Below are 55,509 nucleotides of genomic sequence, written 5' to 3'. Positions count from 1 at the left end.
CGAACGAGGATGAAGCCGTTGCACTCGCCAATGACTCGTCCTTCGGCCGTGATCAGGACCTCGTGAACCGGGCCTCCGGGGAGAACCTCACAAGGCCGCGCGACACTGAACTGTATTCGCGCCTGTCTGCGAGCCTTTGACGAAGCGCCACCGTGCGCTGTGGGAACAGGTTACTATCCTTCAGGCCTTCGCGCCATACCTTGTCGGCCCGGCGGAGTGTGCTTAGACTTCCTGGCATTCGGAAGACTCTGTCAGGCTGATGTTCAGGAGGCGTGTGATGAGTGAGAAGGTTGAACTCGGGACGATCAAGACCGATGTGCCGGCACGGTTGGATCGGCTGCCGTGGGCCCGCTTCCACTGGATGGTCGTCGTCGGCCTCGGCAGCGTGTGGATCCTCGACGGACTCGAGGTCACGATGGTCGGCAACGTCGCGGCCCGGATGACCGAAGAGGGCAGCGGCATCGACATGACTGCGGGGCAGATCGGCACGGCCGGAGCAATCTACGTCCTCGGTGCTTGTGTCGGTGCGATCGTCTTCGGTCAGCTCACGGACCGATTCGGCCGACGCAAGCTCTTCCTCATCACTCTCGTGCTCTATCTCGTCGCCACCGTCGCCACGGCGTTCTCGTTCTCCGCCTGGTACTTCTTCCTCGTCCGCTTTCTCACCGGTGCCGGCATCGGCGGGGAATACGCGGCCGTCAACTCGGCCATCGACGAACTCATCCCCGCCCGCGTGCGGGGCCGCATCGATCTCATCATCAACGGCTCCTACTGGCTCGGTGCCGCCGGTGGTGCGGCAACGACGCTGCTCTTCCTCAACACCGATATCCTGCCGAAGATGATCGGCTGGCGCCTGGCCTTCGCCGTCGGCATGCTGCTGGCGATCTTCGTCTTCGTCGTGCGCAAGAACGTTCCAGAGAGTCCGAGGTGGCTGTTCATCCACGGTCGGAACGACGAGGCCGAACGCATCGTCGGCGAGATCGAAGACGGCATCGAGGCGGAGACCTCACAGACTCTGCCGCCGCCGAAGAAGACCATCACCGTCCGGCAGCGGAAGACGATCTCGTTCGTCGAGATCATGAAGGTCGCTTTCACGATCTATCCCAAACGCGCGATCCTCTGCCTCGTCCTCTTCGTCGGTCAGGCGTTCCTCTACAACGGCATCACCTTCAACCTCGGCACGATCTTCAGCGGTTTCTACGGAGTCGCCGCAGCCTCGGTGCCGATCTTCATCATTCTGTGGTCGCTGAGCAACTTCGCCGGCCCCGTCGTCCTCGGCAGACTCTTCGACACGATCGGTCGGAAGCCGATGATCTCGTTCAGCTACCTCGGATCGGCGGTCGTCGCAGTCGCCCTCGCCTTCGTCTTCAATGGTGAAGTCGGCGGCGAATGGCTCTTCCTCCTGATTCTCGTCGTGTGCTTCTTCCTCGCGTCGTCCGGTGCCAGCGCAGCCTATCTCACGGTCAGCGAGATCTTTCCGATGGAGACTCGAGCACTGGCCATCGCGTTCTTCTACGCCGTCGGTACGGCCGCCGGAGGCATCGCCGGTCCGCTGCTCTTCGGCGGCATGATCGAGTCCGGTGACCGGTCCCAAGTGGCCTGGGCGTTCTGCATCGGGGCCGCGGTCATGGCGCTCGGCGGGGTGGCCGAGCTGCTCTTCGGCGTCAAGGCGGAAGGTGCCGACCTCGAAGACATCGCCCGCCCCTTGACGGCCGAGGACGCTGAGGGTGCCGAAAGCGCTGCGGAGAGCGGTTCTGAGCGGACCGAGCGCAGTGACCGGGCGGGCTCCGCCGCCGCAGCCGAATCGTCGGCGGGCCCCGAGGCGGGAAGCCGAAGGGAGCGTCTGCGTCCGGGCCCGGGATCGGCCGGCGTCTATGCGCCGTGGCCTTCGGTGTCCTCTCGCGACGTTCCGCCCGAGGTCTCGGCCAACGAGGTCAACGGCATCATCGATTTCGTCCGCGACATGGAACCTGTCGGTGAGGTCGAACTCTACCGAGCGATCGGGGCTCGACGATGGGGCCCAGGACGCTTCCGTGCGGCGGTGCGTGAAGCAGTTCGGCAGGGAGCCGTCCATCGCAACCGCCGCGGCAGGCTGGAATACCGAGGCGACCGATCATAGACCGGGTTCGTCGGTCAGCGGGGCTCGCGGAGGCGGGGGAAGCATATCGATGAGTTCATTGACGGCCTCGGCCAGAATGTCGTGCTGATAGGGCTCCAGGAAGTAAGCCTCGTGGAGGTAGGCATCGAGCTCGTATTCGGTGAGTTCACCGCCAAGGCTGACATAGTGCAGCCACGCTCCGGCAACCGATATGTTCCAGAAATCAACGGCCTCCGTGAGCTGCCTCCGCCTGATGATCGCGCGCTCGTCTGAGAACGAGTAACCGGAGTGGGTGTCGATGCGCTTCGGGTTCTGATCGTCCATACGTCTGCTGATTCGCCTCGTGACTTTCGCGGCAGGAGGTTCGTCCTGCCCAGTGTGCCAGCGATCCGGGCCCAGCGCTCCCTGCTCACGCTGATCGCTGGTCTCGAATCTTCCCGAAGTGTATGTTCTGCTTCTCGAGCAGGGCTAGGGGCTGTCGGCGATCGGTCTGCCGCTTCTAAATCGCCGCGAGCGCACAACGCCTGCACCTGCCGAAGGAGCCTCTACGCAGGTATTTCAGTGAGGCCCCACATCTGCTGTCGCATCCGCGGCCGGTCCAATAGCGTGAGCGGGTCAGAAACGGAATGAGGTGACGATGAGCGAATTCGGCATCGAGGAGGAATTCCTCCTCGTCGATCGACATTCACTTCTGCCTGCTCGATCGAAGAGCAGCTTGCAGGAGGTAGAGGACGCGGTGAGCCCGAGCAGCGGAGAAGCCTGTGCCGAATGGCTGCCCGGGCAGATCGAATTCGCCACTCCCGTCCTGACCACCGCTGACGAGGCGGTCGAATCGCTGCACGCTTTTCGCCGCAGCCTCTCGACAGCGTCTCGGGCGCGCGATCTGTTCGCTGTCGGCCTCGGCACAGCGCCTCAGATCTCGGGCGCTCCCGCAGGCGTCAGTGATGGCAGTCGCTACCGTGAGTTCGCGGACCTGGCGCCCGGGATCGCAGCCGATCAGTACGTCAACGGCATGCATGTCCATGTCGACATCCCCGACCGGGAAGCAGGACTGAGGGCACTCAACGGCCTGCGCAGATGGATTCCCGTGCTCACCGCGTTGAGCGCGAATTCTCCTCTTTGGCGCGGAGCCGACAGCGGCTTCGCCAGCTGGCGTTCCATCCACTACCGGCGGTGGGTCGTCTTCGGCATTCCGCCTCACTTCCACGACCTCGACGACTACGATGCGCAGATCGCTGCTGCGCTGCGATCGGACGTGGTGTTCGACGAGGCGACTCTGGGCTGGCTGGTCCGGCTCTCACCCACGCACAGGACCGTCGAAGTCCGGACCTGTGACGTGCAGCTGGACACCGCGGCCACTGTGACCATCGCACTGCTCATCCGTGCGCTCGCGGATGTCGCGATGGACGACCCGGAAACGGACGGGTTCCCTGCGAATCTGCTGAACATCGCTCATTGGCAGGCTGCACGTTTCGGACTGACGGGAATGCTCATGGACCCCGACACACATACGAGTGTCCCGGCTGCAGAGGTGGTCCGAAAGGCGTTCCAACGCGCACGACCGGCCCTCACACGAACCCAGGACATTCCCCATGTTCACCAAGGACTCCGCCGTCTGCTCAACCAGGGCACCGGTTCCGAGGAGCAGCGCCGGATCGCAGCGAGAAAGGGGGTAGGAGGCCTGTTGGAATACGCCGCACACAGATTGACAGACAGTTCTCAGGATGAATTCGAGCAATCGCCAATGGCCCCCTGAGGCGGTTCTGACCCCCCTTGACGGATCAGGGGTGGTTGAACAGATGATAGTGAAAAGGGCAGAGTGCTCTTGGCTTCCGGGACACAGGAAGCCCGCAGATGCGGTCAGGAATCTGCGACAGCCTCGGACGCCGGGCGGAGACGATTCCCGCCGTCGTTGTCATGAGGCGGTGACCCTCGAATCATTGATCAGCTCAGTGGAGCTGTACCCCGTGGAACGGCAATCCCGGCCAGGGGACAGTCTTCGAATTCCCATCTCGGTCCGTGCCCACCAGCGCGGAGACGGAGGCAATCATGAACAACAAGATGAAAATCACCGGCCTGATACTGGCGGGCTACATGCTCGGCAGAACCAAGAAGTTCGGCCTGGCGCTCACGGTCGCCTCGGCTGTCGCCGGGACGACCGCCGCGAAGAATCGCGACCAGCTTCTGGGCGGACTCAAGGATTTCGCTGATTCTTCCCCCGAGCTCAAGAATCTCCAGGAGAAGATCACCGGTCGTCTGGCGGAGTCCGGCAAGAGCGCGGCGAAAGCCGTGGCAGCGAAGGGAGTCGATCAGCTCAGCGTCAAGCTCCAGGAGCAGACCGAGAAGATGAAGTCGACTCTCGATGACACCGCCGACTCGATCGATCCCAATGTCGATGACAGCGAGGGCGCGGACGACGAAGAGAACACGTCCGAGTCGGAGGACGAGAACGCTCCCGAGTCGTCGGAGGGTTCCGAGACCGGCGAGGCGGAGACGGCCGACGAGCCGCAGGAGATCGACGAAGAGCCGCAGGCTGAGGAGGAAGCTCCGAAGAAGCCGGCAGCCAAGCGCTCCTCGACCGCGAACCGCTCCGCGAAGGGCACGCGTTCGTCGAAGTCTTCGACCAGTTCGCGCGGCTCGCGCACGAAGTCGGGCCCCAAGCGCTCGACGACTGCGAAGAAGACATCATCCCGCGCCGCTGCCAAGCCCGAGGAGGCCGAAGATGAGTGATGATTCGATCTTCAGCGGCCTCAGGCAGCAGGCCGGAGACTTCGCCAAGACCCTCGGACGCAAGGCGGTCAACTCCGTCGGGGACAAAGTCGAGAAGTTCGCAGACCGCCTCGACGGTGTGGGCGATGGTGCAGCGCCTGCGGCCCAGGCTGGTGCGGAGGAGATCGCCGAGGGCGAGTCACCGGCGAAAGCGGCACTGTCTGCGGCGACGACCGGCGTCAAGGAGAAAGTCAAGGGTCTGTTCGGAGGCGGCTCGAGCGGTTCGAGCGGCTCCGGTGATTTCAAGTTCTCTAACATCGTGGAGACCGCAGAGGTCGGTGTCCCGCTGAACGTGGCCTACAACGCGTTCACGATGTTCGAGGACTGGCCCGATTTCATGAAGAAGGTCGAGAACGTCGAACGCACCGATGATGTCACACTCAGCATCAAGGGACAGGCGGTCTGGTCGCATCGAACCTGGGAAGCCACGATCACCGAGCAGGTTCCCGACTCCCATATCGTGTGGGAATCGACCGGTGAGAAGGGCTACATCAGCGGCAGCATCTCCTTCCACGAAGTCGCACCCAGGCTGACCCGGATCATTGCGGTGGGCGAGTACCACAAGCAGGGCTTCATGGAAGGCGTCGGTGCCCTGTGGTTCACCGTTCCCCGCCGTTTCCGCCTCGAACTGAAGTTCTTCGTCCACCACGTGATGCGTCAGATCATGCTCGATCCCGACAGCGTCGAGGGCTGGCGCGGAGAGATCCGCGACGGTGAGCTCGTCACCTCCCACGAGGACGGCCTCGAGGAGGAGCAGGAGCAAGCTGAAGGCAGCGAGGATGAGTCCGCCGAGGATCAGAACGCGGATGTCGACTCCGGTGCGGACGAGACAGATCCCGACGATTCGGAGGAGGAGGAGTCCGATCTCGAGCCCGCGGAGGGCGAAGCCGAAGAGGAGTATGAGGAGGAACCGGCAGAGGACTACGAGGAGGAGGAACCGGCCGAGGCAGACGACGCGGAGCCCGCAGAGGACTACGAGGAGGAGGAACCGGCCGAGGCAGAAGACGCGGAGCCCGCAGAGGACTTCGAGGAGGAGCCGGAAGCCGCTGACGAGCCCGTGGAATACGAGGAATCCGAAGAACCAGAAGACGAGGAACGCCGCTGAGCGTCCTCCGATTGGGAAGTAGGCAAGGACAATGAGCACCAGCACTGTTGAACGATCACGCGGCAGCTACGTCGACCGTCCGTCGTCGAGTTCGCTTGCAGACGTCATCGAGATCATCCTCGACAAGGGCCTGGTCATCGATGCATACGTACGCGTCTCCCTGGTGGGGATCGAGGTCCTCACGATCGACGCACGCATCGTCATCGCCAGCGTGGACACCTATCTGCGCTTCGCCGAGGCGACGAACCGGCTCGATCTGACACAGCAGGGCGGACGCGACCTACCGGAGATGATGGGCGGAATGATGGAGAACGGCTCTAAGGGCAAGACCCAGGGAGCTGTGGAAGGCATCAAGGACGCCCTCACCTCGGACGACTCCGATGACGACTCGGGCGAGAGTTCGAGTCAGGAGAAATCACGTCGCCGGACCAAACGCCCGGCGCGCAACTCCTCGGAGTCCGAATGAGTGAAGAAGGCGCACCCTCGGCAGATCGGTATCTGTACGGGATCGTACGCGCCGGTGCCGAGCTGCCGACCGGGCCCGACGGGGTGCAGGGCAATGCCCTCGCTCTCGTCGAGTCCGGGGCAGTTGCGGCCGTGGTCACGGAACTCGCGGACAGTGGGATGCTGGGCACTCCCGAAGCTCTGCAGAACCACAGCGTCGTCCTCGACGAGCTGGCCGAGAAGCAACCGGTGTTGCCGCTCGCATTCGGCACCGTGGTGCCGGGAGACACCGATATCGCCGAGGAGGTTCTCGCTCCGCAGGCGGAGGCCTTCGCCGAGGCGCTCGAACAGCTGTCCGGATGCACGCAGTTCACCCTGAGGATCACCTTCGATCGAGACGCGATACTGCGGGAGATCGTCAGCGGTAGCCCCGAGGTCGCCGAGCTGAGGGAGAGGATCAGCGGCACGAGCGAAGACGAGACGAGGAACGAACGTATCCGGCTCGGAGAGATCGTGGTCACGACGATGGAGAGCTGGAGAAGGACCGAAGCTCCTCCGATACTCGAGCAGATCCGCTCCGCGACAGTCGAGACGGCGATGCGGGAAGTAGGCCAGGCCGAGGACGTCGCCGAGGTGGCGGTGCTGGTTCGCAGGGACGCCATCGACGAGTTCGACTCCGTCATCGAGGAGTTGGCGGAGGCGAACCGGGAGCGGATGAGATTCCGGCTGATCGGACCGCAGGCACCCTACGACTTCGTCCCCGAGATGTAGGTGACGTCATGGGACTTCTGTCAGCAGTCTTCGGTGCTCCCTTGGCACCGCTCAAGGGAACCGTATGGGTCGCCGAGCAGGTCAGAGGAGAAGCCGAGAAGCGCTATTTCGATCCCGGTGCCATCCGGCGCCAGCTGGAAGAGGTCGCCGGTGCACGTGAACGCGGATCGATCAGTGATGACGAAGCCGATGCCCTCGAGCGTGAGCTCGTCGGACGACTGCTCGAGGGCCGTCGGCGCAGAACCGAGGAGGACCGATGAGCGAAGAACCCAGAGCAGATGGGAAATCTGCGACAGACGCGAGCGAGAAGCGTGACCGGAAACCGAGCGAGAACGTGACGGAGGGGTCGTCCCGCCGCTCGTCCGCCTCGACATCAGCGTCACGTGAGAAGTCGGCATCGTCATCACGCGACAAGTCGGCATCGTCATCGCACGAGAAGTCGGCGTCATCGGCACGGGAGAGGCCGAAGGCGTCCTCGCGCTCGGAGAGCGGCTCTCAGGACGCGACCGGTAAGAGGATCTCTGCGGTCAGAGCGGTGAAGAAGGCGATCGAGCAGTTCGGCACCCTCACGGGCAGGCCTCCCGAGTCCGTGGTCGGCACGAGGTGGAAGGACGACCACTGGTCCGTGCGTCTGGAGGTCGTGGAATCGCGGCGGATTCCCGACAGCGCGGATCTGCTGGCCGAATACGAGGTCGAGCTCGATGCGGACGGCGAGCTCATGGCCTATGACAGGAAAGATCGCTACGTCCGCGGCCGACCGAGCGAGTGACCGAAAGGGCGATATGAGCATCACGAATCAGCCGAACGATGCGATGCAGCCGCAGCGCAGCCAGGAGGGCACGCTGCTGCACGTGGTGGAGACGCTGCTGGACAAAGGTCTGGTCCTCAACGCGGACATCATGGTCTCCGTGGCCGGTGTCGAGTTGCTGGGCATCCGAATCAGAGCCGCCCTGGCCTCCTTCGAAACCGCGGCCCGCTATGGCCTGGACTTCCCCGCGGGCACGGATCGGGAGACCGTCGCGTGGAAGGAAGCGGTCGAGCAGAAGGATACCTGTCCGGAGTGCGGGAAGCGCTCCGAGCTCGCACAGCTGATGAACGACTACTGCCCCTGGTGCGGTTGGCAGAGCGCGCGGTCGAAGCGGATCGAGGCCGGGGAGCCGGCCCAGTTGGACTCCGACGACGACCGCTGAGGCGACCATGACCGGAGACGCGAGCATGCAGCCCACACGCGACCCGCGGGCGACTCTGCCCGATCTCATCGAAGTGCTTCTCAACAAGGGGGTCCATCTCAACCTCGATCTCATCATCTCGGTGTCGGACATCCCGCTCATCGGAATCAATCTGCGCGCCACGATCGCGGGAATCGAGACGATGATCGAGTACGGGATGATGCAACAGTGGGACCGCGACACCAGGGAGTGGGTGCAGAGAGCGGTCCGCACACATCTGCCGCTGGCCGCGGACGAGGAGATCCTCGCCAAGATGGCCGGAGGGCACTATCAGGACAACTTCTATCGAACGTGGCGGTCCGGCAGCGCCTATCTCACCACCCAGCGTCTCATCATCCATCGACGTGACCCTGCGGAGACACTGTGGCAGACGCGCCTGGACGCGATCGCCTCGGTCTCCCCGCATCGCGAGTCCTCCATCGGAGGCGAAGAGCGCACGCGCATCCTCGTCGGGCTCAAGGATGGCAGCGAGGCGGTCCTTTCGGCCCTCGAGCCCGATCGCCTCATCTCCCTGGTCCAGGCTCGGCTCGGCCGGGCCGACGGCGCCTCATCCTCGACTCCGGAGGCGACGGCGGAGGATCGGCCTCTGCGAGAGGGTCGGATGTGGTTTCTCGAGACTCTGTCGACCGGGAGCACGTGGCGCGGCGGGCAGGCGCAGCTTTCGAACACGGAACTGACCTGGAGGTCGCCGATGGACGGGCGCGCACGAGTGAGGATCTCACCCGAGCAGCTGCTAGACATCCGCCGCGAGGAGCGCAGCAACCCGACCGACGAACGGCGGCTCCTCATCCTCGAGACCGCAGACTCGACCATCACCCTGGCCGCAGACGATGCCGGCGCATGGTCCAAGAGGCTCGACGACTGGCGGGCAGGAGCACTCGATGCCAAGGGGCCCGCGCCGCTCGAGGAGCCCACGCGACCTGACAGCAACCCCGATGACCGTGTCGGAGAAGGAGCAGCACCATGGCGCTGAACGTCAATGAGGAGAGCCTCAAACACGGAGTGCTCACCCTCGTCGTCACGCTCGTCGAGGTGATCCAAGAAGCCCTCGAGACCCAAGCCGTGCGCCGGATGGAAGGCGGGGACCTCACTGAGGACGAGCAGAACCGCCTCGGCGAGGCCCTCCTCGAACTCGATGAGGCGATGGACCAGATCAAGGACCAGCACGGGATCACCGGCTCCGTCGACGATCTGCATCGGGGTCTCGACGACGTCGTCGATGAAGTCGTCGACAAGCTCATCAATCCGGCAAGATGGGCCGAGGAGAACGGAAAGGGAGTCGAATGAACGCCGAGGGTGACATGCTCTACGTCTACGCCGTCGTCGCCGGCGGCGACTACACTCCTGCCGTTACGGGCATCGACGGTTCCGCGCTCCACATGGTCGGACGCGACACGGGACCGAGGGCCGTGGTCCACCGCCACACCCGAGGCCCCTTCGACGGGCCGGACGATTCCGTGCGTCGGTGGGTGCTCGAACACAGCGAAGTCATCGATGATGCTTGGCAGAACTCACCGGCCCTCCTCCCGGTCTCCTTCAACGTCATCGTCCGCTCTGACCCGGAGACCGAGGCGACGGCGACCCAACAGCTCGAACATTGGCTCGACGACTCCGCGGAGACGCTGTCGAGACGGCTCGAGGAGCTGCGCGACACCTCCGAGCTGCGCGTCGAACTGTCCCTGGACGGAAGCCTGCTCGAGGAGGTCTACGCAGAAGTCGGCGACATGAGGACGGAGATGGAGAGTCGTCCTGCAGGAGTGCGCCGACTGCTCGAGAAGCGACTGGAGAAGACGGAGAAGGAGATCGTCGATCGAGCGGCCGACAGGATCTATCCGGAGATCAGGGCCAGGATCGCCGCCCACTGCCTCGACATCGAGGAACACCGCTCCACAAGCCGCGAGAGTGGATTGACACCGGTGATCATGGCCTCGTGCCTGGTGAGAGGCACAGAGATCACGGCGCTTGGAGCCGAGCTCACCGCGCTCAAGAAGGCTCAGCCTGCTCTGTCCATCCGCTTCCTCGGCCCGTGGCCGCCGTATTCCTTCGCCGACGTCTCCATCGGCAAGGAGGGAAACCCGAACGGCTCTGCGCCGGACGCACCGACGCCGAACCCGCAGGGGGAGCGAACATGAGAGTCGCAGTCATCGGAGCCACCGGCAACGTCGGCACAGCGGTCCTCGACGTGCTCGGGCGCACGTCCGACATCACCTCGGTGCTGGGAATCTCCAGACGGATGCCCGACACCGAGGCCGAACCGTATTCCGGATGCGAATGGAGATCGATCGACATCGCCGCCGCGAGCAGCCAGGACACGGCGCACCGGGATCTCACAGAAGCGCTGACCGGTGCCGACGCCGTCATCCATCTGGCCTGGCTGATCCAGCCCAACAGCGACCGGGGCCTGCTCCGACGCGTCAACGTCGACGGCACGGCCCGTGTGGCCGCAGCCGTCGCGGCGGCTGGCGTTCCGCATCTCGTCGTGGCGTCCTCGGTCGGCGCCTACTCTCCCGACGACAGCATGGACAAGCGCGATGAGGCATGGCCGACCGAGGGGATCCGCTCTTCCCACTACAGTGTGGACAAAGCCGCCCAGGAACGCGTGCTCGACGACTTCTGCGCCGACCACCCCGAGATCACCGTGACCCGACTGCGTCCCGCGCTCATCTTCGGTGCCCCTGCCGCCTCGGAGATCCAGCGCTATTTCCTGGGAACCTGGATGCCCGTCCAGCTGCTGCGCGCGGGCCGACTGCCGTTCCTTCCGCTGCCGGCGGGACTGCGCGGCGTCCAAGCCGTCCACTCGACCGATGTCGCCCGTGCCTATGTCGCCAGTGTCCTCCGTCGCCGTTCGGGCGCCTTCAACATCTGCGCCGATGATGTCCTCCATCCGAAGGATCTGGCCGAACTGCTCGACCACGGCAGGCACATCCCGGTGCCGAACGGCGCAGTGCGCGCGGCTCTGAGCATGGGCCACAGCAGCTCGTTGGTCGCCGCCGATGAAGGATGGCTGGACATGGGCCTCAACGTGCCGCTGATGGACAACGGCCGCGCACGCCGAGAACTCGGCTGGGATCCGGAGTACAGCGCCATGGACTCCGCGCGCGAACTGCTCAAGGGCATGGCTGACGGCGAGGGTGCCGCCTCCGTCCCGCTGCGTCCGCGCGATCCCGAGCAGCCGCAGCTGCGGACGACCGACGACACGAGCACCGGGCACGAAGCATCGGATGCGGGCGGGGAGCACAGCGAGGTCGACATGGACCTCCTGGGCCTCTATCTCTGCGACCATCTCACTGGGGCCACCGCCGGGGCGGAGAGGATCGAACGGATGGCGGCCGACTTCGTCGATACGCCCGTCTTCGCGGCTCTGTCCGAGTTGGCCGCGGAGATCCGCGGAGAGCATCTTTACGTTCGGCACCTCATCGGCGAGCTCGGTCTCCGGCGCCGTCCCGTCGCCGAGGCGTTGTCGTGGGTCGGCGAACGGGTCGGCAGGCTCAAGAGCAACGGCTCGCTGCTCAAGCGCTCGCCCATGATCCTCGTGCTCGAAGCGGAGCTGATGCGCAGCGCGGTCATCGGCAAGCTGGGAATGTGGCAGACGCTTGAGGGCAACGCCGAGGCACTCGGCCTGGATGCCGAACAGTTCCGTGGGTTAGCGCAGAAAGCAGAACACCAACGTGAAGTGCTCGACACTGTGCACAGCTATGCTCGGAGCCGCGCGTTCCGCCGGGATCGGGCTGTCTACGATCAGGCCTCGGGAGTCAGCCCTGTGCGGGGCGACTGAGACACCGTATCCTGCTCCGGTCCTCGATGCCTCCGGGCGCATCGACGAGCTGTGAGCCGGCTTCCCGGGCTTCCGCTGCCGGCGACGTCACCTTTCTTCGGCAATGGCACATGCAGTGTCTCAGGCCTCGACCCGGGCCCAAGCTCGGTGCTCGCTCAGGCCCTCCTGCAGCTGCGAGAGCGCCGTTTCGAGGTCATCTCTGCAGTAGACTCCGGGGTCGTCGGCCGTGATGCCGTACTTCTCCATCATGGTGCAGGAGTCTCCGCTGGCGGCGATGAACTTGAGATGACGCCACGCTTCCGTGATCAGGAGCTCGATCTCGGTGGTCAGTCCGGCACCATCGGCGAAGAAGAAGGCGTCGAGTTCGCTCGAGGCCACGGTCAGGTATGTCCGCTCGACGGCGACGCTCCGCTCGCCGGAAGTGATGCGTCCGCCCGCCGGAGCGATCGTGATGGGGACCATTCCCGCCTCGGCGATGCGGTCGTAGGCGCGGATGACCTGCTCGGCGTCGGTCCCCCTGCCGGTGACGATGCCGATCTTGCGCCCGTCGACCGGCCAGCGCTTCCCCACCTGGGACAGTGCCGGGCTCGGTTCGATATCGGTGCGCGGCGGCGTCTGAGCCACTGGGGCCTTGAGGCCCAGCCCCTCGGCGACCATGCGGGCAAGCTCCGAGTCCACGGAGGCGAGCACAGCGACCTCGCGCTCCCGGATCGTCTCCTCGTAGCATTTGCCGAGCTCGAAGGTGAAGGCATCGGCGAGGTGCTGCTGTTCGACGGGGGTGAGGCTGAGCCAGAACCTGCGCGGCTGGGAATAGTGGTCGTCGAAGGACTCCGGCGAACGGCGCTCCTTCTTCGACGCCGGAATCTCGTGGGCGATTTCGACGAACGTATGATCGTCGGTCTGCTCGGCAGGGAAGGGGTTGCCGCCGTCGAGCGAATTCGGCTTGTACGGTGCGGTGCCGCGATGGTCGGCAGTCTGGTGCATGCCGTCGCGGAACATGTCATTGACCGGGCAGCGCGGACGGTTGATCGGCAGCTGCGAGAAGTTCGGTCCGCCCAGTCGGGTGAGCTGAGTGTCGAGATAGGAGAACAGCCGCCCTTGCAGCAGCGGGTCATTGGTGATGTCGATGCCGGGCACGAGGTGGCCGGGGTGGAACGCCACCTGCTCGGTCTCGTCGAAGAAGTTGCTGGGGTTGCGGTCGAGTGTGAGCATTCCCAGCGGCTGCACGGGTGCGAGCTCCTCGGGCACGATCTTTGTGGGGTCGAGCAGATCGATTCCCTCGAAGGTCTCACCGGGGTCGTCGGGGAAGACCTGGACGCCGAGTTCCCACTGCGGGCCTGCTCCGGCTTCGATGGCGTCGGCGAGGTCTCGGCGATGAAAGTCGGGGTCGACACCGTTGACCATCTGCGCCTCTTCCCAGATGAGCGAGTGGACTCCGGCCTTCGGCTTCCAATGGAATTTCACCAGGGAGGTCTTACCAGCGGCATTTTCGACCCTGAAGGTGTGGACTCCGAAGCCCTCCATCATTCGGAAGGAGCGTGGGACACCGCGGTCGGACATCTGCCACATCGTGTGGTGGGTCGCCTCGGTGTGCAGGGATACGAAATCCCAAAAGGTGTCATGGGCGCTCTGCGCCTGCGGGATCTCGCGGTCGGGGTGGGGCTTGGCCGCGTGGACGATGTCGGGGAACTTGATCGCATCCTGGATGAAGAATACAGGGATGTTGTTGCCGACGAGGTCGAACACCCCGTCCCTCGTATAGAACTTCGTCGCAAAGCCCCTGGTATCGCGAACGGAATCTGCAGACCCCCGCGAGCCGACAACAGAGGAGAAGCGTGTGAAGACCGCCGTTTCCACATCGGGGGCGAGGAAGGCCGCCTTCGTGATCTCCGAGGCGGAGCCGTAGGATACGAAGGTGCCGTGGGCAGCCGATCCGCGGGCATGGACGACTCGTTCAGGGATGCGCTCATGATCGAAGTGCGTGATCTTCTCTCGCAGGTGATGATCTTGGAGGAGGGTCGGTCCCCGCGATCCTGCCTTGAGGGAATGGTCCGTGTCATAGAGCCGGGCGCCCTGAGCCGTGGTCAGCCAGCTGCCCTGCTGGGCCTGATCTTCCTGGGTGTCGCTGCTGGGTGCCCCGGTCGGCGTCGTGGGACGCGGTCCGCTCTGGTCCTGCTTCGGCGGCAACGGTTCACGCGGTGTCGTCGGTTCTTCGAAGTCCGGAGTGCGGGAGCCGGGTTTGCCGGGAACGGTTGGACGTTCGTCTGAACTCATGATGTCTCCTCACTGATGACAGGACTCTCATTCCTGCGTTGGCGTGTTCTGAAGGTAGAGGCGATCCGCGCACTCGTGGAGCTCCGTGTGCTGAAGCGGGAGCGGTTTATGATTCCGCGTTCGGGTCGAGGACGACCTTGATGCAGCCGTCCTTCTTCTGCTGGAACATCTCATAGGCCTCGGGAGCGGACTCGAGGGGCAGCCGGTGGGTGACGAGGTCGTCGACCCCCAACGGATCCGCGGAGTCCTCGACCAGTGGCAGAAGGTCGTCGGTCCAGGTGCGAACATTGCACTGTCCCATCCGCATCTGGATCTGCTTGTCGAAGAGGGTGAGCATCGGCATGGGGGACTGCATCCCTCCATAGACTCCGCTGAGCGAGAGAGTCCCGCCCCGACGAACCAGATCGATCGCCGCGTGGAGAACCGCTGTTCTGTCGATGCCGCCGGTCTCCATGAGCTTCCGCGCGGCCGGGGGCGGGAGCAGGCCGATCGCCTGCTGTGCGGCCGAGGCCAGCGGGGACCCATGTGCTTCCATCCCCACGGCGTCGACAACCGCGTCGGGCCCACGCCCGGAGGTGGCCTCTCGGATGGCCGAATGTGCGTCCTCGTCGAAGTCGAAGACCTCGATCCCGTGGCGAGCGGCCATCTCACGACGTTCGGGGACCGGGTCGAGAGCGAAGACCTGCGCACCGAGGTGTCTGCCGATGCGGGCGGCGAACTGGCCGACAGGTCCGAGGCCGTAGACGGCCAGCGAGTCTCCTTCTCTGATCCCCGCGTATTTCACTGCCTGCCAGGCCGTGGGGAGGATGTCGCTGAGGAAGAGGTAGCGGTGGTCGGGAAGATCGGCACCGACCTTGATCGGTCCGACGTCGGCATAGGGGACACGGAGATATTCTGCCTGCCCGCCGGGCACGGACCCGTAGAGTCGAGAGTAGCCGAACAGCTGTGCCCCGGACCCGTACTGCCTCACCTGTGTGGTCTCGCATTGGGAATACAGTCCCTGTTCGCACATCCAGCAGCGGCCGCAGGAGATGGGAAACGGCACGACCACCCGATCGTCGGTCGACAAACCAGAATCGGGGCCGGCCTCGACGACTCTACCCATCGTCTCGTGCCCGACGATGTCTCCGCGGTCCATGAATGGTCCCAACACCTCGTAGAGGTGGAGGTCGGACCCGCAGATGGCGGTGGAGGTGACTTCGATGATCGCGTCATTGGACTTATGGCGGATCGGGTCGGCGACCGTCTCCACCGAGATGTTTCGTTTGCCTTGCCAGGTGACTGCTCGCATTGCTCTCTCCTCGTCGATCGACAGTGTGTTCGTTTGCTCGGGCTATCCGTCTTCCGAAGGTTCCGCCGGCGGCGGTGCGGGGGCACGGAATCCGACTGCGCGGTGGGAGCCGTCGCACAACGGAGGAATGCCGGTCTTGCCGCACCGGCACAGGGCGACCACCCGGCGATCGGTTGCCGTCTCCTCCCGTCCCGGTGCCGTGAGGACGGTGAAGTCCCCGCGGACGAGCAGGGGCCCGTCGGGGCAGGGGGTGATGGTGACCGGCTCGCTATCCACAGACAGCCTCCTTCGGGGTCTTCCTCAGCGAGGGCTCTCCTGCTGACCAGGCTTCGAGCATGTGGGAACCGCTGATGTCGTCGAGGCGGAGGCAGGAGGCGGCACCGAAGAGGATGTCGGGGATGAGGCCGGGCTCATCGTCTGCCGCTCCTCCCGCGAGGTCGTGCGCCGCGATCTGCTCGTGCACGGCATCGGCCTCGACATGCTCATCGAAGTACCATGTGACGTCCCGGCCGAAGCCGTTTCTGCTGAAAGCGCGGGAGTAGAGGCCGTTGGGAATGGACGAAGTCATCTCGAATGCGGCCAGATGCCCGATCGCGGCGCCTCGCAGGCGCCGGTTGAGGCCGAAGAGATTCATCGCGTTCACCGAAGCGAGAGTGATCGCGGGGACGTCGTCGAGGTAACGGTCAGGCCTGTCGTCGAGGCCGAACCCGCGCAGCGTTCCGGCGAAGATCTCGGCGTGGACGTGGTCGGGTCTGCCGCCTCCGTACTCGTCGGCCTGGATCTCGACGAGAGCTGCCTTCGCCCGCCCGCGGAATCGGGGGATCGCCCAGGAATGGGGATCTGCTTCGCGGAGGGTGTAGATCGACTTGTGGATGAGGAATTCTCGGAGCTGATTGATCGAGGCATGCCGCGCCGCCCACGTGGCCAGTTCCGGCTGCGCCACCTCGCTCGTCATGGAGAACAGCGTCTCGGCGAGCTCTGCGCCGGAGCGCGGAATGAGGTCCGGCAATGGCGCGAATGCCCGCAGTGCGGCCTCGAAGCGGCGCTCGATCTTGCCGCGGATCCCGATCAGCGAGGGGTTCCATTCCCAGTCTCCGTGCACGTAGTCGGCAGGGCCGGTGTGCAGGGTGTAGAGAAGGTGGAGCGCCAGCTGCAGATCCTCGTCGCGGAACATGTCCTCACTCGACACCAGCGCAGATGACACCGCCGAGTCGAGTTCGGGCAACAGCTCAGCAGCTTCCCCGCCGTCAGATGTGAGCACGCTGACCAGCAGCGAAGTGACCTCGCCTCTCGGCCGAGGCACGCGCCCGCGCTCCGGCGCAGTGAGCGGTGCAGTGCTGTTCAGTTCGGCGATCGCACCTGTCTGTGTCATCCGCTGGTTCCTCGTCGTCGGTGGTGGCTGAACTGACAGTGTGACAAAGCAAAGGCCCGGTGTCAGCGCCCGTGCGAGACTCACATTTCATCGCCGCTGAGGGGTTGCGCAGCGCCCCAACCAAGACTCCGGCTCCATCTGCGGCCCGGAACGGCAACGGTGTCTGAGGCACCCGCCGGGGGCGGCGGCCCCCTGAACAGTACTCGGGAGCACTCAGCATGATGAGCGTCCCGCACCCGGAGAGTAGGTCATCCGACCGTTCCCGCTGCGAGGGAGCAGACGACACGCACACTGACACGAGGAGACGATGAAGATGACGACAGCACATCGGCGGGCACGAACCGCGCCTCGGCCCATGGCAGCTCGTGAGCGGCGACGACGGTCGCCCGCCACATGCGCAGGTCCTTCGCGCTGACGTCGTGTCCGGCGACGTCTCGGACGTTGTCGTTGACGGCGACGGCGGACAGCTGATCCTCTGTTGGCGCCCTTCCTCAGAATTTCCTCTCCGCTGAGATCGACGAGCACGATGTTTCTCGTCACCCCAGGACGTCGAGACCGATGCCGAGGCGCAAAAGCTGTGACAGATGCGGTCGCTGCCTTATTCGACGGAGTTCTCGTGCTTATGCCCCACGTTCTTGGGCAGAATCTGCGTGTGGGCACCGATGACCGGGTCGCTGTCGATATGCTTGCGCGCGATCGGACACGAGACGGTGATGGGGATCCGGCGATTCAGTGAGTCTTCGAGAGCCAGACGCATGAGTTCGCGGCCATCCCGCTTCCGCTGTCCTCCGATTCCTGGTCGACGGGGCGGGGCGTCTTCGAGTACAAGTTGCGCGCGCCGATCTGCGCAGTAAGTCGATGCCGTTCGTCATCGGTAACGGTGGGCGCGGGAGCAGCAGCCGCGTCGCGAGGTATGTCATCGGTCGATACTGCTGAGGTCCCGTCCATCGGAGATGCCGCTCCAATCGTGTCTCAGGTGCCGACCCTGGGCTTGCTGTCTTCAGTCTTCAGTATTCGTCCGCGTCAGGGCCCGCCGATGGCTCCCGACGGTGGTTTTCCGGCGTTGCCCGCCGGGTCCCGCGGTGAACTGTCCCTTCAGTGCAGAGTCGACTTCAGCTCTGCGATGCGTGCGGTGAGCCCGGCGATGTCAAGCCGCTGACTCTTCTCACACAGCTCTCGCGTCTGTTCGGGACAGAGGATGCCGGATGCGAGGAGTCGGGAGACCGGTGTGCGCGGCTGGTCGTATTCGCGTCGACGCACTCCTGAAGGTGTGAGGCGCCAGCCCACCGGGTTCTTCACGGGCATGAAGTGATTGAGCCGGTCGGCCAAGGCCGACCACAGACCGTTGACTCTGATGATCGCGGCATCGGTGGCGTGCGGTGTGCCGAGCGGAAGGTCAAGGCCGCTGAACCTCCGATCGGGCACGCGGGGCCCCTGTCGGAGATCGCTTGTGCAGTGGATTTCGATGAGGCTCGCCTCCGCCCACGTAGTGATGGTGCTGTCCGGAACCGCTGGCGGCAGCAGGATTCCGGTGACGACGAAAGGCACCCCGCGGACCATCTGCGCGAGCATGTCGACGACCTGCGTGCCGGGAGCGAAGGTCTTCGTCTGTACCCACCCGATCTCGACGTCGGTGAATGTTACTGTGACGCAGTCCTCGCCCGTCGGTGTCTTGATCGTCAGCAGTTCGACGAGGAAATAGCCGGGTTCGGGCTCGAGGAGCGATCGCATGCGCTGCCGCGGGAACGAAGCGCGCATCCCCGCCCCGGTGCCGGTCAGCCACGAATCGTCGTGGTCGCCGGCCTTGGCACCGCGAAGGTACCGATCGATCGTCGCCGCGGAGATATTGAGGAGTTCTCGTCGCACCGAGGAAGAATAGCCGTGCCGTCCCTCACGGAGGTGGCCGTGCCTCTCCAAGGATTCCAGGCAGTCGGACATCCCCGCTTCGAGGTACTTACCGCAGGGGCGGCCGGAAGACTTCCACACCAGCTCGAGAGCCCGCTGGGCGTGGGGGGAGAACTTCTTCGGCTTCAGACGACGGCGGTCGACGACAGCGTCGAGGGAGACTCCGGCCCTGATCTGATGGGACTGGCTGCGCAGCTGGTGGCGCGCGTGATCGCGAGTCCACCCGGTCGCCTCGGTGAGTGAGTCGAGGATCGTGCCCTTGCCCTTGCGCGACGACGCCTCATAGGAGCGCGCGTAGGTGCGGGCGAGTTGGATGGGTGAAGTCATGATGTCTTCCTCCGAATCGGTTCGAGGAGCCGCAGGGGTTCCCGTGTTGGCAATCACGCTATTGAGGGCAAAGTTCGTGCGGAAGGGTCTTTACAGATCCGCGGGGTTCGTCTATTGGATCGCGTTGACCTCCGACGCCCTTCCGCCTCGTCCTCGAGTGACGTCGCCTCGGCCCGCAAGGGAGATTCGCCCCTCGGGCATTTCATTAGCTAAGCTAACGACCATGACGCGGCGAAGCAGCACCATCGATGAGCTCTACACGCGCACCGCCGAGGATGCGTCCAGGGCCGTGATCGCGAGCTATTCGACCTCTTTCGGTCTTGCGGTCAGACTGCTCGGAGCCAGAAACCGGCACCATATCCGCAATATCTACGCCCTGGTCCGCATTGCCGATGAGATTGTCGATGGCCTGGCCCTCGAAGCAGGGCTTGACGAGGCCGAGCAGCGGGAGATGCTGGACCGATTCGCATCCGCCACCCACGCGGCTTTGCGCAACGGCATCAGTGACAACCTCGTCATCCATGCCTTCGCCCGGACCGCTCGCGCAGCAGGCATCGACGCCGAGCTCATCGACCCGTTCTTCGCCTCCATGCTGGCAGACCTGGAATCCGCGGACGCAGGTTCCGGTCGTAGGACCGAGGCGGCGACCGCGTCGCCGGTCCGCGGCTTCGACGCGAAGGAACATGCCGAGTACGTCTTCGGGTCCGCCGAGGTCGTCGGACTCATGTGCCTCAAGGTCTTCCTCATCGATCACGACCGCACCCCCGCCGAGGTCGCCCGGCTCGAGTACGGGGCACGGCAGCTGGGAGCGGCGTTCCAGAATGTCAACTTCCTGCGCGACCTGGCCGATGATGATCAGCGCCTCGGCCGCAGCTACCTCACCTCGGGACACCGACTCACCGAGGCTGAGAAAGCCGAATGGGTGAACACGATCCGGCAGCAGCTCGACGCCGCCCAGGATGCCATCACCGGACTGCCGAAGGACGCGCGCACCGCGGTCCGCTGCGCCTGTGCCCTCTTCACCGCGCTGACCGACAGGATCGCCGCGACCCCCGTCGCCGAGCTCTACCGCCAGCGGGTGCGGGTCCCGAGCGCCGTTAAGGCTCGACTGACAGCCCACGCAGTCATGACTTCAGCCCGCGAAGGTCGGAAGTGAACCGGCGGAGCGGCTCCGGTGCCCACAGCAGCCCGCGCACCGGCATCATCGGCGGGGGAGCCGCCGGACTGGCCACAGCGATCCTCCTCGCCCGCGAAGGGCACTCGGTCGACCTGTTCGAGAAGAACACCGAACTCGGCGGGCGCATCGGCGTGTTCGAGCGTGAGGGCTTCCGTTTCGACACCGGCCCCTCTTGGTATCTCATGCCCGAGGTCTTCGAACACTTCTTCGCTCTCGCCGGCACCAGCGCTGAGGCCGAACTCGACCTCCGCACGCTCGATCCCAGCTACACCGTATTCAGCCCACCGGGGCCGGTCGATGAGAGCACGGGAGCCCCGGGGCGCACGCGAGAACTGACGATCCCACAGGGCAGGTCCCGGGTGCGGGCGACCTTCGAAAGCGTCGAGCGAGGCGCGGGAGATGCCCTCGACGACTATCTCGTCTCGGCCGAGCACACGAAGGAGCTCGCGCTCGCCCACTTCCTCTACAACCCCTTCACCTCGCCGTGGTCACTGCTCCATCGGGACATCCTCGGCGCACTCCCGAAACTGGTCCGGCAGATGGGGACGTCGCTGGCCGGCTTCGCCGAATCCTCGGTCAACGATCCGGTGCTGCGCCAGATCCTCCAGTACCCCGCGATCTTCCTCGGCACCGACCCGAGACGGGCACCGGCGATCTACCACCTCATGAGCACGCTCGACCTCGCCCAAGGTGTCAGTTACCCCATGGGCGGGTTCCGTACGATCATCGACGCCCTGGTCCGGTTGGCCGAACGCTCCGGGGTGCGCCTGCACACGGGAGCCGATGTCACGCACATCGACACCGAGGCAGCAGGGCGAGGTCGAACCAGACCTCGAGTCACCGGCCTGAACTGGACCGACAAGGACGGACGCGCACACACGCATTCTGCCGATGTCGTCGTCTCCGCCGCTGACCTCCACCACACGGAGACGAAACTGCTCTCTCCCGAGGACCAGAGCTTCCCCGAACGCTCCTGGACGTCGGTGACGAGCGGTCCCGGCGCGGTGCTCGTCTTCCTCGGCATCGAAGGCGAACTCGAGGCACTGCCCCACCACTCGCTGTTCTTCACCGAGGACTGGGCTGCGAACTTCGACGCGATCTTCGGGTCCAGGCAGAAGATCCCCTCACCGGCATCGATCTATGTCTGTCGTCCCAGCGCCACCGATCCCACTGTCGCTCCGCCCGGGCACGAGAACCTCTTCCTCCTCATCCCCGTCCCCGCCGATGCTGGACTCGGGGCCGGGGGAGACGACGGCGGAGGCGACCCGCAGATCGAGACGGCCGCCGACCGTGCGATCGACCAGATCGCCCGGTGGGCCGACATCCCAGACCTGCGCCGACGGATCAGAGTGCGCAGAACCCAGGGCCCGACAGACTTCGCCGAAGGATTCAACTCATGGCTCGGCGGAATGCTCGGACCTGCGCACACACTGCGACAGAGCGCGATGTTCCGACGGCAGAACGCCTCGAAGACAGTCGACGGGCTGTTCTATGCCGGCGCCACCACGACGCCCGGCGTCGGTGTGCCGATGTGCCTCATCAGCGCCGAGCTCGTCCTCAAACGCCTCCGCGGAGACTCCAGCCCGGGACCGCTGCCGACCTGAGCCGGTGACGGGGCTCCGATACCGGCAGTCAGCCCTCGGCCGGTGCTCCACGCCTGTGCCTCGTTGCCCTGCGTCCGCGCAGTGCGCCGAGGAGACCCCGCCGGAGCAGACCGCGCCGAGGCGGCGACCAGATCTCGGTTCCCTCCACCCGCCAACCGGCGAGCAGTTCGTTCGCGGCCATGAACCCCGTCGTCGCCGCGCGTTCCATGAGCGCCACGGGCGCCTCGCAGGCGACGGCGTCGCCGGCGAGCACCAGTCCCGGAAACGCGGTGGTGACGCCGGGGCGGTCGTTGTACGCCCGCGTGTCGGCGAGAGCGCAGTCGTCGGCGATGAGCAGCTCCTGGGCGGTGATGGCGATGTCGGCTGTCTCTGGGTAGACAGCCTGGAGGTCGGCCAGCAGTTGGCGTGTCACGGCTTCCCGGTCGACGTCTTCGGACTCGAACATCGCTCGCGCGCCGCCCCGATGAGCGGTGCCGAGCGCATAGGCGTGGAGTTCGACGACAGAGCCGCTGTGCGTATGCCGCCACCTCTCCGCCCCGGCCTCGAAGCGTTCGAGGACCGAGATGTTGTCGAGCAGCGCATAGCCGGTCGTGCCGAGGAAAGCCGGTCGGCTCGGATCCACCTCGTCTTCCAGCCACAGTCTCAGCACCGCGAACGGCGGGGCGTTCCGCTGCGAGGTGACGCTGCTCAGCCACCGCTCGCGAGCTCCCGTGCCTGCGGCCGGTGAGCCGGGCGCGTGTCCGAGCGCGTCGGTGTCGACCGAGTCCTCGAGTCCGGCCAGCAGCGTTCGAGTGCTCCGCGGATCGGCGGCGAGCACGAGAGCATCGCTCTCGAGCGTCCCGCTCGTCGTCTCGACGCGCCACCCGGTGCGGCCCGCTCTGCCCGGAGGGCGGAGCGCGGTGACCGCGGTATCGGTCTCGATCCGCACCCCCGCCTCGGCGAGGTATTCGCTCAGGGGAGACCACAGTGCGGTGTCGTAGTCGTCGTCGGGGACGTCGAAGAGCAGCCCTTCGGCGGAGCCAGTGAAGTATGTGTGGAACATCGCGACGAGCTCCCCGGCGGAGAAGTCCGCGGGGTGGGCGAAGAACGAGCGGGCGAAGACCTCGAGCGCGAGATGCCGCGCCCCGACCGGGAACCGCAGCCGGTCGAGGAACTGCTCGGCCGACTCTCCGTCGTAGCGTCGATAGGAGTCCGGGAAGTCGACGTCGATGAGTTCGAATGCCGTCGTCAGGTCGACGTCGGCCAGACCGCGCAGCGGGAAGGACGGGCTGGTGAGCACGAATCCCGCGAGACTGAGCGGGGGAGTCCGCGGAATCCGGGCGAAGGAGTCGCGCAGACCGTCCCGACCCACGAGCGGATAGTCCGTGACCGGGACCAGCCGGTCGAGGCAGGGGTCGGTGCGTGCGAGCAGGCTGCGGAGGTTGTAGTACTGGCGGAAGAAGGCATGGAATCCGCGGCTCATAGTCCGTCCTCCGTCGAGGCTCCAGGCCCGGACCCGTCCGCCGAGGCTGGACTCGGCTTCGACCAGGTGCACAGTGGCCCCGTGCTCGGCGAGGACCGTGGCCGCGGCCAGTCCGGCGATGCCTCCGCCGACGACGGTCACTCGCTTGGGCCGCAGCAGTCGCGGACGGCCCGGGTGGGAGGGGGTGAGGATCGCGTGCCGGTCGCGGGGGCGCGGCTGGGAGGCAGGACGGCTCATGTGTTCTCCTCTCCGGTGGCCGACATTGAAACAGTCTGACGGTTGAGGCGCCACTGCCAGAGCATGAGGACGGCAGTGATCATGGCGAAGCCGAAGCCGAAGTCCTCGATCGGGATGTCCCACGGGAACCGGATACCACTCAGACCCTGCGGATTGTAGATGACGATGGGATCCGAAAGCTTCGTCAGCCAGCCGTCGACGAAGCACTGGAAGACCAGGCAGATGCTCAGCGCCGCCCAGTACTTCGCCCGGCGGAATATGCCTGAGCGGAAGACGAACAGCTCGAGGCCGACGATGAGGATCATCCCGATGACGGTCATGATCGTGTACTCGGGTACGCTCATCGTTCGTCACCTCCTCCGGACTCGGAGCGCCTGTCAGCGTGCTCCTGTGGCCGGGGCTGTCCGGCGGGCCGGGGCGAACTCTCTGGGCGGGGCGGACTTTCGGGCCTGACGCGCTTGCGTACAGCTGTGAGCACGGTGCCGACCGCCTCATAGCTGAGCAGGGCGCACAGGGGGATGACGATGAAGAACACGAGCTCCTCGAGCGGCAGGTTGCCGAGGTGGATGCCGGTGACGAACCGCGGGTTGTACACCCAATGGTCACGGGCGATAGCGACGACGTCCCAGAGGCAGAAGACGACGATGACGGGCACGAGAGCCCACAGCACGGTTCTCCACCGACGGTACACCCGAGCCCGGAAGAACAGCTCCAGCGGCAGGGTGATGAGGACGCAGGCACCCATGAGGAGCAGATACTCGAAGGCGCTCACGACAGTCTCCTCTCCGGGCCGGAGCACTCGTCGAAGGCCAGTTGGAGTCCACGCAGCCGGTAGCCCGAGATGACGCTATCCCAGCCGATCTCCGGCTCGGCGACCAGTCGCGGGCCGCGGTCGAGCAGGCGATGGACGAGGGCATCGGTCTCGAACAGCGCCAGCGATTGCCCCGGGCACTTGTGCGCACCGTCGCTGAAGCTCATGCCGACCGCCGGGACGGCTTCTGCGGTGTGCCGCACGGGGCACAGGGAATGCGGCTCGGGTCCCATCGCCTCTTCATCGGTGTTCGTCGCGCGGACGCAGACGTCGATGAGGTCCCCGGCGGGGATCGTCACGGTGCGATCCGGTGCCGTGACCTCGATGTCGGCCTGAGTGCGTCGAAAGAGGTGGCCGACGACCGGTTCGAGGCGGATGATCTCCTCGAGGATCTCCAACCGGCGAGGCCGGTCGGCCGCGAGGTACTCCGCCCCGAGCTCGCCGTCTGAGAGCAGGTGCCAGCACGCCATGGTGATGAATTCGCGGGTGGTGACCATCCCGGCCGTGCCGTAGGTGACGCACTCGACGAGGATGTCCGACGTGCTGTGTCCGGCCCCGATGAGATGGGACAGGACGTCATCGCGCTGCCTGCGGCGTCGGGCCCGAAGCGCCGGTCGGACGTCGGCGAGGTAGAACCGGACGATCGGGACGAGGCCGTTGACCGCGGCCTGCAGCCACTGCTTCCGGGTCCGGCCCCAACCGGGGGCGGCGAGGTCGACCGGCGGCTGGGTGAAGAATCCCTCGAGCCGCCGCGACATGCCCGCGATGGAGGATTCGGTCAGTCCCACGACTTCGGAGGTCACGGCCACGGAGAAGTGCAGAGCCACCTCGTCGAGGCGGCACAGGCCGGACTCGGCAACCCGGCCGACCGTGTCCTGCGCGAGAGCATCGATGCGCTCGCCGTACCTGTCGGCGATCACAGCGGGGGCGAAGAATCGGGCGAGCTCTCGGCGCTGCGAGTCATGGGACTCCCCGTCGGAGATGAGGATCGGGTGGCGGCGGAAGATGCCGCGAGGAATCCGCTCTGCGGTGAATCCGGCTTGAGTAGTGAGGTGTCGGGCCCGCAGCACCTGGCGGGCGGCGTCGAAGGAGCGGATGCGCCAGAGGTCGGGACCGTGTTCGAGTGGCACCTGCTCGACCGGGGGGCCGGCCGGCTCGTCGCCGGGTGCCGCCAGCCGGCTCGGACGGTGCCGATCGGCCCCGCTCATGCGCACCTCAGACTGCAGGCGGAGGTGAGGTCCGCGAGTCTGCCGGCAAGCGCCTGCGGCAGCTCCGCCTCGGCGATGAGCCCGGCGATGGTCTTGCAGTGTTCGGCGATCATCGATTCGACGTATGCCCTCGCCCCGGACTCCTCGATGGCCTGCCGCAGCCGGAGGCCACCCTCGGCGTCGAGGCCCCGATCGCCGAAGAGATGGGCGACCTGGGACCAGGCCGAATGGGTTCGGGCCGTATTGATGAGCAGGGTCTCCTTGCCTTCTCGGAGGTCGCTGAGTACGGATTTGCCGGTCTCGTGCTCATCGCCGAAGAGCCCGAGGACATCGTCCCTGAGCTGATAGACGATGCCGATGCGGCGGCCGATGGCGCGCAGCCGCTCGACCAGGCTGTCGTCGCTTCCGGCGAGGACCGCGGCGATGGACAGCGGGGCTTCGAATGAGTAGGCGGCGGTCTTGCGTCCGATCATCGTGAGCACGTCACCGGAGTCGGCCTCGTCGAGGTGGAGGCTCAGCCACACGTCGGACTGTTCTCCGGCGACGCTCTCGGCGATCGTCTCATCGTAGATGTCGAGGATCGCGAGTCTGCGCGGCGCCTCGAGGTCGAGGCGCGCTAGGAGGGACTGGGCCTCGTTGAGCATGAGGTCACCGGCGAGCAGGGACGAGGAGATCCCCCACGTCTGCGCTGCGGCGCTCGTGGCTCCGAGGAGCATGGCCTCGGAGGAGAACTGACCGGTGATATTCATCTCTCCCCGCCGGACGGTGTCGTTGTCGATGACATCATCGTGGATGATCAGGCCGATGTGCAGCAGCTGCATCGCGCCGGCGGCGTCCGTCGCGGCCTGCGTTGCCGTGCCTCCCAGGCCCTCATGGGCATCGATGAGCAGGCGGGGCCTGATCATCTTTCCGCCCAACGCCATCCTCGACATCGCTTCCCAGAGCTGTTCGTACTGCTGAGTTCGGACTCGAGAGCGTCGCCGAGCAGCGGCGAGGACTTCGACAAGGCGGGATTCGACGGTCAGGACGCTCTCCAATTTCTTTAGCCAGGCGAGAGTTCAATCTAACACGTCAGCGGTATGCTGTCAGCGTGCCGTCCGCAGACCCGAAGGCAGCTGGGCTGACCTACTTCTCGAATGACTCGGAGTTCTCCGATCGTTCGGCCCTGTCCGACGCCGAGATCGCGGAGTGCACCGCGCTGATGGAGGCCCTGCGGCAGTGGCATGAGGCCGAACGCGTCCTCGCCGAGGCGTCGCGACGCTTCATGCAGCTCAACGACAGCGATATGCGCACCATCCGCCTGCTCATCCGCGCGCAGCGGCAGGGGCTCGTCGTGACCCCCAAGGACATCGCTGCCGCCGTCGGCATCTCCAGCGCCTCGACGACGAAGCTCATCGATCGCCTCGTCGCCGGTGGGCACCTGGTTCGGATTCCGCATCCCCACGACAGGCGCACCACCAGCATCGAGGTGACTGAGGCGACAGCCCAGGCCGCGCATGAGGCGGTCGGCCGCCAGCACGCGCGGCGCTTCGAGGCGATCGCTGCCCTGGACAGCCAGGAGCGCGAGACCGTGCTGCGGTTCCTCTCCGCCATGACCGAAGCCGACCGTCCGCAGGGCGTACTGGCCGACAACGAGAGGGACCGGCCGGGACAGGACAGGGCATAGCACTTGACACGGCGCGCCTCTCGCTTTCGGTCCCTCGCTTCGACGACCGCACCCGGAGCCGACGGTCAGGGGGTGGGCTGTCCGCCGTTGACGTTGAGGGTCTCACCGATCACGTAGCTCGACTCCGACGAGGTGAGGAAGACGTACGCAGGTGCGAGCTCAGTCGGCTGTCCGGCCCGGCCCAGCGGAGTGTTCTTGCCGAAGTGCGGCAGCGCCTCCTTCGGCTGTCCGTCGGAGACCTGCAGCGGGGTCCAGATCGGACCGGGCGCCACGGAATTCACTCGGATGCCCTTCGGGGCCAGCTGAGTGGCCAGTCCCTTCGTGAAGTTGTTGATCGCCGCTTTCGTCGACGCATAGTCGATGAGGTGGGCGGACGGCGAATACGCCTGCACGGAGGTGCTGTTGACGATCGTCGATCCGGGCTCGAGATGCTCGAGCGCGGCCTGGGAGATCCGGAACATCGCGTGGATGTTCGTCCGGAACGTGTCCTCCCACTGCTCGTCCGTGAGGTCGGCGATGTCTTCGACGGCGATCTGTCGGCCGGCATTGTTGACCACCGCATCGAGCCCGCCCAGTTCCTCTGCCGCCCGGCGGACCACTTCGCGGCAGTACTCGGGATCGGACAGGTCTCCCGGGAGAGGCACGGCCTTGCGACCGGCCTGGCGGATGACTTCGCAGACGTGCTGGGCATCCTCCTCCTCGGCGGGCAGATAGGACAGAGCAACATCGGCGCCCTCACGGGCGAAGGCGATCGCGACGGCGGATCCGATGCCGGAGTCCGAGCCGGTGATCAGCGCCCTGCGACCGCGGAGCCTGCCTGTGCCGGTGTAGCTGTCCTCACCGCGATCCGTGCCGGGGATGAGTTCCGCGTCGAGTCCCGGTTCGGGCTGATCCTGCTTCGGCGGTGAGATGTCGGGAAAGCGAGTGGTGGGGTCCTGGAAGGTCAGCTGGTCGCTCATCGTATTCCTCCTTTATCGTTGGCGGTCGTTTCCACGGGTGTCGAAGACAGACATGGGAATTTCCTTACCGGCGGGTGAGTCATCGGCACCGTTGCCGGAAGATCTCTCCATGCCGCTTCGTTTTCGCCGCTTCGGGTCGGTGTCAGGAGTTCTGCTTCGTCTTGCGCTTGCTCTCCTTCTCGAGTGCGTCGACGAGTTCTTTCTTCGTCATCGACGAACGTCCCGAGATCTTCAGCTTCTTCGCCTGCTCGTAGAGGTGCTCCTTCGAGGAGTTCGCGTCGACTCCGCCGGCGGTCTTGCGGTCGGTGTTCTTGCCACCGGAGCTCTGAGCGTCTGACGGGCCGGAGGAGTCCTTCGCCTCCCACTTGTCGCCGACCTTCTCATAGCTGTGTTTGAGAGCGTCGTAGGCGACCTGGTGAGCGCGCTTCTCGTCTCCGTATTGGTCGATGGCCGAGTCGTAGGCCTTGGCGAAGGTCCGCTGCGCCTTCTTGCTCGACTTCTCCAGCGTCGAGGGCAGCTCGCTCTCCTTCGGCTTTCCTGTCTTCGTCGTCTTCGGCATGGTGTGAACTTCTCCTATCGTGTCGTTCATGGCCAGAGGTTTCTGCAAGGTTGGCTGAGGTTGCACTTCATCCGGTGCGTTTCTTCGGGGCCGATTTCTTCGCCGTCGACTTCTTCGGTTTCGCGCCCGATTTCTTGGACGAGGTCTTCTTCGCATTCGACTTCTTGCCCGGCGTCCCCTGCTTCGACGACCGCGAACTGTCCACGGATTTGCGCAGCGCCTCCATGAGGTCGATGACATCGCCTCCGGTGTCCTCCTCGGAGTCTTCCTCGTCGAAGGTCTTCTCGATGTCGAGGCTCTCGCCGGATTCGATCTTCGCGTCGATGAGTTTGCGCAACTCGACCTGGTAGTCGTCGCTGAACTCCTCGGGGGTGAAGTCCTCGGAGTAGGACTCGACGAGTTTCTCCGACATCTCGAGTTCCTTGTCCGAGATCTTCGCCTTCGAGTTCACGCCCTTGAAGTCGACGTCGCGGATCTCATCGGCCCAGCGCAGGGTCTGGATCATGAGGACCTTTCCGCAGACCCGCAACACGGCCAGACGCGTACGGGTGCGCAGAGTGAGCTTGACGATCGCGGTCCGCTCGGTGTCCTCGAGCGTCTTACGCAGCAGAAGGTAGGCCTTCGGCGTCTTCGACGTCGGCTCGAGGAAGTAGGCCTTCTCGAGCATGATGGGGTCGATCTCGTCGCTGGGCACGAATTGCAGGACGTCGATATCGTCGTTGTCCTCTGCCGGAAGAGCCTCGAAGTCTTCACTGGTGAGGACCACGCGGTGCTCGCCGTCGTCGAAAGCCTTATCGATGTCGTCGTACTCGACGGTCTTCCCGCATTCCTCGCAGTGATGCTGATTGCGGATCCGCCCTCCGTCCTTCTTGTGGACCTGATGCATTCGCACGTCGTGGTTCTCCGTGGCCGAGTACAGCTTCACAGGCACATTCACGAGGCCGAAGGCGATGGATCCGGTCCAGATAGCTCTCATGACCCCATTGAAACGCAGGTTTCGAGCACTGGCTAGCCCCCTCAGGCCGACCCGGGAAATGTAGGGAGCAGGCACCAGCCCCGCGCATTGCAGGGGGTAGACGGCTGTCCTCCCGTGCCTGAGGACGACTGAATGGGCTCAGAAGCGAAGGTTGTCGGACTGATGGCCGATCCTGGTGTGCCGCAGAAGATCGCTCAGTCGGTCGCAGGGTCTCTGAAACGAGAATTGGCCGATCGTATCGAGGACATCGAGTGGCACGTCGAAGTCAGTACCGAATCGTTCTCACTTATCCCCGACGGCGATATCCCCTTCATGGACAGAGCCGAAGACCTGCGAAGCCGCTTTGAATGGGGCGACATCGTCTACCTGACCGAACTGCCCGCCACCATGACACTCAGCCGATGTTGTGCGAACTCAGCACTGCCAATCGGGCTCTGCTGGTCTCGGTTCCGGCATTGGGCGCTCATCGTCTTCTGGCACAGACACGGAATCTGGTGGTCGCGCTCATCTTCTCGACGCAGGAGAAGACGAGACAGAGCTCATTGGAGGACTCCGTGCGATCGATCGCGAAACTCAGAAGTGCGCGTGGGGACCGCGGTGACCCCGGTCTGGGACGGGATGACACCGCATACATCGTGATGCCCGGATGGCTCAACCGGCTGCGGCTGCTGACAGGAATGGTGCGCAGCAACCGGCCCGGGCGGACGCTGCCCGCGCTGAGCACCTCCATCGCCGCGGCGGCGGCCGTGGGCACATTCGGTGTCTTCTACAGTTCGATGTGGACATTGGCCGATTCCCTGCATCCGGCGCGTCTGCTCCTGATCGGTCTGCTCGTCATCGCGGCGCTGACCTTCTGGCTGATCTTCCGCAATCGCCTCTGGACCAAGCGGCGCGATGCGGTGTACGCATGGCAGGGCGGGCTGAACAACACCACCACGGTCATTATGGTGGGTACCAGCGTGGCCCTGATGTTCCTGGTCCTGTTCGCCTTCTTGTTCGCACTGGGACTGGTCGTCGTCGATGATGGTCAGCTCGGTTCCGAACTCATGCATTCCGTGAGCTTCTTCAACTATCCGAGGCTTGCGTGGTTGGCGGCTTGTCTGGGCACATTGGCCGGAGCACTCGGCTCCAACTTCGACAGCGACGATGAGATTCGGCGAGCAACGTACAGCAAGCGCGAAAGCGAACGCCGCGACACCGACGACGAGGCAGAGGCCTGAGCGCTTCGGGCTCAGACCCGCGCGTACGTGCCCAGGGAGTCGGGGTCAGTCGGATTCCCGTGCGCTGCGCGCCGAGGCGACATCGTCGACGATGACGACGATATGGCGCAGGCTCGTGATGAGTGAGCCGTAGATCGGCCACGTGGTCTCTGGAAGCGACCGATCCTGGGAGATATCGGTCGACAGCTGTTGGAGACGGTCGAAGATCGGTTCGACCTCGGCATCGGGATCGGCGATGGACCGTCCGGCATCGGCGACGATCGACGTCCACTCATCGCGGAACCAGGTGTTCCATTCTCTTTCGGATGAGGAGGCCTCACGGAGAGTGCGGGCGAGGTTCCGCAGGTGAGAGATGCCTTCGTCGGCTCTGAACAGGATGTTCTCGTAGCTTTCCTTCTCTGCGGAGTCGGCGGTGTCTGCCCGGCGTCGCAGTCTCCTGGCCCGGATCGCTGTGCGGGGATTGATGCGTCGGCTTTCACGGGCGAATCGCACGGTCTGCCACGCCGATTCGAGCTCTCGGCTCATGGCCTCAGTCCGCTCGAACCACTCCTGGGCGGCATCCGAGTCCCAGGAGCGAGAGAACTGGTCCGACATGTCTGTGAGCACTTCGCCCATCTGCCGGTTGACGCTGTCGATATAGCGAGCCGCCTGTCGGTCCCGCAGAGGCGGGACCATGAGGAGATTGACTGCGAGGCCGACTGCCACCCCGAGGGCGAGTTCGAGGAGACGGTCGACGAGCAGAGGCTGCTGGGAGTCGAATCCCGAGCCGAGGATGAAGATCGCCGTCGTCGCGATCGCCACTCCTTCGTCGCGGATCCACGACAGGCGGGCACCGGCCAGACCGACGAACATCGCCAGAGCGAAAGTCCAGAGACCGACACCGAGGTAGTTGCCGATGAGGAAGGACACGCCCACGCCGATCGTCGACGCGATCGTCGTCTGCACCCCTCGAGAGAACGACCGGTAGACGGTGGCTTGGACCGTCAGCAGCGCCGTCCACGGAGCAAGGAACGGCATCTGACTGTCAAGCACGGCGTCAGAGACCCACCAGGCGCCGGTGGCGGCGATCACGCCCTTGGCGATCTGCAGCAGGTCGGTGACGAACTCCGGCCGCCGGAGATATCCCTCCTGTGAGCGATCATGGGGCATGGCTGGCTCCTCGCCTCGAAGTCCGGTCAGAACAGTTCAGCTTCGGCAAAAGTGTACGGGGGTGGTTCGCGCGCTCTTCCATCGGATTCGCTTGCCGGGAGTGTCGTTCCCGGTTCCACCTGCTGAGGCACCGTCGCCGTCCTGCCAGGTCAGCGAAGCGGTGTTAGATTGGCGATTCGAAGGCGAACCGGTTGCCGGTAAGCAGCTTTCGCAATCACCGAATGAAGGAGTACTACCCATGGCAGTCATTCTCTGGATCCTCGCAGCGATCCTCGTCATCTCAGGAATCTTCGCCATCTTCAGGAAGCAGATTCTCTGGGGAGTCGTACTCATCGTCGTCGGTTGCCTCGTCGGGCCCGGGGGAGTGAGCATCTTCGGCTGAGACAGGCGGAAAGGACGGACAAGATAGAGTGAGCGGATGTCTCCTCTGAGAAATCCTGCCCTCCGCCAAGCCGACAGTCTGCGGCGAATCGTGCCCTGGGCGGTCGCCGGCCTCGTCAGTGCGGTGCCGGCGACCGTCGCAGCTTCGATGGCCATCGACCTCATCCAGAAACGGGGACGGAAGACGCGCGCTGCTCCGCGACCGGGGACCTTCAGTTCGACGGTCGAAGAGTCAGAGCTCGACATCTACACCGATGGTGCCACTCTCTACGAGGACATGCTCGATGCGATCGGCTCCGCACGCGAGTCGATCCTCATGGAGACGTTCATCTGGAAGAACGACGAGGTGGGTCAGAGGTTCATCGACGCATTCAACGCGGCATCGGCCCGCGGTGTGGAGGTCCATCTCATCTACGACGGCTTCGCCAACCTGTCGGTGCCCAGCTCGTTCTACCATCAGCTCTCCGAGCAGGTCCATGTGCTGCGTCTGCCGACGGTGGCGCGGAGGTTTTGGCGGGGGCCGATGCGGCATTCGGGTTTCAACCATTCGAAGATCCTCGTCATCGACGACGATGTAGCCTTCGTCGGCGGGTTCAACATCGGCTCTCTCTACGCCCGTCACTGGCGCGACACCCACCTGCGATCGGTCGGCCCCGGGACCTGGGGCCTGCGACAGACCATCGCGGAAGTGTGGAACGAGTTCCACGACTCCGGTGAACAGATCGCCTGGGTGCCGCCCGCGGCCTGGGAGTCGAAGCTGCGGGTCTCGGCGAATCTTCCGATCCACCTCGTCTATCCGATTCGGAGCATGTATCTCAACGCCTTCGCCCGTGCGCGGAAGCGGATCTGGCTGACGACACCCTATTTCATTCCCGACCAGCAGCTGCTGCGCTCTCTCATCGAGGCGGCGGAGCGCGGCGTGGACGTGCGGGTCATGGTTCCGCAGGAGTCCAACCACATCCTCGGCGATTGGCTCTCCCGCGGATTCTTCGAGCAGATGATCAACTCGAAGGTCACGGTTCTGCTCTACACCGCGAGCATGATCCATTCGAAGGTCGCCACTGTCGACGGCGAATGGTCGACGGTGGGCACGGCGAACATCGACCGGCTGTCGTTGACCTTCAACTACGAGACGAATGTCGAAGTCATCGACCGTGCATTCGCCGCCGAGATGGAGAAGGTTTTCGACTGTGACTCCATGCACTGTGTCGAACTCGGTTCGGAGTGGCTCAACCGCCACCGGCTGACCAAACTCGCCGAACGCGCTCTCGTGCCGATGCGCCCCTGGCTGTGACGCGGGCTTTCCGCGCTCTTCCCTCCTGCCCTCGCGCGCGGTCCCATCCCGATCATTTTCGGGGTAGCGTGGACGAGAGGACCTGCCAGCAGAGAGGGCCGATGCATGGACGCATCAGGAGCATTCACCGTCGAGACGTTCACCCCGATCGATCTTCCGCGCGAGGAGACGCCGACGACGGCCACCCCGGTCGGCCTCGCGCGGATGGAGAAGCATTTCACCGGCGAAGTCAGCGGGCACTCGACGACGTTGTTCACCTTCGCTGTGGACCATTCGATCGACGTCGGCGGCTATGTCGCCATGGAGTCGTTCGCAGGGAAGCTGCACGAACGCACGGGCACCTTCAACTTCACCCATTCGGCGACGACCACCGGTGAGGACCGGGACAACGAATCGTTCGTCATCATCCCGTCGAGCGGCACCGGAGGCCTGGCCGGGATCACTGGGACCGGCGGACTGAGGAACGAAGCCGACGGCACCCATCGTGTCTGGCTGACGTACGAACTGCCGGAATAGACCGTTCGCGTCAAGGCTCTGTCGCTGACGTTCCCGACGGTATAGTCTCGGTCCATGCTTGATGTCCTTCCCGCTGCCGTGACGCGGCTCTTCGATTCGCAGGAGCCGCAGGACGTCGCCGTCGCGACGATCATCGCGACCGAAGGATCGGTTCCGCGCCCAGCCGGCACATCGATGCTCGTGGATACCGCCGGCGGAATCGTCGGCTCTCTCACCGGGGGATGTGTGGAAGGAGCCGTACTTGAGGCGTGTCAGGACGCGCTCGCCACCGGCGAGGCCTCGGTGCAGGAGTTCGGCTACAGCGACGAGGATGCTTTTTCCGTCGGACTCATGTGCGGTGGCCGCATCGACGTGCTCATCCAGCCCTTCCGCTCAGGCTGTCCCGGTCTGCGACCGGACAGTGGACCGACAGCCGTGGTGATGCGCCTGCCTTCCGCCGATGACGACTGTGCCCCAGCGGCAGCTGTCTCGGCCAGCGCTGTGGATGAGAGCACGGGGCCGAGCACCGAATCCTTGGCCGTCAGACTCGGTCCTCTGGTACCCGAAGACGTGGTCGAGACCGCCGCGCAGCGCGTCGGGGCCTTTATCCGCAGCGGCCGCACCGGCAGCATCCGCCTTGCGCCCCCGGAAGGCGGGAGCGAGCCGATCGAGCTCTTCGTCGAGACCCGCATCGAGCCGGCCCATCTGCTGGTCGTCGGAGCCAACGCCTTCAGTCTCGCCCTCGTCGAAGCGGCCAGACCCTTGGGACTGCGCATCACAGTGTGCGACCCCCGTCCGTCCTTCGCCGACCAGACATCGTTTCCCGGCGCCGAGGTGGTTCGGGCCTGGCCGCACCGATTCCTCACCGAAGCGGCCGCCACCGGTGAGTTCGACACCCGGAGCATGATCTGCGTCCTCAGCCACGACCCGAAGGTCGACATCCCCACCCTGGCCGTCGCACTCGACCTTGACGTGGCCTACGTCGGGGCGATGGGCTCGCGGCGCAGCGACCGCGACCGCCGCGCCGCGCTGCGCGAAGCGGGAGTGGCGAGCCCAGCACTGGCACGGTTGCATTCGCCGATCGGTCTCCATCTGGAGACGTTCACCCCCGCCGAGGTGGCTGTGTCGATCCTCGCAGAGATCCTCGCTGTACGCGGTGGCCGCCGGCAGGTCGTTCCCCTCAGCGACGAACGGGAAGATTCGCCTCTTCACTGAGGCGAAACGAGTCGCCAGTCGCTGGCTGCATCTTCGCATTCGACTTCGATATGTCAGTCATAGCATTCTGTTGTGCCTCATAGTGCCTGCCCCTGGCGTGCGACACGACCTCACCTTCAGGACTACAACTCATGACGAGCGCTGGGAAGCATTCATATGCGATGATCGCTCAGTCATGGGCGATGGCGGACTGTGGCAGTCTTGCCGACAAGTGCCCGAGCGAGTGCTCGAGCGTGCCAGGGCCAGACAATCAACAGTTTCTCCAAGAAGCTGACGAACATGTTCTCCTCGTTTCTCATCTCAACCGAACATGGTCTGACCCCGGGGGATAGCCCGGGGCCAGAAGGGGAAGCCGTGGACGGGCCCGCATCACTTCGTCGTCATTGTGACGTCACTGCCGCGCATCTTGCGTCGAGCACACTGGTAGAAAGAATTGCGGACGCGACCACACGGCTGTGTAGCTCATCCTGGGTGCGGAAACGTCTCACCTCCTTTCATCGAAGATGTCAGCGCCGTTTGAACCGGGGAGGAGAGCGCTGACAAGCGAGGATTCGGTGGGCGATAACCTGGGCTGCTGAGAGGCCGGGAGACCGGAACAGCAGCCACGGTGAGGAGTGCCTGAAGGTCCGGCACTCGCAATGACTCAAAGCCCGCGGTTCATCATCTGCGTGGTGACTCGTGTCGAGGTCGCGCAGTTCGCGGTCGCTGAGGATGATCGCCCAGAACGCAGCATCGATACCCAGCTGGACGTCTGGTGCACACGTCTGCATGGGAACACCCCACCAGTTGTAATTAGGCGCTGATGGCTGCCGGTTCAGCAGAGCCTGAGTTGATGGCGATCTTGCGGGGTTTCGCTGATTCCGCGACCGGGATGCTGAGTGTGAGCACACCGGCGTCGTAGTTCGCCGTGATGTTGCTGGTGTCGAGGTTGTCGCCGAGGACGAGTTGTCGGCTGAAGGTCCCGCGGGGCCGCTCTGCCGCGACCGAAGACTCCCCGTGGTCGGTCGCAGGCCGTTCAGCTTTGACGGTGACGACGTTGTTCTCGACGTCGAGGTCGATGTTGTCAGGATCAATTCCTGGCAGGTCGAGTTCGACGCGGAAAGTATCGCCGTCGCGCCAAGCGTCCATCGGCATCATCACGGGGCGAGCCGTTGTGCCGGTGGCTCCGAAGATTTCTCTGCTCAGGCGTTCGACTTCGCGGAATGGGTCAGTGCGCATCATGATCATTGGTGAAACCTCCTTTGCTGGATGGCGGATTCGTGCAGATGATATGATCTACATCATCTGATAGACATATGATTTAGTCGATCAGAATTCGAATGTCAACACCGTTTCAGGAGGAATTTTGGGACATGGGGAGACGGCGACTTCAGAGTCTGGTGGGCGCTTGTTCTCGATTTCGTGTGTTGCGGAGTTGACCGGTGTTGGGGTGCAGTCATTGCGGCAGTACGAGGCTCGCGGTCTCGTGACGCCTATGCGAAGTGACGGCGGGACGCGGCGGTTCAGTCGCGAGGATATTGCTCGTCTGCGGCGTGTGCGGGAGCTGGTTGACGTGGGCGCGAATCTCGCTAGCATCGGAATCATTCTCGATCTCCAGGATGAGAACACCTCGCTTCGGTGCGAATTGAGGAGGATGCAATGAAGGCAGACAGTGTCCGCCCCGGCGTCGAAGTGCCCGGGCCGGATTGGAACGAACAGCTCGTCGACGCCGCAACGCATATCGACGACGGTTACGAAGAGGCTGAGCCTCACTGGGGAGCAATCCGCGAAGCGGATATGGGCGATGTTGCCGATCAATCCATCGTTGTAGAGGTTGATGACGAAGACGGGTGAGAAGCCGCGCTGATCTGATGGCGGCATATCGGGCTATAGGGGGAAGCTGCTGTGCTTCTTCCATCGGCCTTGCCGGCGTTCGAATGCGAACCGTTCCGCCCGCAACCGCCTCACCCGCTCCACAACGTCCGGGGCGTAACCGTATGCGGCGTCCGTATCCACGATCCCCTCGAGCACGATGGCGTACCTCTCTGCTGGAAGTTCGATTCGCTGGCACAACTCGTGTCGCCCCGCCGCAGTAGACGCAGTCTTCTCGAAATCGAGGATCAACCGATCATGCTCGGACAGTTCGTGCACAGTGCCGGGGACCATGGAGACCATTGTGGCACAGCAGAGTTCGACACCGCGTATGTCGCTGCTCACTCTGTCTTGGTCACCTCGATTCAGGGGGACCGCTCGCCGGCCAGTCCGAAGCAGTTGTCCGCGGTTGCGCTGGCGATAAAGCTTCAGACAGCGAAGCCGACGTGTAGGACTACCCCATAGTGATTACGCTCACTAGACTTCGGAACCAGAACAATCTTCTACACAACTCGCTGGTCGAGTAGCGGAGGACTTTATGCCCACCACCTCATCCCAGGCTCTTCGAGTGCTGGTCGTAGCCGACCCAGGTCTGCCCAGCAGGCGAGCGGCTTCCATCCACTCCTCGTTAGAGCGCTATCTGCGTGAGGCGTATGGGGTCACAACGACGCTGTACACTCGCACCGACACGGTCTATCTGACACCCGAGCGCGAGCTGGCTCTAGACGCAGTCGAAGACCTCCGCGCTGATTACCCTGACGTCAACATCATCCTCATCCTCACAGAGATCCCCCGGCACACCCAGGGCGACCCTCTGATCGCCGAAGTCTACTCTGACCGCAACCTTGCGGTCGTCTCATGCCCCACACTCGGCGCGTGGGCCACCAAGCGCCGCATCATCAAAGTCATGATGAGCTCGGTGAACAAGTTGGTTCCGTGGGACCCCGAAGCCACGACGCGCAAATTTCTGCTCGGATGGTCGAACTGGTCGAACAATGAAGACTCCAGCCATCAGTCCCTGCATGCCCACACCATCACCGGAGGCCCACGGCTGATTATGGGGATGACGATTGCCAACGAACCTTGGCGCACGGCTCCGAAACTCTCAGGAGCCCTCGCGGCAGCCTCGGCAACCGGAGCTTTCGGCATCTTCTACAGTTCGATCTGGCAGATGTCGACCTACCTGTCCACCCTCCGGCTGCTCTCAATCGGCGCGCTCGCCATCCTAATGATGGTCGCCTGGTTGATCGTCAGTCACAGACTCTGGGATCGACCGGTCAACGAACGTCTGTCCACGGTGGTCATGTATTACAACCTCTCCACCGTCCTCACACTGCTGATCACTGTGATCGTTCTCTACGCGACACTGGTCGTCCTCATTCTCCTGGGCGGCCTCGTCGTTATCGATCCGGCATTTATGACCCAACAGATTCAACAAGACGCGTCGTTCACCAACTACCTCGACATCGCATGGCTCAGCGCAGCTATGGGTGTGGTCGCCGGCGGCCTCGGTGCCAGCTTCGACACTGATGCCGACGTGCAGAAGCTGACTCATGGCCAGCGGATGCGGCAGCGAGTCTATACAGACAACAGCACAGATGCCGACGACACGGTGGAGAGCAGTTGACTGAGATCTGCCAAGCATCCGAGTTCCGACGAAATGTTCTGCCCGAAGGACGTGAAATGGAAACCCTGTTCGACTCAACCTCGTCTCGGATCATCGCCACACCGTTCGAACCGTGGTGGGAAACTCCAGACTGCAGGGATGATCTCACCGAGGTCGTCACGAGCAGTGCGTCCGCTGTCGACAAGATCACCGCCCTTGCCCGGCTTCTGCAGCTCACAGGGTGCTCACCTCAGATCGATCAATGGGAAAGGCTGCTTCAACTGGCTGCGATCGACATCGGCGTCGCTCGTATGCTTGAACCCCACGTCGACGCTCTGGGCATCCTCGCCGAGGCCGGACACGAAACACCTGACCCCGATTCGGCCTGGGGCGTGTACGCGGCTGACCTGCCCACACATCGCGTGAACGTGATCGATGCCGGTGCGGAGAACCTCCTCACCGGCACGAAAGCGTGGTGCTCTTTGGCCGCGGAACTCACCGACGCGATCGTCATCGCCAGCGGCAGCGACGGGAACCGAGCCTACGCGGTGAATCTTCGGCACCCTCGTGTACGACCGCAGACAGGTGCTTGGCCGAGTCTGGGTCTCAGAGAAATCCCGAGCGGCTCAGTCGTCTTCGACCGAGCACCGGCGACGAGTGTCGGCCCCCCGAATTGGTACCTTGACCGGCCCTCTTTCGCTTGGGGTGGGATTCGCGTGGCAGCCTGCTGGTTCGGTGGAGCATTGGGACTGGCCCGGCGTGCAGCCCAAACCCACCTGAACAGGGCTGGGCGCTCGCCCATGGGAGAGATGCAGCTCGGGCAGCTTGATGCTGAGATCTTCGCGGTCCGCACCATGTTGGCGCAAACTGCTGCTGCAGCGGATGGGGATGAGAAGTTCTCGCGAGAACACGCGTGGAGACTGGCTCTGAGAGTTCGCAACAACATATACCGCAGTGCCCAACGGATCCAGCTTCTGAGCCGGGAGCTGGCCGGTCCCGCGGTTCTGACGAGTGATGCGGCATTTGCCAAAGCTGACGCTGATCTCACCGTCTACCTCAGTCAGCATCACGGGCCTCGGGACGAAGCTGCTTTGGGCGAGAACATCTGTGCAGAGTCAGATGTCGATGAGGTTTAGCCACCAAGACCGCAGCACCAGAGAAGCTGCCTGGGTGCAGGCGGGTGCCCTTGATCTTCCGGCGGTTCCGGAGAGCACAATCGCCACAGGCGGAACCATCATCGTCCTTGCCGCACACCCAGACGATGAAGCGCTGGGAGCCGCTGCGCTGCTCGCACGTGCCGATGAGTGGAGCTGCCAGCTGAAAGTCCTACTCTTCAGCGCAGGCGAGAAATCGCACCCTGAGTCGCCGACGTATACCGGCGACCAGCTCAAAAGCATCCGTCTGGAGGAGTTCGATCGTGCGCTGAGCACCTTCGACAAGGCGCACTCCAGTCGATTTCTCGATCTGCCCGACGGTCAGCTGCCCGAATATTCAAGCCAGATCAGAGACGCGATCCGACAGGAGATCGCACGATCACATGGGCCGGTGACACTCGTTGCGCCTTACAGCCGGGATGGGCACTGTGACCACGAGGCGGTGGGCGCCGCGGCGCTGGACATCGGGCGATCACATCATGCCGTAGTGCTCGAATATCCCATCTGGTTCTGGCACTGGGCTGCTCCCACAGACCCTCGGTGGCAGGCCTGGCGGATCTTAGCCGACCCACAAGGTCTCGATCGAAATGCTCTGCTCGCGTGTTACCCGTCGCAGACAGAAGCGCTGTCGGATCAGCACGGGGACGAAGCGATCCTCACCAGCGCCCATTTGGAACACTTCATCCGGAGCCACGATACCTTCGTGATCACGGATTTCAGATCCGGTGAGGCATCGCCGAGCTCTGGTCAGGAGGGAATAGGCTCGCGGATCAATGATGCGTCCACTGCGTCGGCGGTGTTCGATGATGTGCACAGAGAACGCAGTGATCCGTGGACGGTGTGGGATTCCGAATACGAAATCGCCAAACGCGAGACCCTTGTGTCCCACCTCCCGTCGACCTCGTTCTCCCACATTCTCGAGATCGGTTGTTCAGTCGGCGCTTTGACTCGAGAGCTTGCCGCTTACAGCGTCAGAGTGACAGCTGTCGATGCCAGCTGCGAGGCGCTGAAAACAGCGAAACGTCTGCAGACGACCACTGCAGCCGAAATAGCCTTCCTGCACGCCACTGTCCCATACGAATGGCCCGAAGGGCATTTCGACTGCGTCGTCCTCTCAGAGACCGGCTTCTATCTGACACGTGCACAGCTGCAACGAACGTTGGAGCGCATTGATGAATCAACCCCATCGCGCTTTGTGCTCGTTCTATGTCATTGGAAGGGCGACATCGAAGATTGGCCTCTGACCGCCGATGAAGTCCATGACGCCTGCCTGGACTACTGGCCCCGACTGCGGACCGATTTTCGCTCCGAGGCCGAGTATCGTCTCGATATCGTGACGGTGGACAAAACTGACGATTTCCTCCCTGCGGAAGCCGTTGAGTGATCACGCACTTGGGCATTGTCATCCCGGCTCACAATGAACAAGACGAGATTCTCGGCTGTCTCGACTCGGTGGCCCAAGCGTGTGTTCAGGTCCCTGACGGGCTCGCGCCGTTGTCCACTCGAATCCTCGTCGTGGCCGACGCCTGTAGCGATGAGACGGTGAGTCGCGTCGCAGACTTCGCCGAACAGCATCCACAAGTCACGATACTTGAGACGTCGCTCAAGAACGTGGGCAGTGCCCGGAATTTCGCCTGGAATCACTTCAAGCAGGTGGTTGAAGCTGATCGTGATGTCAACTTCGACCTGACATGGATTGCGTTCACCGATGCGGACAGCAGAGTTCCCACCCACTGGCTGACGACGCACCTTGCCATGGCGGAAGCCGGAAGCGACTGCCTGGTCGGCACGGTGTCGCCTCGACCTGATACCGGGTCGGCAGCGCTGATCGCGAAATGGCACTCTCACCATACGTTACTTGAAGACCATCCCCACGTGTTCGGCGCGAACCTGGGCATTCGAGGCTCGTATCTCAACATCATCGGCGGCATGCCTCAGCTGCCACTCGGCGAAGATGCCGCAACTGTTGCTGCCGTGCTCGCCGCGGGGGGAAACGTGAGACGCACCGACACCTGCCGGGTTCTCACCTCGGCCCGTCTGGAGGGACGCGCGGAGGGAGGCTTCAGCAGCTTTATGCAGAGCCTTCTTTGAGACCCGACTCTGCTCACAGCACTTCAGGGCGCCTCCGGCCGAGTTGCTCCCGACAACCCAGAGCTAATCGCGAGAACTGACGACTGTCAGCCTGTGCAGGTCCTTGGGCACATCGACATCGGCCCCGTCGTCGAGGTCGGAGCAGTCGACGAGGTCGACGACAGATCTGTGCGTCGCGAGCAGGTCGCGGGCACCGACGTCGCTGTGCGCGGCGGCAGCCGCCTGGCTCGTCCAGCTCTCGTCGAAGAGCACAGGGTGACCGCGGTGCAGCGACCCATTCGCATCACAGTGGCCCGCAGCGGTGATGGCACGGGGACGATGGGCGGCGATGAGACGAGCGACTTCCGCCGCACAGATTCCGGGACGGTCCACAGGTGTGACCATAACGTCGGGTCCGGGGCCGATCGCCTGCAGGCCGCGGCGCAGCGAGGACCCATACCCGAAGACCAGTCAGGGTTGAACGCGACGGACACGCGGTCACACCCGCCCAGCAGGCTCGCGACCTGCTCGCTGCAGGCTCCGGTGACGACTGTGACGTCCCGGCAGCCACCGTCGAGCAGGGCGAGGACCATCGACTCCACCAGGGTGAGCCCGTCCTCCCGCGTCAGCAGTGCCTTCGGCCCCCGGCCGAGGCGTCGTCCGGCTCCGGCGGCGAGGATGAGTCCTCTCGGGGGACCGGGGACGGGTCGTTTGGGAGGAGTCGACCCGGTCTCGCCGCTCACGTCGGCAGGAACGCGTCGCCGAAGATCGGCAGATCGCGGACTCGGACTCCGGTGGCGTTGAAGGCGGCGTTCGCGATCGCGGCTGCGGCACCGACGATGCCGATCTCACCGACGCCGCGCGCGCCGAGGGGACCGGCCTGCGGGTCCTTCTCGTCGAGCCAATCTGCCTCGATGTCGGTGATGTCTGCGTTGACGGGAACGTGATACTCCGCGAGGTCGTGGTTGACTACGTGACCGAAGCGCGGGTCGAGCTCGCCCTTCTCATGCAGAGCCATCCCGACGCCCATGGTCATGCCGCCGATGAGCTGTGAGCGTGCGGTGCTCGGGTTGACGATCTGACCGGCGGAGAACATGCCGAACATGCGGTCGAGTCGGATCTCACCGGTGGTCGGCTGGATGCGGACCTCGGCGAAATGGGCGCCGAAAGAGTGCAGGGCGAACTTCTCCGCCGCGGGATTGGCCTCGGCCTCACCCTGGGCCTCGGCGCCGATGGCAGGATCGGCTCCGTGCTCGGAACGGAGCTCCTGGGCTGCGGAGACGATCGCCGTGCTCCAACTCGCCAAACCCGTGGATCCGCCGGCCACGGTCGCGTTCGGCAGCGCGGTGTCGCCGATTCGCAGATCTACTTGCCCGATGGGAACTCCGAGAGCGTCCGCGGCAGTCTGAGACAGGACGGTCCACGTCCCGGTGCCCAGATCGGCGGCACCGATCGAGACCTCGTAGCCTTCGGGAGTGCGGCGGATCCGCGCGACGGAGCCCGGCTGCCGACCGGCCGGGTAGGTCGCAGAGGCCACGCCCATGCCGATGAACCAGCCGTTCTCCTGACGGGTGCGCGGCTGCGGATTCCGCTTCTCCCAACCGAAACGGTCTGCTCCTTCTCGCAGACAATCGACGAGGCGGCGCTGGTTGAATGGCAGCCCGGTGTCCGGGTCGGTGGTCGGGTCATTGCGCACCCGCAGCTCGATGGGGTCGAGGCCGGCGGCCACTGCGAGTTCGTCCATGGCGATTTCGAGTCCGACCATGCCTGGAGCCTCGCCGGGAGCACGCATCCAGGAGGGCACCGGCACGTCGAGGGGAACCACTCGCTGGGTGAGGCGGCGGTTGTCGCCTGCGTACATCATGCGGCCCGGCTTCGTCGACTCCTCGGGGAACTCCTTGGTCTGCGAGGACATTGAGATCGCATCATAAGCGAAGGCCGTGAGCGTGCCGTCGGCTCTCGCGCCCAGACGGATGTGCTGCAGGGTCGGAGCTCGATAGCCGGTGATCGAGAACATCTGCTGCCGGGTAACGGCATATTTCACGGGTCGACCCGGCACCGCCTGTGCCGCGAGGGCAGTGAGCATCATATCCGCGTGGGGGAGGCCCTTGGAGCCGAAGCCGCCGCCGACGTGCGGGGAGATGATGCGGATCTTCTCCTGCTCCACCCCGAGGATCGGCGCCAATGTCGCGCGTGCGGGGTGCACACCCTGTGTCGAGGTCCACAGGGTCAGTTCGTCTCCGTCCCAGAGGGCGACGGTGGTATGCGGTTCCATGGGATTGTTGTGCTCCATGGGGGTGCTGTAGCGTTCATCGATGGATACGGCCGCCTCAGCGAGGGCTGTGTCGACATCGCCTGTGCGCACATCCCCGCTGCCCGACTCCGGTTCCCGGGAAGCAGGGTGATCCTCGCGCAGCTCGACGTCGTGATCGTCCTGCACATAGGTGATCTCGACGAGGCCTGCCGCGTGGCGGGCCCGCTCGGGGGTGGTCGCGATGACAGCGCCGAGGTACTGGCCGCGGAATCCGATCTCAGCAGAGCGCAGGATCGCGAGTTCGCCGTCATCGGTGCTCGCCAACTCGGGTGCGTTGTCGGCGGTGAGCACGTACACCACCCCCTCGGCTGCTTCCGCCGCGGAGACATCGATGTGCGCTGTGCGTCCGCGGGCGATCCCCGCCTGCAGGGGGTAGAGGTAGAGAGGATCGGTCAGGGGGTGTTCGTAGGCGTAGGGGGCGCGTCCACGCACCTTGTCGGGTCCGTCGAGGCGCACCTGGTGCGTGCCGACGGACGTGGTCGTGAGCAGGTCACTCATGAGTGTCCTCCGTGGTCGTCTCCGGCAGGGCTTCCGACGCTCCGGTGAGCTCGGCGAGCACGGTGGTGATCGCTCCGCGAGTCATCTGGACCTTGAAACGGTTGCCGTCGAGGGGTTCCGCAGCCTCGAGCTCGGCGTCGGCTGCTGCCAGGAACGTCTCGGCAGTCGGTTCCGCCCCCCGCAGCACCGCCTCGGCGGCGCGGGCACGCCAGGGTTTGTGGGCGACGCCGCCGAGGGCGATCGCGGCTTCACGGATGACCGGCGCTCGCCCTGCGGTGTCGACGTTGACTCGGGCCGCGACGGAGACGAGAGCGAAGGCGTAGGAGGCGCGGTCGCGGATCTTCCGGTACGTCGAGGCGCCGGGCCGCGGGGGAGGGAGCTCGAGTGCCGTGATGAGTTCGCCATGCTCGAGGACTGTGTCCTGCTCAGGGCGATCCCCGGGCAGCCGGTGAAGCTCGGTGACCGGGATCCGGCGCTCACCGGTCGCACCGAGGACGACGACTGTGGCATCGAGTGCGGCCAGAGCGACGGCCATATCGGAGGGATGCGTGGCCACGCAGTCCGCCGAGGCACCGAGGATCGCGTGGTAGCGGGTGTAGCCGCCGATGGCCGAGCAGCCGGCACCGGGCTCGCGTTTGTTGCAGGGGGTCGAGGTGTCCTGGAAGTACACGCATCGGGTGCGCTGCAGCAGATTCCCGCCCATCGTGGCCGCGTTGCGCAGCTGACCGGAGGCACCGGAGAGCAGGGCACGTGCGAGCATCGGGTAGTCGCGTCGGATGCGCGGGTCGGCGGCGGCGTCGCTGTTGCGCACCATCGCACCGATCCGCAGGCCCCCGTCGTCGAGTGCCTCGACCTCCGTGAGCTCGAGACGATTGATGTCGACGACGAGACCTGGTTCTGCGACGCCCAGTTTGAGATGATCGACGAGGTTCGTACCTCCGGCCAGGAACACCGCATCGGGACGATCGGTGACAGTCGTGACGGCTCCGGCGGCATCGGCGGCGCGTTCGTAGTCGAAGGGATTCATCGTGACTCCTCTGCGGCTCGGCGCACGGCCGCGACGATGTTGACATAGGCTCCGCAGCGGCAGAGGTTGCCGCTCATTCGCTCGCGGATCTCCTCCTCGGACAGCTCCACCGGTCCCTCGAGGTCTTCGGTGACCACGCTCGGTGCGTTGTCGGCGGCTTCGGCCAGCATGCCTGCGGCCGAACAGACTTGGCCCGGTGTGCAGTACCCGCACTGGAACGCGTCGTGGGCGAGAAATGCCCGATGCAGGGTAGAGAGTTCACCCTCGGGGGCCAGACCGTCGGCGGTCATGACCTCGGCACCGTCGTGGGTGAGCGCGAGCGCCAGGCAGGAGTTGAGCCGCCGACCGTCGACGAGGACGGTGCAGGCCCCGCATTGGCCGTGGTCGCAGCCCTTCTTCGTGGACATCACCCCCAGCCGGTCCCGCAGGGCATCGAGAAGGGAGGTTCGGGAATCCACGACCAGGGTGTGCTCCTGGCCGTCGACGGTGAGGTGCAGCGAGTGTCCCATGAGGGCCCTCCAGACAGCGTTGTCGACGTCCGTCAAACCTAACCCCGTTCGGACACCCCGACAAGAGGGGTCACCGGAGCCGAGGGTGTTCGGGCCGCCCCGCACCCCCTGTTGCACATGATCGGCGCGAAGTACGGTGAAAGGACTATCCAGCACGAACGGTGCACGCGAGGAGGTGCTCAGTGGCAGGTCACGAGCAGAAGGTCACGGTGGAGGGTCATCGACTGACATTGAGCAATCTGGACAAGGTCCTCTACCCGGAGACCGGCACGACGAAGGGGGAGATCCTCGACTACTGCGCCAGGATCGCCCCGCACCTCATCCGCCATGCCCGGGACCGGATCGCCACCCGCAAACGCTGGGTCGACGGCGTCGGCACTGCCGATGACCCCGGGGACGTGTTCTTCGAGAAGAACCTCCCGGAATCCGCACCGTCGTGGATCCGAACACGGGCGATCCGGCACTCCACAGGCAGCAAACGCTATCCCCTGGTCAACGATCTCGCGACCCTGACCTATCTCACGCAGATGGCCGCGCTCGAGATCCATGTGCCCCAGTGGAGGGTGAGCGCCGGAGCGAAGGATCCCGGCACGATCGATGCGGATACCCGCTGCCCCGACCGCATGGTCTTCGACCTGGACCCGGGCCCCGGACGCGGCCTCGCCGACTGCATCGAGGTGGCCCAGCTCGTGCGCGAACTGCTCGAGGGCATGGACCTGGAGGTCTACCCGGTGACCAGCGGATCGAAAGGCGTCCACCTCTATGCATCGCTGGACGGGTCGGTGAGCTCGCAGCAGGTCTCCGATGTCGCCCATGAGCTCGCCCGCAGCCTGGAGGCCGACCACAAAAAGCTCATCGTCTCTGCGATGAAGAAGACGCTGCGGGAGAACAAGGTCCTCATCGACTGGTCGCAGAACTCGGCGTCGAAGACCACGGTGGCTCCGTATTCTCTGCGCGGACGCTTCACCCCCTTGGTTGCCGCACCGCGCAGGTGGGACGAATTCGACGACCCGGCCGCCGTCGAGCAGGTGCGCTTCGAGGAGGTTCTCGACCGGGTCGATGAGGTCGGGGACCTCCTCGAGCCCCTCGCCGAGGCGGCCGGAGGAACCGCTTCGGCCCCGGAGTCCGGGGCCGATTCGGAGTCCCAAACCGACCCGAAGTCGGACGATGCCGCGAAAGCCGAGCGCGATCGACTTGAGGTCTACCGGTCCAAACGGGATCCGAAGCGCACGAGCGAACCCGTGCCAGCGAAACAGGGAACGAGCGGGGACGAACTGACCTTCGTCATCCAGGAACACCATGCGAGGAGCCTCCACTGGGACTTCCGACTCGAACACGACGGTGTGCTGGTCTCCTGGGCCCTGCCGAAGGGGCCGCCGACCGACCCCGGGAAGAACCACCTGGCGGTACAGACCGAGGACCATCCCCTCGAATACGGCAGCTTCGAAGGCACGATCCTGAAAGGGGAGTACGGGGCCGGCGACGTCGAGATCTGGGACGCAGGCACCATCGAGGTCGAGAAGTGGCAAGAAGGCAAGGAGATCATCGCGGTCCTCCACGGGCGCGAGGACGGCGGTCTCGGGGGAGTGCGGCGGTTCGCCCTGTTCAACACCGGGGACCACGGACCGAACAGGGAGCCCGAGAAGAACTGGATGATCCACCTCATGGAGGACGAGCCGAAGAAGCAGTCGGCGGCAGCGGACGACTCATCGAAGAAGGGCACGCCGACCGGGCGTACCTCCAAGAAGCGAGCTGCGAAGAAAGAGGCTCTGCCGGCGGATCTGTCCCCGATGCTCGCGAGCATCGGGGACATCGGCTCCCTCCGGCGGGAGGCCGAGGACTGGGCGTTCGAGATGAAATGGGACGGCATCCGTGCGCTGGCGAGGGTGGCGCCCGGTGACGGGGAGCGCACCGGCAGCATCGAGCTGACCAGTCGCAACGGCCATGACATGACGAACACGTACCCGGAGCTTCACGAACTGGTCGAGTGTATCGATGTCGACTGCATCCTCGATGGTGAGATCGTCGCCCTCGGGCAGGGCAGCCGACCGGACTTCGGACGCCTCCAGCGCAGAATGGGGCTGAGCCGTGACAGCGATATCGAACGGGAACAGCGACGCACCCCTGTCTACCTCATGCTCTTCGACGTCCTCCACGCGGACGGATCGTCGTTGCTGCGCACCCCCTATACGGAACGCCGCGCACGTCTGTTCGAACTCGTGACCGAGAGCGAGCACATCCATGTGCCCGAGGCCTTCGAAGGAAGCGTCGACGCCGCCTTCGAGTCCAGCCGGAAGCTTCGACTCGAAGGAGTGCTGGCGAAGCGGACCGACAGCATCTATCTGCCCGGAAAGCGCACCCGCACCTGGACCAAGCTCAAGCACGCCTCGACCCGCGATGTCATCATCGTCGGCTGGCGGACCGGAGAAGGAGAACGCTCATCCAGCTTCGCCTCGCTATTGGTCGCCGGCCATGACGACGAAGGGCTCCACTACCTCGGTCGCGTGGGCACCGGGTTCGACGAGGCGGCCCTGCGGAGTCTGCGCTCCAGCCTCGATCGCCGGTCGCGGAAGACGCCGGCGCTCACCGTGCCGGCCGACGAGTCTCGAGATGCCCACTGGGTGCGACCCGACCTCGTCGGGGAGGTCCGGTTCTCTGGCCTGACCGAGGCCGGACGCCTGCGGCACCCGGTCTGGCGCGGCCTGCGCTCCGACATCGACGCCGAGGACGTGCGAGTCTGAACCAGTCGACGCTGATTCTGCTCCGATCCTCAAAGACCTTTCGTCACGCCCATACCGAGGAGCAGAGCCACGAGGAAGGCCACGACCACCCGGTCGATGGCATTGCGATGCGGGTTACGCACTTCGGGCATGCCATCGACTCCGAATGAACTCTGCCGTTGTCGTCATAGGCTCAACAGCAGAGGTGTGTCTGACCATCTGCTCCGTCATCGCTGACAGCAGATCGGCACGCGGTCGGCTTACGGGCGGATCGCCCGTTCCTCGGCGCTGTGTCCGGGGGTGAGGTCTCCCAGTTGCGAAGGGCGCAGCGATGCGAAGCCGCCCGTCGTCTCAGTCGCAAGCACACGTGCAGTGAGGCAGACATGATCGCTCCCGTCGTCGAGCATCGCGATGCGTTCGACGATGAGACGGTTGGGCAGGTCCGCGAGCAGCGGCACCCCATCCTCGGTGACGGTGAAGTCAAGACCGGCGAACTTGTCCGTCTCCATTCCGGAAAGTGATCCGAAGTGCCGTGCCGACTCGCGGTCGACGTCGGTGAGGAAGTGCACCGCGAAGCGCTCGGAACGCAGCGCCACCCGGTAAGTGTGGTTGGCCTTCGACAGCCAGAAGCAGTAGTGCTCCGGATCGATGCTCGCCTGGGAATGGAATCCGACTAAGCATCCGGCACGTTCGCCCTCCGCCGAGGTGGTGACGACGATGAGAGGAGAATCGACCGAACCCATGAGGTCGTCGAGCCCGGAGGTGCTCATGATCGTCCCTCCGCCGGCTTCGCTTCGTATCGGAGGAAGAGAGTGTCATCGGCGACCAACGTCGACTTCAGCGAGAACTGCGCGATGCCGGATCCCGGCGGCGCGACGCTGACGGGCAGCGCATCGCCGCCCATCATCGGTGAGATCGACAGGCACAGCTCGTCGAGGCGGTCTGCGGCGACGAGCTCCCCGAGCCACCGGGGTCCGCCTTCGCACAGGACGACCTGGTAGCCGAGACCGGCAAGGGCCTGCAGAGCGGCGGCCGGTTCGACCCGCTCCTCGCCGGCGATGATGACCGTGGCCGCCTGTTCGGCGGCCGCCAGCCGCTCCGGATCGGCCTTTGCGCACGTGATGACGATGGTGCGCGCGTGCTCGGGTGCTGCGGTGAAAACCTGTGACGACCAGTCGAGATCGAGGCTGCGACTGACGACCGCCACTGGTGGCATCTCGGACTGTCCCCGTGTTCGACGCTGCACTCGGGCGGACTCGCTCAGCCGCATCGGCGCGTAGCCTTCGCTGCGCACTGTCTGCGCGCCGACCATGACGACATCGGCGATCTGTCGCATCCGTCGGAACAGGTCCTGATCGGGTTCTGTCGACAGAGCACCGACGCGTCCGTGAATGGCAGCGGTTCCGTCGAGACCGGCGACCATATGACCGGTCACCCAGCATTCGTGCCGCGACTGGGTGCGGTCGACCTCGAGATAGGGTGTCAGCGGATCCGGGATCGGGGCACCGCGTTCGAGTGGCTCCATCTGTGCAGTCTACTGAACCTCGCAGGCACTCGCGGCGACGACTTTCCGACCATCACCCGGACCCCGCTGACTGTTCACTGACGCGAGAAAGTCAGTCCGTCCAAGCGTCGTCGGTGAAATAACCGTCGATGAACCCGGGCAGACGGTGACCGTCCTTCGCGGTCGCCAGTGTGTACGGGGCGACGTGGAAGCCGGCCTTGTCGAGTTCGCGCATCTTGTTCGTCGGCAGCTTCTTGCTCGGTCCCACCCATTCGATGCCGGCGTCCTTGATCTCTGCCGGTGATTCCTTCGGCATGGTCGACCCCATGAGGTAGAGCGAGGTGTAGCCGCGGTCGGCGATCGTCTTCGCAGCTTCGAAGTCGAAGGACTGGACGACGAGGGAGTCCTTCAGTCCGCGTTCGTCGAATTCGTCGAGGACGCGGTCGACCTCCTCGGGGGTGGCCCCGGGCTTGATCTCGGGCACGAGGACGACGTCACCACCCATTTCGTCGAGGAGCTCGTCGAGGGTGACGGTGGCGGCTTCTTCTCCGCCGGCCGGGTGCTTGATCGTGGCTGCGTCCCATTCCTCCCGACTGAGGTCCCGGATGGGTCCGGTCGCGCCGTTGAGTGTGCGGTCGGCGGTGTCGTCGTGGATGAGGACCGGGGTGCCGTCTTCGAGGAACTGGATGTCCATCTCTGGGAGGAAACCGTCCTTCGCCGAGGCGGTGAATCCTTCCATGGATTCTTCCGGATAGACGTCGGCGCCGCCTCGGTGGGAGATCGTGGTCGGGAATTCGATGTCGGCGACCTTGTCCGGGGCGGTGAAGCCGCTGGGGGAGCCGAGTCCCGGTGCTTCACCGGCGGATCCGAGCCCGGTGGCGGCCGCGGGCGCGAGACCGGCACCGAAGGTGGCCGAAGCCGCGAGAACAGCAGTGGCGAGAATCGTGAACGGACGGGTGCGTGTGGATGTCTCTTTCTGTGTATTCACGTCCGCAACGCTACGAAGCGCAGGTGATCGTGTGGCGAAGCCGCCGTGAACGTCACCGGCAGAATGGACGAACGGGTGGGAAATGACGACCTGCGCCGAGGCGGCCGCCCCTGCCGTACCCCTGCTTGGCGGGCATTGAGCTGAGGAACGTGCATCCCTGGTTTCGGCCCGGACCGGACTCTATTCTGTGCGCTATGGTCACCGACCCCGCCCTCGGCCGAGCTCCGATGGACCCCGACATCGCACGGGGCCGCCAGGACGAAGCGGTTCTGCACAAGTACGATCGCCCGGTTCCGTTCTATGTGTGGGCAACCGTGCTGCCATGGGTGTTCTGGTTCGCGGCTGCCTATCTCAGTCATCTGCCTGAGCAGAATCAGGCCGTGCTCGTCGCGACCTTGGTGCTGTCATTGGCGGGACTGTTCGCCCCACTTGCCGTGGTCGTCGCTTTCGTCCGGCACCGCCCGGAGCTGCGAGCCGACATCGTCAACAGGTTGAAGTGGCCGAGTTCTGCGCGGTGGCCGTTCTTTGTCGCCGCGGTGTTCCTCGTTCCCGTCACTCTCATGGCTGCGCAGGGGCTGTCACTGTTCTTCGGCTACGACCCCGGCCAGTTCAAGCTTCGGGGCGGGTTCACGTTCTCAACGGGGCTGATGCCGGTGTGGGTGACTCTGATCGGGGCCGCTGTCATCGAAGAGCTTGCTTGGCACAGCTACGGCACCGACACCTTGGTGAGGAAGATGCGGGTGTTCTCGGCGTCGATGCTCTTCACTCTCATCTGGGCGCTGTGGCATGTGCCGTTGTCATTTATCGACGGCTACTACCAGAACGAGGTCGTCGAATCAGGAGTGCTGCAGACCCTGAACTTCCCGGTCTCGATGGTGGCGTTCGTCCTCGTGATGAACTGGCTGTACTTTCGGTGCGGTCGCAGCATCTTGGTTCCGGTGGTCTTCCACGCCTCTGCGAATATGTCCGCGGAGATCTTCATGACCGATCCTGACTCGAAGATCATTCAGACCGGCCTGATGCTCGTCCTCTCGGCGATCATCCTCGTCAAGGAACGTCGACTGTTCTTCGACCGGCCGGCACAGCCGGTCGGATAGTCAGATTCCGAAGGCCATTTTCGTCGGCGAGCGATTCGCCGCCTACATCCACTTCTTGACTCTGAAGACGACGTAGAGAACGACGCCCAGCCCAAGCATGAGCCCCAATGCCATCGGATAGCCGAAGGCCCAATGGAGTTCGGGCATATCGTCGAAGTTCATTCCGTAGATCGCGCCGACCAGAGTTGGAGCAAAGAGGATAGCCGCCCACCCGGAGATCTTCTTCATATCCTCGTTCTGACGTTGAGCGACCAGAGTGGAATTGACATTGAGGATCTGCGACAGAGATTCGCGTAGTTCTCCGGCTTCGGCAAGGACTCTGGTGAGGTGGTCTGAGACGTCATCGAGGTAGGCACGTAGGTCGTCGGGAATTGCGTACTTGGCGGCTCCGTTACCTAGAGCTTGAGTCAGCCGATTGAGGTGAGTGGAGTTGTGCAAGACATCGATGACTTCCTGGCTGAGGAGATAGATGCGCTCGGCAGCGGCAGTGTCCCCGCTGAAGACCTGTCTCTCGATCCCGTCTTTGTCGTCCTGAAGCCCGTCGAGCACAGGGAAGTACCCGTCGACTGCAGTGTCGAGCAGACGGTAGATGAGTGCCTCTGGACCGAGTGCGAGCAGTTCACGGTCTTTCGTCCAGCTGCGCTTCTCGTTTGTGAAGTATTCCTGGATTCCACTTGTGTCCGTCGCAATCGGGGTGCCGTCGATGAAGCGATCTCCCTGACAGATGATGACGAGCACATCGTCCTTCATGAGTAGGTGGAACTCGTTGAACTCGACTTCCTCTTTCGCATCGATGTAGACGGCTGATTTCAGAACGGCGAAGAGCACCTCACCGTAGCGCTCGACTTTGGCCCGCTGGTTCGCGTGGAAGAGATCGTCGACGAGCACCGGATGCAGGTCCCATGCTGAAGCCAGTTCTGCGAGGAGTTCGGGAGTCGACCAAGGAATGATTACTTGAGTGGTTGACCCTGTCGAGTTCGATTCAGGACTATCGGCAGTGCGCGGGGTCAGGGCGTCGTGGAACGTATGCGCGGTATGAAGCTCCTGAGGCTCGCTGTTGACGATCTTGCGGCTGAAAAGTGTCGTAGCCCGAGGTGCGGACTCTTTGGAGCCGGGAGTCGCTCGTTTTCGCAATGACGGCCGATCGAACCGCTGGCGACTTTCAGGTGACATGTGCTCCCTTTCGCAGAATCCCAACCAAAACTAGCGGATTGCCTTTGTGCTAGTCGACTGCAGTGGGACTGAGGCTCACCTGGAACGGAGGTCAAGTTCAGGTCGAACACAGATAGGCATGCACAATAGTTTTCATGACCTTCCTACCGGCAGATCTGCCGCACACCGCAGTTCGTGGTGCCAACTTTGCACAATCGGTGGCGAAACTCGCTGCGCTGAGACTCCGTGAGCGTGTTCGCGAATCACGGCTGCCTGACGAATTTCACCCTCAGGACGACGACGAGTTCGTTGTAGCTGCTTATTTCGCCGGTGATCTCAGCTCGGTCTATCAGCTCGAACAGTGGTTGTGGCCATTCGAGCAGCTTGAGGCCCGTCTCAAGGAACTGGGACACAGCCAGCAGCCCTTCGGTATCATCGTCCGCAATGCCGTGGTCGCGAAACACCTCAAAGGAGTTACCGATTTTCCGGTTCGGTTCTCGCGACTGACTAAGGGACTCGACAAGTTCATGCAGTCACCGAGCCTGCGAGCCGTGTTCTACGTCAACCAGGGAACAAGCAACTTCCAGGCACTGCGCTATCCGGAACCTGCCCATGTCCATCTGAGCCATGGTGAGAGCGAGAAGATCTCGATGATCTCCAATCAGCTCAAGGGATACGACTACATATTCACCGCCGGCCAAGCCGCGAGAGAGCGGATCGAGCAGACTCTCTACGGTATGCGCGCCGATCGGATGCTCGATGTCGGTCGGCCTCAGTTGGACAGTCCTCGATCGGTCCCGTCCGAATGGGAAGAGTTCAAGACCAAGAACTCAGATGGCAAAGTGGTCTTCTATGCGCCGACGTGGGAGGGAGACTCCCCGTCGATGGCGTACGGAACTATCGCCTACAACGGCGAAGACATCGTCACCTCGCTGCTGGAAGCCGGCTACCGGGTGATCTTCCGGCCTCACCCCCGCACGGGAGTGATGCGCAGCGAGTTCGAAAAGGCCGTGGAAAACGTGGCCGAAATCGTCCGATGCGATCCGCGAGGATTCCTCGACGAATCGCCTGACGTGTCCTGGCAGTTAGATGAGGCGGATCTTGCGGTCGTGGAAATGACATCGGTGGCATTCGACTGGCTTGCCTCCGGAAAGCCGCTGGTCATGGTCAAGCCGCACGATCCCCAGGCAGAAGTTCTCGATGGTGGACTCCTGGATCGCTGCCCCACCGTCGACCCGAAGAGCCG

At 64.3% G+C, this 55,509-nt stretch carries 57 protein-coding genes and 1 pseudogene (2 of these 58 running past the window's edge); 31 read left to right on the top strand and 27 right to left on the bottom strand.

The genetic code is table 11. The features are described 5' to 3' along the window. Together ACSBQT_RS07160 and ACSBQT_RS07155 are read left to right on the top strand one after the other, a co-directional pair. Positions 1-140, top strand: the final stretch of a protein-coding gene (locus ACSBQT_RS07160) for an aldehyde dehydrogenase family protein (protein WP_410708622.1). It extends 631 nt beyond the left edge of the window; 140 of the gene's 771 nt are visible here — the last part of the coding sequence; its start codon lies off the left edge, out of view; it ends in the stop codon at positions 138-140. A gap of 137 nt (positions 141-277) precedes the next feature. Next, a complete protein-coding gene (locus tag ACSBQT_RS07155; protein ID WP_410708621.1) occupies positions 278-2,119 on the top strand; it encodes an MFS transporter in 1,842 nt (613 codons plus the stop codon). Here the strand turns inward: ACSBQT_RS07155 and ACSBQT_RS07150 are convergent. Continuing rightward, positions 2,114-2,422: a hypothetical protein gene (locus tag ACSBQT_RS07150; protein WP_410708620.1), complete on the bottom strand. Its 309-nt coding sequence runs from the start codon at positions 2,420-2,422 to the stop codon at positions 2,114-2,116. The two genes, ACSBQT_RS07155 and ACSBQT_RS07150, sit on opposite strands and share 6 nt — an antisense overlap. Before the next feature lie 313 nt (positions 2,423-2,735). Here ACSBQT_RS07150 and ACSBQT_RS07145 point away from each other — a divergent pair, with 313 nt between their 5' ends. The 12 genes from ACSBQT_RS07145 (at position 2,736) to ACSBQT_RS07090 (ending at position 12,191) form a co-directional block, all read left to right on the top strand. Beyond that, a complete protein-coding gene (locus ACSBQT_RS07145; protein WP_410708619.1) occupies positions 2,736-3,854 on the top strand; it encodes a carboxylate-amine ligase in 1,119 nt (372 codons plus the stop codon). 293 nt (positions 3,855-4,147) lie between these two features. Then, the gene (locus tag ACSBQT_RS07140; protein WP_435001267.1) at positions 4,148-4,828 is read left to right on the top strand and encodes a hypothetical protein; all 681 of its coding nucleotides are present in this window, start codon (positions 4,148-4,150) and stop codon (positions 4,826-4,828) included. Next, positions 4,821-5,972: an SRPBCC family protein gene (locus ACSBQT_RS07135; protein WP_410708617.1), complete on the top strand. Its 1,152-nt coding sequence runs from the start codon at positions 4,821-4,823 to the stop codon at positions 5,970-5,972. Before ACSBQT_RS07140 ends, ACSBQT_RS07135 begins: the two co-directional genes overlap by 8 nt. Positions 5,973-6,003: 31 nt before the next feature. Then, positions 6,004-6,438 carry a gas vesicle protein GvpJ gene (gvpJ, locus tag ACSBQT_RS07130; protein WP_167198792.1) on the top strand — a complete coding sequence of 145 codons (435 nt, stop codon included), beginning with the start codon at positions 6,004-6,006 and terminating at the stop codon, positions 6,436-6,438. After that, on the top strand, positions 6,435-7,187 hold the full coding sequence (locus tag ACSBQT_RS07125; protein ID WP_435001266.1) for a GvpL/GvpF family gas vesicle protein: 753 nt from the start codon (positions 6,435-6,437) through the stop codon (positions 7,185-7,187). The genes gvpJ and ACSBQT_RS07125 overlap by 4 nt, the downstream gene beginning before the upstream one ends. 8 nt (positions 7,188-7,195) lie before the next feature. Beyond that, a complete protein-coding gene (locus tag ACSBQT_RS07120; RefSeq protein WP_039206887.1) occupies positions 7,196-7,447 on the top strand; it encodes a gas vesicle protein GvpG in 252 nt (83 codons plus the stop codon). Further along, complete coding sequence (locus ACSBQT_RS07115) at positions 7,444-7,956, top strand: gas vesicle protein (RefSeq protein WP_410708615.1); 513 nt, start codon at positions 7,444-7,446, stop codon at positions 7,954-7,956. Before ACSBQT_RS07120 ends, ACSBQT_RS07115 begins: the two co-directional genes overlap by 4 nt. Positions 7,957-7,969: 13 nt before the next feature. After that, on the top strand, positions 7,970-8,377 hold the full coding sequence (locus tag ACSBQT_RS07110) for a gas vesicle protein (RefSeq protein ID WP_410708614.1): 408 nt from the start codon (positions 7,970-7,972) through the stop codon (positions 8,375-8,377). A 25-nt stretch (positions 8,378-8,402) separates the two neighbouring features. Beyond that, a complete protein-coding gene (locus ACSBQT_RS07105) occupies positions 8,403-9,389 on the top strand; it encodes a gas vesicle protein (protein ID WP_435001264.1) in 987 nt (328 codons plus the stop codon). Further along, the gene (locus ACSBQT_RS07100; protein ID WP_039206888.1) at positions 9,380-9,703 is read left to right on the top strand and encodes a gas vesicle protein K; all 324 of its coding nucleotides are present in this window, start codon (positions 9,380-9,382) and stop codon (positions 9,701-9,703) included. The genes ACSBQT_RS07105 and ACSBQT_RS07100 overlap by 10 nt, the downstream gene beginning before the upstream one ends. After that, a complete protein-coding gene (locus tag ACSBQT_RS07095) occupies positions 9,700-10,548 on the top strand; it encodes a GvpL/GvpF family gas vesicle protein (RefSeq protein ID WP_435001262.1) in 849 nt (282 codons plus the stop codon). The genes ACSBQT_RS07100 and ACSBQT_RS07095 overlap by 4 nt, the downstream gene beginning before the upstream one ends. Further along, positions 10,545-12,191, top strand: coding sequence for an NAD-dependent epimerase/dehydratase family protein (locus tag ACSBQT_RS07090; protein WP_435001261.1), 1,647 nt, complete (start codon positions 10,545-10,547; stop codon positions 12,189-12,191). The genes ACSBQT_RS07095 and ACSBQT_RS07090 overlap by 4 nt, the downstream gene beginning before the upstream one ends. Before the next feature lie 120 nt (positions 12,192-12,311). On the opposite strand, the gene ACSBQT_RS07085 is transcribed toward ACSBQT_RS07090, so the two are convergent. From ACSBQT_RS07085 to ACSBQT_RS07060, 6 genes are all read right to left on the bottom strand, one after another. After that, a complete protein-coding gene (locus ACSBQT_RS07085) occupies positions 12,312-14,465 on the bottom strand; it encodes a catalase (RefSeq protein ID WP_435001260.1) in 2,154 nt (717 codons plus the stop codon). A gap of 106 nt (positions 14,466-14,571) precedes the next feature. After that, the gene (locus tag ACSBQT_RS07080; protein ID WP_410708609.1) at positions 14,572-15,756 is read right to left on the bottom strand and encodes a zinc-dependent alcohol dehydrogenase; all 1,185 of its coding nucleotides are present in this window, start codon (positions 15,754-15,756) and stop codon (positions 14,572-14,574) included. 42 nt (positions 15,757-15,798) lie between these two features. Next, positions 15,799-16,032 carry a CDGSH iron-sulfur domain-containing protein gene (locus tag ACSBQT_RS07075; RefSeq protein WP_235354903.1) on the bottom strand — a complete coding sequence of 78 codons (234 nt, stop codon included), beginning with the start codon at positions 16,030-16,032 and terminating at the stop codon, positions 15,799-15,801. After that, positions 16,025-17,128, bottom strand: a complete 1,104-nt coding sequence (locus tag ACSBQT_RS07070) for an iron-containing redox enzyme family protein (protein WP_369864383.1) — start codon at positions 17,126-17,128, stop codon at positions 16,025-16,027. The genes ACSBQT_RS07075 and ACSBQT_RS07070 overlap by 8 nt, the downstream gene beginning before the upstream one ends. 248 nt (positions 17,129-17,376) lie before the next feature. Next, on the bottom strand, positions 17,377-17,523 hold the full coding sequence (locus ACSBQT_RS07065; protein WP_435001258.1) for a hypothetical protein: 147 nt from the start codon (positions 17,521-17,523) through the stop codon (positions 17,377-17,379). Positions 17,524-18,223: 700 nt separating this feature from the next. Continuing rightward, positions 18,224-19,360 carry a hypothetical protein gene (locus tag ACSBQT_RS07060; protein ID WP_435001256.1) on the bottom strand — a complete coding sequence of 379 codons (1,137 nt, stop codon included), beginning with the start codon at positions 19,358-19,360 and terminating at the stop codon, positions 18,224-18,226. Between the two features lie 223 nt (positions 19,361-19,583). Here ACSBQT_RS07060 and ACSBQT_RS07055 point away from each other — a divergent pair, with 223 nt between their 5' ends. Both ACSBQT_RS07055 and crtI read left to right on the top strand, forming a co-directional pair. After that, entirely contained in the window at positions 19,584-20,516 is a 933-nt protein-coding gene (locus tag ACSBQT_RS07055) for a phytoene/squalene synthase family protein (protein WP_435001254.1), read from the top strand. Further along, positions 20,513-22,141, top strand: a complete 1,629-nt coding sequence (gene crtI, locus ACSBQT_RS07050) for a phytoene desaturase family protein (RefSeq protein ID WP_435001252.1) — start codon at positions 20,513-20,515, stop codon at positions 22,139-22,141. The genes ACSBQT_RS07055 and crtI overlap by 4 nt, the downstream gene beginning before the upstream one ends. Before the next feature lie 28 nt (positions 22,142-22,169). Here crtI and ACSBQT_RS07045 read toward each other — a convergent pair whose 3' ends face one another. The 5 genes from ACSBQT_RS07045 to ACSBQT_RS07025 are packed head-to-tail and all read right to left on the bottom strand — an operon-like array spanning position 22,170 to position 26,896. Further along, on the bottom strand, positions 22,170-23,840 hold the full coding sequence (locus tag ACSBQT_RS07045; protein WP_435001251.1) for an FAD-dependent oxidoreductase: 1,671 nt from the start codon (positions 23,838-23,840) through the stop codon (positions 22,170-22,172). Beyond that, positions 23,837-24,184, bottom strand: coding sequence for a lycopene cyclase domain-containing protein (locus ACSBQT_RS07040; protein ID WP_435001250.1), 348 nt, complete (start codon positions 24,182-24,184; stop codon positions 23,837-23,839). The genes ACSBQT_RS07045 and ACSBQT_RS07040 overlap by 4 nt, the downstream gene beginning before the upstream one ends. Next, the gene (locus ACSBQT_RS07035; RefSeq protein ID WP_435001248.1) at positions 24,181-24,612 is read right to left on the bottom strand and encodes a lycopene cyclase domain-containing protein; all 432 of its coding nucleotides are present in this window, start codon (positions 24,610-24,612) and stop codon (positions 24,181-24,183) included. Before ACSBQT_RS07035 ends, ACSBQT_RS07040 begins: the two co-directional genes overlap by 4 nt. Next, positions 24,609-25,859, bottom strand: coding sequence for a cytochrome P450 (locus ACSBQT_RS07030; protein ID WP_435001246.1), 1,251 nt, complete (start codon positions 25,857-25,859; stop codon positions 24,609-24,611). The genes ACSBQT_RS07035 and ACSBQT_RS07030 overlap by 4 nt, the downstream gene beginning before the upstream one ends. Beyond that, on the bottom strand, positions 25,856-26,896 hold the full coding sequence (locus ACSBQT_RS07025; protein WP_435001245.1) for a polyprenyl synthetase family protein: 1,041 nt from the start codon (positions 26,894-26,896) through the stop codon (positions 25,856-25,858). Before ACSBQT_RS07025 ends, ACSBQT_RS07030 begins: the two co-directional genes overlap by 4 nt. Before the next feature lie 53 nt (positions 26,897-26,949). On the opposite strand from ACSBQT_RS07025, the gene ACSBQT_RS07020 reads away from it, so the two are divergent. Next, the gene (locus ACSBQT_RS07020) at positions 26,950-27,525 is read left to right on the top strand and encodes a MarR family winged helix-turn-helix transcriptional regulator (RefSeq protein ID WP_435001244.1); all 576 of its coding nucleotides are present in this window, start codon (positions 26,950-26,952) and stop codon (positions 27,523-27,525) included. Between the two features lie 65 nt (positions 27,526-27,590). On the opposite strand, the gene ACSBQT_RS07015 is transcribed toward ACSBQT_RS07020, so the two are convergent. The 3 genes from ACSBQT_RS07015 to ACSBQT_RS07005 form a co-directional block, all read right to left on the bottom strand. Beyond that, the gene (locus tag ACSBQT_RS07015; protein WP_435001243.1) at positions 27,591-28,484 is read right to left on the bottom strand and encodes an SDR family oxidoreductase; all 894 of its coding nucleotides are present in this window, start codon (positions 28,482-28,484) and stop codon (positions 27,591-27,593) included. Positions 28,485-28,626: 142 nt separating this feature from the next. After that, positions 28,627-29,073 (bottom strand): ChaB family protein, encoded by a 447-nt coding sequence (locus ACSBQT_RS07010; RefSeq protein WP_308297804.1) that lies wholly within the window; start codon positions 29,071-29,073, stop codon positions 28,627-28,629. A gap of 37 nt (positions 29,074-29,110) precedes the next feature. Beyond that, on the bottom strand, positions 29,111-30,019 hold the full coding sequence (locus ACSBQT_RS07005) for a Ku protein (protein WP_062862292.1): 909 nt from the start codon (positions 30,017-30,019) through the stop codon (positions 29,111-29,113). A 401-nt stretch (positions 30,020-30,420) separates the two neighbouring features. Here ACSBQT_RS07005 and ACSBQT_RS07000 point away from each other — a divergent pair, with 401 nt between their 5' ends. After that, the gene (locus tag ACSBQT_RS07000) at positions 30,421-31,239 is read left to right on the top strand and encodes a hypothetical protein (RefSeq protein ID WP_435001241.1); all 819 of its coding nucleotides are present in this window, start codon (positions 30,421-30,423) and stop codon (positions 31,237-31,239) included. Between the two features lie 45 nt (positions 31,240-31,284). On the opposite strand, the gene ACSBQT_RS06995 is transcribed toward ACSBQT_RS07000, so the two are convergent. Beyond that, the gene (locus tag ACSBQT_RS06995; protein ID WP_435001240.1) at positions 31,285-32,388 is read right to left on the bottom strand and encodes an FUSC family protein; all 1,104 of its coding nucleotides are present in this window, start codon (positions 32,386-32,388) and stop codon (positions 31,285-31,287) included. 238 nt (positions 32,389-32,626) lie between these two features. Between ACSBQT_RS06995 and ACSBQT_RS06990 the strand changes: the two genes are divergently transcribed. From ACSBQT_RS06990 to ACSBQT_RS06975, 4 genes are all read left to right on the top strand, one after another. Beyond that, the gene (locus ACSBQT_RS06990; RefSeq protein ID WP_162835617.1) at positions 32,627-32,770 is read left to right on the top strand and encodes a GPGG-motif small membrane protein; all 144 of its coding nucleotides are present in this window, start codon (positions 32,627-32,629) and stop codon (positions 32,768-32,770) included. 36 nt (positions 32,771-32,806) lie between these two features. Then, positions 32,807-34,063, top strand: a complete 1,257-nt coding sequence (locus ACSBQT_RS06985) for a phospholipase D-like domain-containing protein (protein WP_435001239.1) — start codon at positions 32,807-32,809, stop codon at positions 34,061-34,063. A gap of 105 nt (positions 34,064-34,168) precedes the next feature. Next, positions 34,169-34,579: a DUF3224 domain-containing protein gene (locus ACSBQT_RS06980; RefSeq protein ID WP_435001238.1), complete on the top strand. Its 411-nt coding sequence runs from the start codon at positions 34,169-34,171 to the stop codon at positions 34,577-34,579. Between the two features lie 54 nt (positions 34,580-34,633). Further along, positions 34,634-35,773 carry an XdhC family protein gene (locus ACSBQT_RS06975; protein WP_435001237.1) on the top strand — a complete coding sequence of 380 codons (1,140 nt, stop codon included), beginning with the start codon at positions 34,634-34,636 and terminating at the stop codon, positions 35,771-35,773. A gap of 792 nt (positions 35,774-36,565) precedes the next feature. On the opposite strand, the gene ACSBQT_RS06970 is transcribed toward ACSBQT_RS06975, so the two are convergent. Then, positions 36,566-36,997 (bottom strand): Hsp20/alpha crystallin family protein, encoded by a 432-nt coding sequence (locus ACSBQT_RS06970; protein ID WP_039207043.1) that lies wholly within the window; start codon positions 36,995-36,997, stop codon positions 36,566-36,568. Positions 36,998-37,118: 121 nt separating this feature from the next. Between ACSBQT_RS06970 and ACSBQT_RS06965 the strand changes: the two genes are divergently transcribed. Continuing rightward, positions 37,119-37,415, top strand: coding sequence for a MerR family transcriptional regulator (locus ACSBQT_RS06965; protein ID WP_410708593.1), 297 nt, complete (start codon positions 37,119-37,121; stop codon positions 37,413-37,415). After that, entirely contained in the window at positions 37,412-37,606 is a 195-nt protein-coding gene (locus tag ACSBQT_RS06960; protein ID WP_410708592.1) for a hypothetical protein, read from the top strand. The genes ACSBQT_RS06965 and ACSBQT_RS06960 overlap by 4 nt, the downstream gene beginning before the upstream one ends. A gap of 33 nt (positions 37,607-37,639) precedes the next feature. On the opposite strand, the gene ACSBQT_RS06955 is transcribed toward ACSBQT_RS06960, so the two are convergent. Beyond that, positions 37,640-37,918 carry a DUF3263 domain-containing protein gene (locus ACSBQT_RS06955; protein WP_039207045.1) on the bottom strand — a complete coding sequence of 93 codons (279 nt, stop codon included), beginning with the start codon at positions 37,916-37,918 and terminating at the stop codon, positions 37,640-37,642. A 244-nt stretch (positions 37,919-38,162) separates the two neighbouring features. Here ACSBQT_RS06955 and ACSBQT_RS06950 point away from each other — a divergent pair, with 244 nt between their 5' ends. The 4 genes from ACSBQT_RS06950 to ACSBQT_RS06935 are packed head-to-tail and all read left to right on the top strand — an operon-like array spanning position 38,163 to position 42,475. After that, positions 38,163-39,251: a hypothetical protein gene (locus ACSBQT_RS06950; RefSeq protein ID WP_435001236.1), complete on the top strand. Its 1,089-nt coding sequence runs from the start codon at positions 38,163-38,165 to the stop codon at positions 39,249-39,251. Positions 39,252-39,307: 56 nt separating this feature from the next. Next, positions 39,308-40,366, top strand: coding sequence for a hypothetical protein (locus ACSBQT_RS06945; RefSeq protein ID WP_435001235.1), 1,059 nt, complete (start codon positions 39,308-39,310; stop codon positions 40,364-40,366). Beyond that, complete coding sequence (locus tag ACSBQT_RS06940; protein ID WP_435001233.1) at positions 40,350-41,768, top strand: PIG-L family deacetylase; 1,419 nt, start codon at positions 40,350-40,352, stop codon at positions 41,766-41,768. Before ACSBQT_RS06945 ends, ACSBQT_RS06940 begins: the two co-directional genes overlap by 17 nt. Next, positions 41,765-42,475, top strand: coding sequence for a glycosyltransferase (locus ACSBQT_RS06935; RefSeq protein WP_039206920.1), 711 nt, complete (start codon positions 41,765-41,767; stop codon positions 42,473-42,475). The genes ACSBQT_RS06940 and ACSBQT_RS06935 overlap by 4 nt, the downstream gene beginning before the upstream one ends. Positions 42,476-42,538: 63 nt before the next feature. On the opposite strand, the gene ACSBQT_RS06930 is transcribed toward ACSBQT_RS06935, so the two are convergent. From ACSBQT_RS06930 to ACSBQT_RS06910, 5 genes and pseudogenes are all read right to left on the bottom strand, one after another. Beyond that, the gene (locus tag ACSBQT_RS06930) at positions 42,539-42,859 is read right to left on the bottom strand and encodes a hypothetical protein (RefSeq protein ID WP_435001232.1); all 321 of its coding nucleotides are present in this window, start codon (positions 42,857-42,859) and stop codon (positions 42,539-42,541) included. A gap of 119 nt (positions 42,860-42,978) precedes the next feature. Further along, positions 42,979-43,197, bottom strand: a pseudogene (locus ACSBQT_RS06925) (NTP transferase domain-containing protein); the annotation flags it as partial. After that, positions 43,194-45,266 (bottom strand): molybdopterin cofactor-binding domain-containing protein, encoded by a 2,073-nt coding sequence (locus ACSBQT_RS06920; RefSeq protein ID WP_435001230.1) that lies wholly within the window; start codon positions 45,264-45,266, stop codon positions 43,194-43,196. The pseudogene ACSBQT_RS06925 and the gene ACSBQT_RS06920, both read right to left, overlap by 4 nt. Further along, on the bottom strand, positions 45,259-46,293 hold the full coding sequence (locus ACSBQT_RS06915; protein WP_435001229.1) for an FAD binding domain-containing protein: 1,035 nt from the start codon (positions 46,291-46,293) through the stop codon (positions 45,259-45,261). The genes ACSBQT_RS06920 and ACSBQT_RS06915 overlap by 8 nt, the downstream gene beginning before the upstream one ends. Then, on the bottom strand, positions 46,290-46,802 hold the full coding sequence (locus ACSBQT_RS06910; RefSeq protein WP_435001228.1) for a (2Fe-2S)-binding protein: 513 nt from the start codon (positions 46,800-46,802) through the stop codon (positions 46,290-46,292). The genes ACSBQT_RS06915 and ACSBQT_RS06910 overlap by 4 nt, the downstream gene beginning before the upstream one ends. 182 nt (positions 46,803-46,984) lie before the next feature. Here ACSBQT_RS06910 and ACSBQT_RS06905 point away from each other — a divergent pair, with 182 nt between their 5' ends. Beyond that, positions 46,985-49,543 carry an ATP-dependent DNA ligase gene (locus ACSBQT_RS06905; RefSeq protein ID WP_435001227.1) on the top strand — a complete coding sequence of 853 codons (2,559 nt, stop codon included), beginning with the start codon at positions 46,985-46,987 and terminating at the stop codon, positions 49,541-49,543. A 239-nt stretch (positions 49,544-49,782) separates the two neighbouring features. Here the strand turns inward: ACSBQT_RS06905 and ACSBQT_RS06900 are convergent, their stop codons facing one another. The 3 genes from ACSBQT_RS06900 to ACSBQT_RS06890 all read right to left on the bottom strand — a co-directional run bounded on the left by ACSBQT_RS06900 (position 49,783) and on the right by ACSBQT_RS06890 (position 52,014). After that, positions 49,783-50,292: a flavin reductase family protein gene (locus ACSBQT_RS06900; protein ID WP_039206929.1), complete on the bottom strand. Its 510-nt coding sequence runs from the start codon at positions 50,290-50,292 to the stop codon at positions 49,783-49,785. After that, positions 50,289-51,047 carry a pyrimidine reductase family protein gene (locus ACSBQT_RS06895; RefSeq protein WP_435001225.1) on the bottom strand — a complete coding sequence of 253 codons (759 nt, stop codon included), beginning with the start codon at positions 51,045-51,047 and terminating at the stop codon, positions 50,289-50,291. The genes ACSBQT_RS06900 and ACSBQT_RS06895 overlap by 4 nt, the downstream gene beginning before the upstream one ends. A 91-nt stretch (positions 51,048-51,138) precedes the next feature. After that, the gene (locus tag ACSBQT_RS06890; RefSeq protein ID WP_435001222.1) at positions 51,139-52,014 is read right to left on the bottom strand and encodes a glycerophosphodiester phosphodiesterase; all 876 of its coding nucleotides are present in this window, start codon (positions 52,012-52,014) and stop codon (positions 51,139-51,141) included. A gap of 194 nt (positions 52,015-52,208) precedes the next feature. Here ACSBQT_RS06890 and ACSBQT_RS06885 point away from each other — a divergent pair, with 194 nt between their 5' ends. Next, on the top strand, positions 52,209-53,111 hold the full coding sequence (locus ACSBQT_RS06885) for a CPBP family intramembrane glutamic endopeptidase (RefSeq protein WP_410708580.1): 903 nt from the start codon (positions 52,209-52,211) through the stop codon (positions 53,109-53,111). Positions 53,112-53,153: 42 nt separating this feature from the next. Here ACSBQT_RS06885 and ACSBQT_RS06880 read toward each other — a convergent pair whose 3' ends face one another. Beyond that, entirely contained in the window at positions 53,154-53,999 is an 846-nt protein-coding gene (locus tag ACSBQT_RS06880; protein WP_435001221.1) for a magnesium and cobalt transport protein CorA, read from the bottom strand. Between the two features lie 419 nt (positions 54,000-54,418). Here ACSBQT_RS06880 and ACSBQT_RS06875 point away from each other — a divergent pair, with 419 nt between their 5' ends. Beyond that, positions 54,419-55,509: the 5' portion of a CDP-glycerol glycerophosphotransferase family protein gene (locus tag ACSBQT_RS06875; protein WP_410708578.1), read on the top strand. Its footprint extends 178 nt past the window's final position; 1,091 of the gene's 1,269 nt are visible here — the first part of the coding sequence; it begins with the start codon at positions 54,419-54,421; the stop codon falls past the right edge of the window.

This window comes from Brevibacterium sp. H602 (assembly GCF_051172395.1).
In the GTDB taxonomy this organism is placed as follows: Bacteria; Actinomycetota; Actinomycetes; order Actinomycetales; family Brevibacteriaceae; genus Brevibacterium.
Note: the sequence above shows the minus strand (reverse complement) of the source record. Positions and strands in the feature narration are given on the sequence as shown.

Coding starts and splice junctions, on each gene's coding strand:
- ACSBQT_RS07070 (WP_369864383.1), bottom strand. CDS start 17,128: ATGACACAGACAGGTGCGATCGCCGAACTGAACAGCACTGCACCGCTC.
- ACSBQT_RS07090 (WP_435001261.1), top strand. CDS start 10,545: ATGAGAGTCGCAGTCATCGGAGCCACCGGCAACGTCGGCACAGCGGTC.
- gvpJ (WP_167198792.1), top strand. CDS start 6,004: ATGAGCACCAGCACTGTTGAACGATCACGCGGCAGCTACGTCGACCGT.
- ACSBQT_RS06915 (WP_435001229.1), bottom strand. CDS start 46,293: ATGAATCCCTTCGACTACGAACGCGCCGCCGATGCCGCCGGAGCCGTC.
- ACSBQT_RS07145 (WP_410708619.1), top strand. CDS start 2,736: ATGAGCGAATTCGGCATCGAGGAGGAATTCCTCCTCGTCGATCGACAT.
- ACSBQT_RS06900 (WP_039206929.1), bottom strand. CDS start 50,292: ATGAGCACCTCCGGGCTCGACGACCTCATGGGTTCGGTCGATTCTCCT.
- ACSBQT_RS07105 (WP_435001264.1), top strand. CDS start 8,403: ATGCAGCCCACACGCGACCCGCGGGCGACTCTGCCCGATCTCATCGAA.
- ACSBQT_RS06960 (WP_410708592.1), top strand. CDS start 37,412: ATGAAGGCAGACAGTGTCCGCCCCGGCGTCGAAGTGCCCGGGCCGGAT.
- ACSBQT_RS07000 (WP_435001241.1), top strand. CDS start 30,421: ATGTTGTGCGAACTCAGCACTGCCAATCGGGCTCTGCTGGTCTCGGTT.
- ACSBQT_RS07140 (WP_435001267.1), top strand. CDS start 4,148: ATGAACAACAAGATGAAAATCACCGGCCTGATACTGGCGGGCTACATG.
- ACSBQT_RS07060 (WP_435001256.1), bottom strand. CDS start 19,360: ATGACTTCACCCATCCAACTCGCCCGCACCTACGCGCGCTCCTATGAG.
- ACSBQT_RS07100 (WP_039206888.1), top strand. CDS start 9,380: ATGGCGCTGAACGTCAATGAGGAGAGCCTCAAACACGGAGTGCTCACC.
- ACSBQT_RS06930 (WP_435001232.1), bottom strand. CDS start 42,859: ATGGTCACACCTGTGGACCGTCCCGGAATCTGTGCGGCGGAAGTCGCT.
- ACSBQT_RS07055 (WP_435001254.1), top strand. CDS start 19,584: ATGACGCGGCGAAGCAGCACCATCGATGAGCTCTACACGCGCACCGCC.
- ACSBQT_RS06910 (WP_435001228.1), bottom strand. CDS start 46,802: ATGGGACACTCGCTGCACCTCACCGTCGACGGCCAGGAGCACACCCTG.
- ACSBQT_RS07040 (WP_435001250.1), bottom strand. CDS start 24,184: ATGAGCGTACCCGAGTACACGATCATGACCGTCATCGGGATGATCCTC.
- ACSBQT_RS06920 (WP_435001230.1), bottom strand. CDS start 45,266: ATGAGTGACCTGCTCACGACCACGTCCGTCGGCACGCACCAGGTGCGC.
- ACSBQT_RS07095 (WP_435001262.1), top strand. CDS start 9,700: ATGAACGCCGAGGGTGACATGCTCTACGTCTACGCCGTCGTCGCCGGC.
- ACSBQT_RS06990 (WP_162835617.1), top strand. CDS start 32,627: ATGGCAGTCATTCTCTGGATCCTCGCAGCGATCCTCGTCATCTCAGGA.
- ACSBQT_RS06950 (WP_435001236.1), top strand. CDS start 38,163: ATGCCCACCACCTCATCCCAGGCTCTTCGAGTGCTGGTCGTAGCCGAC.
- ACSBQT_RS07080 (WP_410708609.1), bottom strand. CDS start 15,756: ATGCGAGCAGTCACCTGGCAAGGCAAACGAAACATCTCGGTGGAGACG.
- ACSBQT_RS06895 (WP_435001225.1), bottom strand. CDS start 51,047: ATGGAGCCACTCGAACGCGGTGCCCCGATCCCGGATCCGCTGACACCC.
- ACSBQT_RS07005 (WP_062862292.1), bottom strand. CDS start 30,019: ATGAGAGCTATCTGGACCGGATCCATCGCCTTCGGCCTCGTGAATGTG.
- ACSBQT_RS06975 (WP_435001237.1), top strand. CDS start 34,634: ATGCTTGATGTCCTTCCCGCTGCCGTGACGCGGCTCTTCGATTCGCAG.
- ACSBQT_RS06940 (WP_435001233.1), top strand. CDS start 40,350: ATGTCGATGAGGTTTAGCCACCAAGACCGCAGCACCAGAGAAGCTGCC.
- ACSBQT_RS06985 (WP_435001239.1), top strand. CDS start 32,807: ATGTCTCCTCTGAGAAATCCTGCCCTCCGCCAAGCCGACAGTCTGCGG.
- ACSBQT_RS07085 (WP_435001260.1), bottom strand. CDS start 14,465: ATGAGTTCAGACGAACGTCCAACCGTTCCCGGCAAACCCGGCTCCCGC.
- ACSBQT_RS07065 (WP_435001258.1), bottom strand. CDS start 17,523: ATGTGGCGGGCGACCGTCGTCGCCGCTCACGAGCTGCCATGGGCCGAG.
- ACSBQT_RS06980 (WP_435001238.1), top strand. CDS start 34,169: ATGGACGCATCAGGAGCATTCACCGTCGAGACGTTCACCCCGATCGAT.
- ACSBQT_RS07045 (WP_435001251.1), bottom strand. CDS start 23,840: ATGAGCCGTCCTGCCTCCCAGCCGCGCCCCCGCGACCGGCACGCGATC.
- ACSBQT_RS06885 (WP_410708580.1), top strand. CDS start 52,209: ATGGTCACCGACCCCGCCCTCGGCCGAGCTCCGATGGACCCCGACATC.
- ACSBQT_RS07010 (WP_308297804.1), bottom strand. CDS start 29,073: ATGAACGACACGATAGGAGAAGTTCACACCATGCCGAAGACGACGAAG.
- ACSBQT_RS06945 (WP_435001235.1), top strand. CDS start 39,308: ATGGAAACCCTGTTCGACTCAACCTCGTCTCGGATCATCGCCACACCG.
- ACSBQT_RS07125 (WP_435001266.1), top strand. CDS start 6,435: ATGAGTGAAGAAGGCGCACCCTCGGCAGATCGGTATCTGTACGGGATC.
- ACSBQT_RS07115 (WP_410708615.1), top strand. CDS start 7,444: ATGAGCGAAGAACCCAGAGCAGATGGGAAATCTGCGACAGACGCGAGC.
- ACSBQT_RS07120 (WP_039206887.1), top strand. CDS start 7,196: ATGGGACTTCTGTCAGCAGTCTTCGGTGCTCCCTTGGCACCGCTCAAG.
- ACSBQT_RS07135 (WP_410708617.1), top strand. CDS start 4,821: ATGAGTGATGATTCGATCTTCAGCGGCCTCAGGCAGCAGGCCGGAGAC.
- ACSBQT_RS07015 (WP_435001243.1), bottom strand. CDS start 28,484: ATGAGCGACCAGCTGACCTTCCAGGACCCCACCACTCGCTTTCCCGAC.
- ACSBQT_RS07030 (WP_435001246.1), bottom strand. CDS start 25,859: ATGAGCGGGGCCGATCGGCACCGTCCGAGCCGGCTGGCGGCACCCGGC.
- ACSBQT_RS07110 (WP_410708614.1), top strand. CDS start 7,970: ATGAGCATCACGAATCAGCCGAACGATGCGATGCAGCCGCAGCGCAGC.
- ACSBQT_RS07155 (WP_410708621.1), top strand. CDS start 278: ATGAGTGAGAAGGTTGAACTCGGGACGATCAAGACCGATGTGCCGGCA.
- ACSBQT_RS07150 (WP_410708620.1), bottom strand. CDS start 2,422: ATGGACGATCAGAACCCGAAGCGCATCGACACCCACTCCGGTTACTCG.
- ACSBQT_RS06995 (WP_435001240.1), bottom strand. CDS start 32,388: ATGCCCCATGATCGCTCACAGGAGGGATATCTCCGGCGGCCGGAGTTC.
- ACSBQT_RS06955 (WP_039207045.1), bottom strand. CDS start 37,918: ATGGTCCCCGGCACTGTGCACGAACTGTCCGAGCATGATCGGTTGATC.